The 57,035-nt window shown below is 62.0% G+C and carries 50 protein-coding genes, 1 tRNA gene and 1 rRNA gene (2 of these 52 running past the window's edge); 19 read left to right on the top strand and 33 right to left on the bottom strand.

All coding sequences use genetic code 11. The annotated features are described in order from the left end of the window. The 4 genes from JL2886_RS09420 to JL2886_RS09435 form a co-directional block, all read right to left on the bottom strand. A 16S ribosomal RNA gene (locus JL2886_RS09420) occupies nt 1-16 on the bottom strand; it reaches 1,444 nt to the left of the window's first position. A gap of 522 nt (nt 17-538) precedes the next feature. Next, entirely contained in the window at nt 539-1,135 is a 597-nt protein-coding gene (gene msrQ, locus JL2886_RS09425) for a protein-methionine-sulfoxide reductase heme-binding subunit MsrQ (RefSeq protein WP_065271769.1), read from the bottom strand. Next, on the bottom strand, nt 1,135-2,034 hold the full coding sequence (gene msrP / locus JL2886_RS09430; RefSeq protein ID WP_065271770.1) for a protein-methionine-sulfoxide reductase catalytic subunit MsrP: 900 nt from the start codon (nt 2,032-2,034) through the stop codon (nt 1,135-1,137). Before msrP ends, msrQ begins: the two co-directional genes overlap by 1 nt. A gap of 70 nt (nt 2,035-2,104) precedes the next feature. Continuing rightward, complete coding sequence (locus JL2886_RS09435) at nt 2,105-3,595, bottom strand: FMN-binding glutamate synthase family protein (protein ID WP_065271771.1); 1,491 nt, start codon at nt 3,593-3,595, stop codon at nt 2,105-2,107. 126 nt (nt 3,596-3,721) lie between these two features. Here JL2886_RS09435 and JL2886_RS09440 point away from each other — a divergent pair, with 126 nt between their 5' ends. Both JL2886_RS09440 and JL2886_RS09445 read left to right on the top strand, forming a co-directional pair. Continuing rightward, a complete protein-coding gene (locus JL2886_RS09440) occupies nt 3,722-4,171 on the top strand; it encodes a DUF302 domain-containing protein (RefSeq protein ID WP_065271772.1) in 450 nt (149 codons plus the stop codon). A gap of 201 nt (nt 4,172-4,372) precedes the next feature. Then, nucleotides 4,373-5,821, top strand: a complete 1,449-nt coding sequence (locus JL2886_RS09445) for a methyl-accepting chemotaxis protein (protein WP_065271773.1) — start codon at nt 4,373-4,375, stop codon at nt 5,819-5,821. An 82-nt stretch (nt 5,822-5,903) separates the two neighbouring features. Here JL2886_RS09445 and clpB read toward each other — a convergent pair whose 3' ends face one another. After that, complete coding sequence (gene clpB / locus JL2886_RS09450; protein WP_065271774.1) at nt 5,904-8,522, bottom strand: ATP-dependent chaperone ClpB; 2,619 nt, start codon at nt 8,520-8,522, stop codon at nt 5,904-5,906. A gap of 276 nt (nt 8,523-8,798) precedes the next feature. Between clpB and pyrF the strand changes: the two genes are divergently transcribed. Continuing rightward, entirely contained in the window at nt 8,799-9,512 is a 714-nt protein-coding gene (gene pyrF, locus JL2886_RS09455; protein ID WP_065271775.1) for an orotidine-5'-phosphate decarboxylase, read from the top strand. 446 nt (nt 9,513-9,958) lie between these two features. On the opposite strand, the gene JL2886_RS09460 is transcribed toward pyrF, so the two are convergent. After that, nucleotides 9,959-10,366 carry an NUDIX hydrolase gene (locus JL2886_RS09460; RefSeq protein ID WP_065271776.1) on the bottom strand — a complete coding sequence of 136 codons (408 nt, stop codon included), beginning with the start codon at nt 10,364-10,366 and terminating at the stop codon, nt 9,959-9,961. A 97-nt stretch (nt 10,367-10,463) separates the two neighbouring features. Between JL2886_RS09460 and JL2886_RS09465 the strand changes: the two genes are divergently transcribed. Further along, nucleotides 10,464-11,756, top strand: a complete 1,293-nt coding sequence (locus JL2886_RS09465) for a DNA polymerase IV (RefSeq protein WP_082996044.1) — start codon at nt 10,464-10,466, stop codon at nt 11,754-11,756. A gap of 31 nt (nt 11,757-11,787) precedes the next feature. Here the strand turns inward: JL2886_RS09465 and JL2886_RS09470 are convergent, their stop codons facing one another. Next, nucleotides 11,788-12,648, bottom strand: coding sequence for an N-formylglutamate amidohydrolase (locus JL2886_RS09470; RefSeq protein ID WP_065271777.1), 861 nt, complete (start codon nt 12,646-12,648; stop codon nt 11,788-11,790). A gap of 158 nt (nt 12,649-12,806) precedes the next feature. Between JL2886_RS09470 and JL2886_RS09475 the strand changes: the two genes are divergently transcribed. The 4 genes from JL2886_RS09475 (at nt 12,807) to JL2886_RS09490 (ending at nt 15,551) form a co-directional block, all read left to right on the top strand. Then, nucleotides 12,807-12,881, top strand: a tRNA-Val gene (locus tag JL2886_RS09475). Between the two features lie 80 nt (nt 12,882-12,961). After that, on the top strand, nt 12,962-13,087 hold the full coding sequence (gene ykgO / locus JL2886_RS09480) for a type B 50S ribosomal protein L36 (protein ID WP_008562923.1): 126 nt from the start codon (nt 12,962-12,964) through the stop codon (nt 13,085-13,087). Between the two features lie 253 nt (nt 13,088-13,340). Beyond that, entirely contained in the window at nt 13,341-14,357 is a 1,017-nt protein-coding gene (locus JL2886_RS09485) for a Fe(3+) ABC transporter substrate-binding protein (protein WP_065271778.1), read from the top strand. Between the two features lie 297 nt (nt 14,358-14,654). Continuing rightward, the gene (locus JL2886_RS09490) at nt 14,655-15,551 is read left to right on the top strand and encodes a CobW family GTP-binding protein (RefSeq protein WP_065271779.1); all 897 of its coding nucleotides are present in this window, start codon (nt 14,655-14,657) and stop codon (nt 15,549-15,551) included. On the opposite strand, the gene JL2886_RS09495 is transcribed toward JL2886_RS09490, so the two are convergent. The 9 genes from JL2886_RS09495 to JL2886_RS09535 form a co-directional block, all read right to left on the bottom strand. Next, nucleotides 15,548-17,227 carry an ABC transporter permease gene (locus JL2886_RS09495; protein ID WP_065271780.1) on the bottom strand — a complete coding sequence of 560 codons (1,680 nt, stop codon included), beginning with the start codon at nt 17,225-17,227 and terminating at the stop codon, nt 15,548-15,550. The genes JL2886_RS09490 and JL2886_RS09495 overlap by 4 nt on opposite strands. 195 nt (nt 17,228-17,422) lie before the next feature. Beyond that, a complete protein-coding gene (locus JL2886_RS09500) occupies nt 17,423-18,640 on the bottom strand; it encodes a phenylacetate--CoA ligase family protein (RefSeq protein WP_065273618.1) in 1,218 nt (405 codons plus the stop codon). Between the two features lie 17 nt (nt 18,641-18,657). Further along, a complete protein-coding gene (locus tag JL2886_RS09505; protein WP_065271781.1) occupies nt 18,658-19,494 on the bottom strand; it encodes an ABC transporter ATP-binding protein in 837 nt (278 codons plus the stop codon). 165 nt (nt 19,495-19,659) lie between these two features. After that, nucleotides 19,660-20,943, bottom strand: coding sequence for an ABC transporter substrate-binding protein (locus JL2886_RS09510; protein ID WP_065273619.1), 1,284 nt, complete (start codon nt 20,941-20,943; stop codon nt 19,660-19,662). Nucleotides 20,944-21,041: 98 nt separating this feature from the next. Further along, complete coding sequence (locus JL2886_RS09515; RefSeq protein ID WP_065271782.1) at nt 21,042-22,118, bottom strand: branched-chain amino acid ABC transporter permease; 1,077 nt, start codon at nt 22,116-22,118, stop codon at nt 21,042-21,044. A 3-nt stretch (nt 22,119-22,121) separates the two neighbouring features. Next, nucleotides 22,122-22,379, bottom strand: coding sequence for a hypothetical protein (locus JL2886_RS09520; RefSeq protein WP_065271783.1), 258 nt, complete (start codon nt 22,377-22,379; stop codon nt 22,122-22,124). Between the two features lie 93 nt (nt 22,380-22,472). Beyond that, nucleotides 22,473-23,459 carry a branched-chain amino acid ABC transporter permease gene (locus tag JL2886_RS09525; protein ID WP_065271784.1) on the bottom strand — a complete coding sequence of 329 codons (987 nt, stop codon included), beginning with the start codon at nt 23,457-23,459 and terminating at the stop codon, nt 22,473-22,475. 29 nt (nt 23,460-23,488) lie between these two features. Next, a complete protein-coding gene (locus JL2886_RS09530) occupies nt 23,489-24,298 on the bottom strand; it encodes an ABC transporter ATP-binding protein (protein WP_116560346.1) in 810 nt (269 codons plus the stop codon). Between the two features lie 52 nt (nt 24,299-24,350). Then, nucleotides 24,351-26,324, bottom strand: a complete 1,974-nt coding sequence (locus JL2886_RS09535) for an AMP-binding protein (RefSeq protein WP_065271786.1) — start codon at nt 26,322-26,324, stop codon at nt 24,351-24,353. A 294-nt stretch (nt 26,325-26,618) separates the two neighbouring features. Between JL2886_RS09535 and JL2886_RS09540 the strand changes: the two genes are divergently transcribed. From JL2886_RS09540 to JL2886_RS09550, 3 genes are all read left to right on the top strand, one after another. Beyond that, nucleotides 26,619-28,520 carry a PAS-domain containing protein gene (locus JL2886_RS09540; protein WP_065271787.1) on the top strand — a complete coding sequence of 634 codons (1,902 nt, stop codon included), beginning with the start codon at nt 26,619-26,621 and terminating at the stop codon, nt 28,518-28,520. After that, the gene (locus JL2886_RS09545) at nt 28,517-29,221 is read left to right on the top strand and encodes a response regulator transcription factor (RefSeq protein WP_065271788.1); all 705 of its coding nucleotides are present in this window, start codon (nt 28,517-28,519) and stop codon (nt 29,219-29,221) included. Before JL2886_RS09540 ends, JL2886_RS09545 begins: the two co-directional genes overlap by 4 nt. 133 nt (nt 29,222-29,354) lie before the next feature. After that, nucleotides 29,355-29,609, top strand: a complete 255-nt coding sequence (locus JL2886_RS09550) for a WGR domain-containing protein (protein ID WP_065271789.1) — start codon at nt 29,355-29,357, stop codon at nt 29,607-29,609. A 56-nt stretch (nt 29,610-29,665) separates the two neighbouring features. On the opposite strand, the gene JL2886_RS09555 is transcribed toward JL2886_RS09550, so the two are convergent. Next, nucleotides 29,666-30,859: a hydantoinase/carbamoylase family amidase gene (locus JL2886_RS09555; protein WP_065273620.1), complete on the bottom strand. Its 1,194-nt coding sequence runs from the start codon at nt 30,857-30,859 to the stop codon at nt 29,666-29,668. A gap of 244 nt (nt 30,860-31,103) precedes the next feature. Between JL2886_RS09555 and JL2886_RS09560 the strand changes: the two genes are divergently transcribed. From JL2886_RS09560 to JL2886_RS09580, 5 genes are all read left to right on the top strand, one after another. Beyond that, complete coding sequence (locus JL2886_RS09560; RefSeq protein ID WP_065271790.1) at nt 31,104-31,757, top strand: histidine phosphatase family protein; 654 nt, start codon at nt 31,104-31,106, stop codon at nt 31,755-31,757. A 66-nt stretch (nt 31,758-31,823) separates the two neighbouring features. Continuing rightward, complete coding sequence (locus JL2886_RS09565; protein ID WP_065271791.1) at nt 31,824-32,438, top strand: glutathione S-transferase family protein; 615 nt, start codon at nt 31,824-31,826, stop codon at nt 32,436-32,438. A gap of 25 nt (nt 32,439-32,463) precedes the next feature. Continuing rightward, the gene (locus tag JL2886_RS09570; protein ID WP_065271792.1) at nt 32,464-33,516 is read left to right on the top strand and encodes a saccharopine dehydrogenase; all 1,053 of its coding nucleotides are present in this window, start codon (nt 32,464-32,466) and stop codon (nt 33,514-33,516) included. Further along, nucleotides 33,516-33,764: a SemiSWEET family sugar transporter gene (locus JL2886_RS09575; RefSeq protein WP_065271793.1), complete on the top strand. Its 249-nt coding sequence runs from the start codon at nt 33,516-33,518 to the stop codon at nt 33,762-33,764. Before JL2886_RS09570 ends, JL2886_RS09575 begins: the two co-directional genes overlap by 1 nt. A gap of 13 nt (nt 33,765-33,777) precedes the next feature. Next, the gene (locus tag JL2886_RS09580; RefSeq protein WP_065271794.1) at nt 33,778-34,920 is read left to right on the top strand and encodes a saccharopine dehydrogenase family protein; all 1,143 of its coding nucleotides are present in this window, start codon (nt 33,778-33,780) and stop codon (nt 34,918-34,920) included. A 64-nt stretch (nt 34,921-34,984) separates the two neighbouring features. Here JL2886_RS09580 and JL2886_RS09585 read toward each other — a convergent pair whose 3' ends face one another. The 8 genes from JL2886_RS09585 to JL2886_RS09620 form a co-directional block, all read right to left on the bottom strand. Continuing rightward, the gene (locus JL2886_RS09585; RefSeq protein WP_065271795.1) at nt 34,985-35,308 is read right to left on the bottom strand and encodes a DUF3775 domain-containing protein; all 324 of its coding nucleotides are present in this window, start codon (nt 35,306-35,308) and stop codon (nt 34,985-34,987) included. Between the two features lie 34 nt (nt 35,309-35,342). After that, nucleotides 35,343-36,668, bottom strand: coding sequence for an adenylate/guanylate cyclase domain-containing protein (locus tag JL2886_RS09590; protein WP_065271796.1), 1,326 nt, complete (start codon nt 36,666-36,668; stop codon nt 35,343-35,345). Continuing rightward, nucleotides 36,665-37,885: a DNA recombination protein RmuC gene (locus JL2886_RS09595; RefSeq protein WP_082996045.1), complete on the bottom strand. Its 1,221-nt coding sequence runs from the start codon at nt 37,883-37,885 to the stop codon at nt 36,665-36,667. Before JL2886_RS09595 ends, JL2886_RS09590 begins: the two co-directional genes overlap by 4 nt. Then, nucleotides 37,885-39,804 carry a DNA mismatch repair endonuclease MutL gene (gene mutL, locus JL2886_RS09600; protein ID WP_065271797.1) on the bottom strand — a complete coding sequence of 640 codons (1,920 nt, stop codon included), beginning with the start codon at nt 39,802-39,804 and terminating at the stop codon, nt 37,885-37,887. The genes JL2886_RS09595 and mutL overlap by 1 nt, the downstream gene beginning before the upstream one ends. A gap of 65 nt (nt 39,805-39,869) precedes the next feature. After that, the gene (locus JL2886_RS09605) at nt 39,870-40,799 is read right to left on the bottom strand and encodes a metal ABC transporter permease (RefSeq protein ID WP_065271798.1); all 930 of its coding nucleotides are present in this window, start codon (nt 40,797-40,799) and stop codon (nt 39,870-39,872) included. Beyond that, nucleotides 40,796-42,004 carry a metal ABC transporter permease gene (locus tag JL2886_RS09610; protein ID WP_065271799.1) on the bottom strand — a complete coding sequence of 403 codons (1,209 nt, stop codon included), beginning with the start codon at nt 42,002-42,004 and terminating at the stop codon, nt 40,796-40,798. The genes JL2886_RS09605 and JL2886_RS09610 overlap by 4 nt, the downstream gene beginning before the upstream one ends. Before the next feature lie 4 nt (nt 42,005-42,008). Next, the gene (locus JL2886_RS09615) at nt 42,009-42,821 is read right to left on the bottom strand and encodes a metal ABC transporter ATP-binding protein (protein ID WP_082996046.1); all 813 of its coding nucleotides are present in this window, start codon (nt 42,819-42,821) and stop codon (nt 42,009-42,011) included. A 2-nt stretch (nt 42,822-42,823) separates the two neighbouring features. After that, complete coding sequence (locus JL2886_RS09620; RefSeq protein WP_082996047.1) at nt 42,824-43,801, bottom strand: metal ABC transporter solute-binding protein, Zn/Mn family; 978 nt, start codon at nt 43,799-43,801, stop codon at nt 42,824-42,826. Between the two features lie 210 nt (nt 43,802-44,011). Here JL2886_RS09620 and deoC point away from each other — a divergent pair, with 210 nt between their 5' ends. Continuing rightward, nucleotides 44,012-45,025, top strand: coding sequence for a deoxyribose-phosphate aldolase (gene deoC, locus JL2886_RS09625; RefSeq protein WP_065271801.1), 1,014 nt, complete (start codon nt 44,012-44,014; stop codon nt 45,023-45,025). Nucleotides 45,026-45,036: 11 nt separating this feature from the next. Next, a complete protein-coding gene (locus tag JL2886_RS09630; RefSeq protein WP_065271802.1) occupies nt 45,037-47,373 on the top strand; it encodes an aldehyde dehydrogenase family protein in 2,337 nt (778 codons plus the stop codon). A 77-nt stretch (nt 47,374-47,450) separates the two neighbouring features. Here JL2886_RS09630 and JL2886_RS09635 read toward each other — a convergent pair whose 3' ends face one another. From JL2886_RS09635 to JL2886_RS09665, 7 genes are all read right to left on the bottom strand, one after another. Beyond that, complete coding sequence (locus tag JL2886_RS09635) at nt 47,451-48,767, bottom strand: M16 family metallopeptidase (protein WP_065271803.1); 1,317 nt, start codon at nt 48,765-48,767, stop codon at nt 47,451-47,453. An 11-nt stretch (nt 48,768-48,778) separates the two neighbouring features. Then, on the bottom strand, nt 48,779-50,134 hold the full coding sequence (locus JL2886_RS09640; RefSeq protein ID WP_065271804.1) for a M16 family metallopeptidase: 1,356 nt from the start codon (nt 50,132-50,134) through the stop codon (nt 48,779-48,781). Between the two features lie 260 nt (nt 50,135-50,394). Further along, nucleotides 50,395-50,916, bottom strand: a complete 522-nt coding sequence (locus JL2886_RS09645) for a DUF3035 domain-containing protein (RefSeq protein WP_065271805.1) — start codon at nt 50,914-50,916, stop codon at nt 50,395-50,397. 54 nt (nt 50,917-50,970) lie between these two features. Continuing rightward, nucleotides 50,971-51,453 carry a signal peptidase II gene (gene lspA, locus JL2886_RS09650; RefSeq protein WP_065271806.1) on the bottom strand — a complete coding sequence of 161 codons (483 nt, stop codon included), beginning with the start codon at nt 51,451-51,453 and terminating at the stop codon, nt 50,971-50,973. A 21-nt stretch (nt 51,454-51,474) separates the two neighbouring features. Beyond that, nucleotides 51,475-53,064 (bottom strand): bifunctional phosphoribosylaminoimidazolecarboxamide formyltransferase/IMP cyclohydrolase, encoded by a 1,590-nt coding sequence (purH, locus tag JL2886_RS09655; RefSeq protein WP_065271807.1) that lies wholly within the window; start codon nt 53,062-53,064, stop codon nt 51,475-51,477. A 22-nt stretch (nt 53,065-53,086) separates the two neighbouring features. Continuing rightward, nucleotides 53,087-54,829 carry a heparinase II/III family protein gene (locus JL2886_RS09660; protein ID WP_065271808.1) on the bottom strand — a complete coding sequence of 581 codons (1,743 nt, stop codon included), beginning with the start codon at nt 54,827-54,829 and terminating at the stop codon, nt 53,087-53,089. 145 nt (nt 54,830-54,974) lie between these two features. Further along, nucleotides 54,975-56,249 (bottom strand): RsmB/NOP family class I SAM-dependent RNA methyltransferase, encoded by a 1,275-nt coding sequence (locus JL2886_RS09665; RefSeq protein WP_065271809.1) that lies wholly within the window; start codon nt 56,247-56,249, stop codon nt 54,975-54,977. Nucleotides 56,250-56,370: 121 nt separating this feature from the next. On the opposite strand from JL2886_RS09665, the gene JL2886_RS09670 reads away from it, so the two are divergent. Next, a complete protein-coding gene (locus tag JL2886_RS09670) occupies nt 56,371-56,571 on the top strand; it encodes a DUF1674 domain-containing protein (RefSeq protein WP_065271810.1) in 201 nt (66 codons plus the stop codon). Nucleotides 56,572-56,640: 69 nt separating this feature from the next. Here JL2886_RS09670 and dapB read toward each other — a convergent pair whose 3' ends face one another. Beyond that, a protein-coding gene (dapB, locus tag JL2886_RS09675) for a 4-hydroxy-tetrahydrodipicolinate reductase (RefSeq protein WP_065271811.1) crosses the window boundary here: on the bottom strand, nt 56,641-57,035 show its 3' portion. It continues 415 nt past the right edge of the window; only the last 395 of its 810 coding nucleotides appear in the window; its start codon lies off the right edge, out of view; it ends in the stop codon at nt 56,641-56,643.

Here is a 57,035-nt window from a genome sequence, read left to right on the forward strand (position 1 = left end):
TCAAACTCTCAAGTTGAAATGCGATTGCTCGCATATCCTTGACGTTCGAACCTCTGCACATCTTCACCAGGAGGCTAATCCTGATGAAAGTCTCTGTTTGTGTGCTTGGTTTCAAAAGAAACCGAAGCCGTACAAACAGTGAAGCTGACACTGGATCATCGGAACCGAAATTCCTACCAGCGCGATATACAGACGTTGATCCATCGAAATGAACCAAACCGCCCACATATCTCTTCAGTTATCTATCAATGTCAAAGAGCAACACCCAGCGGCCAAAACAAACAGATGCGCCAATCTCTCAGCGCGCCCGCCTGCCTCATCCTCAAAGATGCCTCAGTCTCTCCTGAGCGTCTCAACCGTCTTTCCGATCCGTCAGCAGCGTCTCCGCCGCGCCCCGTAGCGCCTCAGCGCCGCCGGTGAAGGGGGTTCTAGTCCTAAGGGCCGGAAGGCGCAAGCAGAAATTTTCGATTCCGGGCGGTTTTTTCAAAAAACCTTCATGCGCCCATGTTTTAAGCGATTTGATGGGCCTGAGGCACGATCAGGTGGTGGCTTTTCTGCGGATTGCGGGCAGGCGCAGGGCCAGAAGTGTAAGAATCACGGCCAGATAGGCCAGCGGTTCGATCTGAAACCCTTTGACCAGCATCACATAGTGCAGCGCCCCAAGGGCAATGGCCGGATAGGTCAGGCGATGCAGAATGCGCCAGCGCGGACCGAGTCGGCGCAGAGAGGCATTGTTCGATGTCACCGCGAGCGGCAGGAGTAGCACAAAGGCCGCCATGCCGATGGTGATATAGGGACGTTTCAGGATATCAGCGAGAATCTGGGATGGGATCTGCACATCCAGCAGCAGCCACACCAAAAGGTGGCACAGCACATATATAAAGGAGAGGACCCCCAGCGCCCGGCGGAACCGCATCAGGTTCAGCCCGGCGTAACGGCGCAAGGGGGTCACCGCCAGCACCGCCACCAGCAACTTCAGCGCCAGTTCGCCATATTCGTGCTCCAGCGCCTTGACCGGCTCGACACCAAGGCCGCCGGTGAGCCCCAGAAAGAACAGCCCCGGCACCGGCAGGAGGCCCAGCAGATAGACACTCCAAACCGGAACACGGCGCAGCAGCTGGTTCAGGCCATCCATCAGAAGTGTTTGGCCAGATCCATCCCCTCGTAAAGAGAGGCGACCTCTTTTTCATAGCCATTGAACATCAGTGTCGGCTCCCGGCCTGCAAAAAGACCACCGCCGATACGCCGTTCGGTGGCCTGGCTCCAGCGGGGGTGATCCACCTTTGGGTTCACGTTACTGTAGAATCCGTATTCGCGGGCATTGGCCATGTTCCAGCTGGTGGGCGGTTCCTGATCCGTCACGGTGATGCGCACCACCGATTTGATCGACTTGAAACCGTATTTCCATGGCACCACCAGACGCAGGGGGGCGCCGTTCTGGTTTGGCAGCGGTTTGCCGAAGATGCCGGTGGCCATCAGGGTCAGCGGATGCATCGCCTCATCAAGGCGCAGGCCCTCACGGTAGGGCCAGTCCAGAACCCGATAGGCGGTGCCCGGCATTTCCGAGGGGCGATAGAGCGTTTCGAAGGCCACGTATTTCGCCCCTTCCTGCACACCCGCCATATTCAGAAGATCCGCCAGTTCGAATCCGTTCCAGGGCACCACCATCGACCAGGCCTCGACACAGCGGAAGCGGTAGATGCGTTCCTCGATCGTCATCTCACTGAGGATCTGCTGAAAGTCATAGGCGCCGGGCCGGTCAACCATGCCATCGATCCGGACGCTCCAGGGTTCGGTCGTCATCTGTCCGGCATAGGCTGCGGGATCGCCCTTGCCAGTGCCGAATTCGTAGAAGTTGCAATAGCTGGTCACATCGTCCCAGCTGTTGGGCTCCAGCGTCTCGGCCTTGGCGCCGCCCGCCAGCGTGCTCAGCCCAAGCCCGGCCATGCCCGCCATGATCTGGCGGCGGTTCCAGAAGGCCGCTTCGGGGGTGATATCAGCCTCGGTCAGGGTATTGGTCCAGCGACGTGCCATTGCGGGCTCCTTTTTCCATGTTCGTTACCAGAGCTAGCGCGGGAGAGGCCACGGACCAAAACATATCCTGTCACGACTCCGCGATAGCACTGTAACCTGGCATGATCTCGTTCATCGGACGGGAGGTGCCATCCCCCTGTACGATGCGCACGTGGCGCCGCCGCAGCTGACGCGGCTCGGCCACCCCCACGGAATGGGCGATGGTTTCGACCTCGTGGATCACCTCGCGGGCAAACCGGGCCACGCGCTTGTCCTTATCCTCGACCACCAGGCCCTTTTGCAGGCGCGGATCATGGGTGGTGATACCGGTGGGGCAGGTGTTCTTGTTGCATTTGAGCGCCTGAATGCAGCCAAGGGAAAACATGAAGCCGCGCGCCGAGGTCACGAAATCGGCCCCTGCGGCCAATGCCCAGGCCACATCGCCCGGATTGACCAGCTTACCACTGGCGATCAGGCGGATGCGCTCCTTCATCCCGTATTCATCGCGCAGGTTACAGACCATCGGCAGCGCCTCGCGCACCGACATGCCGACCAGATCGATCAGCGGCATGGGGGCTGCGCCGGTGCCACCTTCGCCGCCATCGATGGTGATGAAGTCCGGCGCATCCTCCGGGCGCGAGGCGATGTTCATGAACATTTCCCGCATCACCGCTTCGGAGCCGACCACCGTTTTGATCCCGACCGGTTTGCCCGTGACCTCGCGCACATGAGAAATCATGTCGAGAAGGTCATCGAACGTTCCGATCTCGGGGTGGCGGTTGGGAGATATACTCGCCTTGCCTTCGGGGATGCCGCGGATCTCGGCAATCTCGGCGTTGACCTTGGCCGCAGGCAGGATGCCGCCCTTACCCGGTTTGGCCCCTTGCGACAGCTTCAGCTCGAACATCCGCACGTTCGGATGTTCGGCCACCTTGCACAGCTTTTCGTCACTCAGGTTGCCGTGTTCATCGCGCACGCCGTATTTCGCGGTGCCGATCTGGAAAACAATGTCGCAGCCGCCCTCAAGGTGAAACGGGCTGAGCCCGCCTTCACCGGTGTTCATCCAGACGCCCGCCTCACGCGCGCCGCGGCTGAGCGCCCGGACAGCGGGGCGTGACAGGGCGCCGTAGCTCATCCCGGAAATGTTGTAAAAGGAGGGCGCCAGATAGGGCACCCGTGCCCCTGCCCCGATCACCATGGGTTCGGAACTGGCGTATTGGTCATCAAGGGGCGGGAAAGGTGCGTTGACGAAGATCGCCGTGCCCGGCACCGAAGTATTGCGGGTTGAACCGAAGGCGACCGTGTTTCCCTTGCCCTCACTGGCGCGGCTCACCCAGTCGCGCTGCGCCCGGTTGAACGGCAGTTCTTCGCGATCCATGGCAAAGAAATACTGACGGAAGAATTCGCCTAGCGTGCTGAACAGATGCCGGAAGCGTCCGATGACAGGGTAGTTGCGCCGGATCGCATCCTCGGTCTGAAGCCTGTCCACAAGAAACAGGACCAGCAACAGCAGCCCGACCGCCCCCAGCGCAAAAACAAATGCAAGCGCCAGGAATTCTATGGCATTCGCCGCAATACCCATGCAAAAACTCCTATGTACCTATATATTCAGTAAGACGCGCGGCCCAGACACCGCCTGCCCTGCCCCAGACTGAGGGGGAACGCCGGGGCGGGCAAGCGAGCTTTGCTCACAAAAGGGAGATATATCATGAATTTTTTCGCAGCCACCGTTGCCGCCACGGCCACCGCCCTGTCCCTCGGCGCCAGCGCCCAGGCCGAAGGCATGGTCAGCTACAAAACCACGCTGTCCTTTGACGACGTGACCTTTGGCCTGGAAAGCGCCATCACCGACCGCGGTCTGGTGGTCGATCACATCAGCCACGTGGGCGATATGCTGGAACGCACCCGCGCCGATGTCGGCTCTGACGTCGTTCTGTTCGAAAAGGCTGACGTCTATTCCTTCTGCTCCGCGCAGCTGTCGCGGCAGGTGATGGAAGCCGACCCGATGAACATCATGTTCTGCCCCTATGACATCTTCGTCGCCCAGATCCCCGGCGAGGAAGAGATCACCATCGGCTTCCGTGCCTTCCCCGAGGGCGAGATGCAGGTGATTCAGGAACTGCTGGACGGCATCGCCCGCGAAGCGATCGAGGAATAAGGCGCGGCCCCGTCGCACACATATATATGTGTGTGTGCGGTCAGCACAGAGATTGCCCGGGACCGGGATCACCGGTTCCGGGCGGGACGCTGCTGTGGGCGGCCCTCGATAAGTCACTAAATTTCATGCTAAATTAATACCGCGAAAATATCTCTTCTTCATCCCGCCTGCCGGGAAATGCATTGCTGAAGAAGAGGTCCAATGTTTTTCAAATTCAAGTCTGCAGAACGCACACAAGAACAAGACGATTTGCTGGGTACATTGGCAGCCATAGAGAAGACACAAGCAGTCATCGAATTCACACCCGACGGAACGATCCTGCGCGCAAACGAGAATTTTCTCTCTTCCCTCGGCTATACCGAACAGGAAATCACCGGTAAGGCCCACAGAATGCTTGTCTCCGCAGACTATGCCAGTGGCCCTCAGTTCCGGGAGTTGTGGCAGGCGCTTGAACAGGGGCAGCATTTCACCGACCAGTTCCCCATGCGGTCCAAATCAGGCACCGAAGTCTGGATCCAGGCGACCTTTGCGCCGGTTCTGGACGCGGCGGGACAGGTGCGCAAGATCATCAAGCTGGGCACCGACATCACCTACCGCCGCAAGGCGATCCAGGATATTTCGCACGGGCTGGTCGCACTGCGCGACGGCGCGCTGGATCACCGCATTCCAGTCTCTGACATTCCTGACCTTGGCGCCGTGGCCGGAAATTTCAACGCGGCGGTCACCCAGCTGGAAACGGTCATCTCGGCGGTCAAATCCGTGTCGGAAACTGTAGAACACGCGGCGACTGGCATCAGCCAGTCTTCGGCAGAACTGTCACAGCGCACTGAAACCCAGGCGGCAACCCTGGAACAGACCGCAGCCGCCATTGAAGAGCTGACCACAACCGTCAAATCCGCTGCGCAGGGCGCGCAGGATGTGGAGCGAATCGTGACAGAGGCGCAGACCACCGCCGAGGGCAGCAGCACCGTCGTGCAGGAAGCCATTGATGCGATGGATCAGATCCGCGCCTCCTCGGAAAAGATCTCAACCATTCTGACCGTCATCGACGACATTTCCTTCCAGACCAGCCTGCTGGCGCTCAACGCCGGGGTCGAAGCCGCCCGGGCGGGGGAAGCAGGCCGTGGCTTTGCCGTGGTTGCCTCCGAGGTGCGGGCGCTGGCGAAACGGTCGACCGATGCCGCCGGAGAGATCAAGCTGCTGATCACCGAAAGCTCGGGCCATGTGGTCACGGGCGTCGATCTGGTCGGCCGCGCCGGCGGGGAGCTGAAATCGATCATCCAAAGCGTCAGCACGATTTCCGGCCACGTCAGCGACATCGCACGGGGAACGCAGGAGCAATCCGCGACCCTGTCCGAAATCAACATGGGCATGGGACAGCTGGACGAAGTCACCCAAAGCAATGCCGCAATGGTCGAAGACGCCTCCGGCGCCAGCCAGATCATGGCCAACAACGCTAAAAACCTGTCACAACAAGTGGCTCAGTTCAGAACCGGCAACGGCGCCGGGACTGAGAGCCGCGCGAACGTGGTGCGCTTCAATGCCGCCCAGCGCGCACAGGCCACGATCGCAACACCTTCGGCGGCTACAGTCAACGCGACAGCGCAGTCAGCCACACCGGGGAATGTGGAGACCTGGGAAGACTTCTGAACAGCCCCTGCCACAATTATAGAAAAGGCCCGCCATCTCTGGCGGGCCCTCTGCGTTTCATCCGCAAGGATCGAGCGGGTGCTTAGTGCACCACGGCATCGTCCGGCTTGGGCCGGTCGGTGGTTCCGATCCGGTCGCCGATGATCAGACCATCCGCCCCGGCAGAAACCGGTACGGTGTCCCCGTCACGAATATCGCCAGCCAGCAGCAATTCGGCCAGCGGGTTCTGCAAGGCACGCTGGATCACGCGCTTCAGCGGGCGGGCACCGAACACCGGATCATAGCCTTCGTCGGCCAGCCAGGTCTGCGCACCTTCATCCAGTTGCAGGGTGATCTTGCGATCGGCCAGACGCTTCTCAAGCCGCTTGAGCTGGATCTTGACGATGCCGTCCATATCGGCGCGGGCCAGACGATCAAAGATGATCGTCTCGTCCAGACGGTTCAGGAATTCGGGGCGGAAATGCGCCCGCACCGCATCCATCACGTCGCGCTTGGCATCCGAGGCATCAGCGCCTTCGGGCAGCTGGCTCAGCGCCTGCGCACCAAGGTTCGACGTCAGAATGATCAGCGTCTGCTTGAAGTCCACGGTGCGACCCTGACCATCGGTCAGCATGCCGTCATCCAGCACCTGCAAGAGCACGTTGAACACATCCGGATGCGCCTTTTCGACCTCGTCGAACAGAACCACCTGATAAGGACGCCGCCGCACGGCTTCGGTCAGCACGCCGCCTTCCTCGTAGCCGACATAGCCTGGAGGAGCACCGATCAGACGCGCCACCGCGTGTTTCTCCATGAACTCGGACATATCGATGCGCACCATCGCGTTGTCGTCATCAAAGAGGAACTCAGCCACGGCCTTGGTCAGTTCGGTCTTACCGACACCGGTCGGCCCGAGGAACAGGAAGCTGCCCAGCGGGCGGTTCTCATCGTTGAGCCCCGCACGTGCCCGGCGCACCGCATTGGCGACCGCCGTCACGGCAGAGTTCTGACCAATCACGCGGGCATGGAGATCGTCTTCCATCCGGAGCAGTTTCTCACGCTCGCCTTCCAGCATCTTGGAGGTCGGGATCCCGGTCCAGCGTTCGACAACACCGGCGATCTGCTCGGGGCGGACGGCCTCTTCGACCATCAGACCCTGCTGTTCCTTCTCCTCAGCCTCAGCCAGCTGTTTTTCCAGCCCCGGAATGACGCCATAGGACAGTTCACCCGCACGGGCGAGGTTGCCTTCACGCTTAGCGATATCCAGTTCGGCGCGCGCCTTGTCGAGCTGCTCTTTCAGATCACGGGCGCCGGCCAGCTTGTCACGTTCGGCCTGCCACTGGGCGGTCATCTCTGCAGATTGCTCCTGCAGGTCCGACAGCTCTTTCTGCAGCGTCTCCAAACGATCACGCGAGGCGGCATCGTCTTCCAGCTTCAGCGCCTCTTCCTCGATCTGCATCTGCAGGATCTGGCGGTCAAGCGCGTCCAGCTCTTCGGGCTTGCTGTCCACCTGCATGCGCAGACGGCTGGCGGCTTCGTCCATCAGGTCGATGGCCTTGTCCGGCAGGAAACGGTCGGTGATATAACGATTCGACAGGGTCGCCGCCGCCACCAGCGCCGCATCGGCGATGCGCACACCGTGGTGCAGCTCGTATTTTTCCTTGATGCCGCGCAGGATCGAGATCGTATCCTCCACCGTCGGCTCGGACACCATCACCGGCTGGAACCGGCGGGCAAGGGCTGCGTCTTTTTCGACGTACTTGCGGTATTCATCCAGCGTGGTTGCGCCGATGCAGTGCAGCTCACCCCGTGCAAGCGCAGGCTTGATCAGGTTGGCCGCATCCATGGCACCATCGGATTTGCCCGCCCCCACTAGGGTGTGCATCTCGTCGATGAACAGGATGATCTCACCGGCGGCTTCGGTCACTTCGGTCAGGACCGCCTTAAGGCGTTCTTCGAACTCACCGCGGTACTTCGCACCGGCGATCAGCGCCCCCATGTCCAGCGCCAGAAGCTGCTTGTCGCGCAGGCTCTCAGGCACATCGCCATTGACGATGCGCAGCGCCATGCCCTCGGCGATGGCGGTCTTACCGACGCCCGGCTCACCGATCAGCACCGGGTTGTTCTTGGTGCGGCGGCTCAGCACCTGCATGGCGCGGCGGATTTCCTCGTCCCGGCCAATGATCGGGTCGATCTTGCCCTCGCGGGCGGCTTCGGTCAGGTCGCGGGCGTATTTCTTCAGCGCGTCATAGCCTTCTTCGGCCGTGGCGCTGTCGGCGGTGCGGCCCTTGCGAATGTCATTGATCGCCTCGTTCAGCTTCTGGGCAGAAACATTGCCTGCCTCCAGCGCGTCCTTGGCCTTGGATTTCACCATGCAAAGAGCCATCAGGACACGCTCGACCGGGACAAAACTGTCGCCTGCCTTGTCGGCAATCTTGGCGGCTTCATCCAGCACCTTGGCGGTCTGCTGATCCAGATACATCTGGCTGCCGTCGCCGCTGACCTTGGGCAACTTGGCAACAGCCGCATCCGCAGATCCGGCAACCTGGGTGGCATCGCCGCCCGCGCGGGTGATCAGGTTGGCAGCAAGCCCCTGATCGTCATCCATCAAAGCTTTCAAAAGGTGCTCGGGTACCATGCGCTGGTGCTCTTCGCGCAGTGCAATTGTCTGCGCCGCCTGCACGAAACCGCGTGCACGCTCAGTGAACTTGGTCAAGTCCATCTCTCTCTCCTTTTACAAGCGCCCGATCAATATGGCAGCGCCCGCTTTGCGGCACGCCCCGGTCCGGGCCTCACACTCCAATTTGGGAGGTCTCGCCCCCTCTTCAAGAGCATATTGACCGCAAAGAGATGCAAAATCTCTGACCTCAATCAAATTCTCATGGGCAGGCGCTGCGCCAAATGCCTTGTTTTTTAGGCTTTCCCAACCGCCCCGTGCGGATTAGGAAAGCGCAATTCCGCATCCCCTGTCACGTTTTCACAAAACCGGAGACCCGCCATGTCTGCCACTACCCCGATTGCCGACGACCGCCTGATCGTTGCCATGGACGTTCCCAACGCAATCGAAGGATTGAAACTGGCCGAGCGGCTTGGCGATGCGGTGTCCTTTTACAAGATCGGTCTTGGCATGCTGACCGGCGGCGGGCTGGCGCTGGCGAATGAGATGAAGCAGGAGCTGGGCAAGCGGATCTTCCTCGATATGAAACTGTTCGACATCGGCGCCACGGTGGAAAACGCCGTGCGCGGGCTGGCGCAGTTCGATCTGGATTTCCTGACAGTGCATGGCGACCCCTATGTGGTGCGCGCGGCCAAGGAAGGCGCGGCAGGCAAGGACATGAAGATCCTCGCCGTCACCATCCTGACCTCGTTGGATCGCGATGACCTTGATGGGGCGCTGATCAAACCCGGAGAGATCCGCGATCTGGTGCAGGAGCGTGCAGGAAATGCCTTTGCCGCCGGAGCCGACGGGGTGATCGCCAGCCCGCAGGAAGCCGCCCTGATCCGCGCCCTGCCCGAGGCAGCGGGCAAGCTGATCGTCACCCCCGGCGTGCGCCCGGCCGGTGCGGATCTGGGAGACCAGAAACGCGTTGCCACCCCGGCCAGCGCCATTGCCGATGGCGCCGATCACATCGTTGTCGGTCGCCCGATCTGGAAGGCAGCAGACCCGCGCAAGGCCGCCGAAGACATTCTGACCGAGCTGCGCAGCCTGTAGTCCAGCGAGCCGCATTGCGGCTGAACGCAGTCCCAATAACCGTATCAGGGGTGGCGGTCAGTGCGTCCGTCTTGGCCGCCGCGCCCATCAGGCAAACCTTACCACTGCGGTTTGCCCAATTTTCAGGCAGAATTTGCACGACATGGTCGGCAAAATATTTCCCGCCGAAATTTCCTGAAAACCGACCTAACCCTACGTCAACCTCATAATATTTAACTAGAATACCAAAACTGACCTCCCCAGAGCCGCCACACAGCTGTGCCCGGAAAAGCACAGGCTGTGGCAGAGCATCCATTTCGGGGAAGTGCAAAATTTGCGTCAGGGAGTCGGATCGGCGATTCTGGTCTCAACACTCCCCAGACGAACTCTTCTTCCTGAGGTTCGTCACCTGCCCCCGCCGTTTCGCGCGGGGGATTTTTCTTGAAAAACCTCCACAGCGCCCGACGCTAAGCTCTGGCCTCGCTCAGATAGCCCGAGAGCTGTTCGGCGAAATGCGGCACAGCAAGGGGATGTTCGCAATACTCCCGCGGATCCATCAGAGCCCACCGCTGCCCTTCCGAACCCAAGCGGATGTCCGACACCAATCCCGCAGGCTGATGGGAGACAAAGAACCAGACATATCCGCGTGGCCGACTGTAGCGGCGCGACCAGACCAGATCAGACGGGGCCAGTTGCAGCCCGATCTCTTCCTCGGTTTCTCTCAGCGCGCAAACCTCGGGGCTTTCCTCCTGCTCCCGTCCGCCGCCGGGCAGATCCCAATGACCGGGATAGGGAATGTCGGGCTTGTCATCGCGCAGGATGACCACGATTTTCTGGCCCAGAAACAAGGCCAGTTTTGCACCTGAAAATGTCATGACATGAACATGGCCCCGCGATGGCCTAAAGACAATATTGCCGGGCCGGAGTAAACTCATCCTGCACCGTTTCAACGAAGCCCCCTACCCGCCTGCCATGCCCGCCTCATCCACATCTTCGCAGTCTTCCGCCCTGTGCCGGGACTGCCTGCGCCAGATCGCACCGCCGCAGCGGCGCCCACTGCGTTGCCCGGCCTGCGGCAGTCCGCGCGTCAAGGTGCATGACGAGCTGTTTTCGCTGACCATCGCCCATATGGATTGCGATGCCTTCTATGCCAGCGTTGAGAAACGCGATGACCCGGCGCTGGCCGACAAGCCGGTGATCATCGGCGGTGGGCGGCGCGGGGTGGTCTCCACCGCCTGTTATGTGGCGCGTATCCGCGGCGTCAAATCCGCGATGCCGATGTTTCAGGCGCTGAAGCTTTGCCCCGATGCAGTGGTAATCAAGCCCCGGATGCAGGTCTATGCCGAGGTGAGCCGCGCCGTACGCGAAATGATGAACGAGTTGACGCCGGATGTGGAACCGCTGTCACTGGACGAAGCCTTCATGGATCTGTCCGGCACCGAAAAACTGCACGGGGCGCCGCCCGCCGTGATGCTGGCGCGGTTGGTCAAACGCATGAAGGACGAGCTGGGAATCACCGGCTCGATCGGCCTCAGCCACAACAAATTCCTGGCCAAGGTTGCCTCAGATCTGGACAAGCCGCGCGGATTTTCGGTGATCGGTAAATCCGAGACCGCAGATTTCCTGCACGACAAACCGGTGCGGCTGATCTGGGGCATTGGTCCTGCGGCGCAGGCTTCGCTGGACAAGGCGGGGATTCGCACTTTTGCTGATCTTCTGCGCTGGGACCGGCAAGATCTGCACGCCCGCTTCGGCTCGATGGGGGATCGACTGTGGCATCTGGCCCGGGGCGAGGACCGGCGCCGCGTTTCTGCCAATGCGCCAGTGAAATCGATCTCCAAGGAAACAACGTTTTTTGAGGATTCAGCCAATACCGAGGTTCTGGACGGCCATCTGTGGCGGCTAGCGACACAGGTCTCGGACCGGGCCAAGGCCAAGGAAAAGGCCGGGCGCGTGGTGACGCTGAAACTGAAACGGGCCAATCATTCGGCCCTGACCCGCCGCATCGCCCTGCGCAGCCCCACCCAGATGGCCGATACGATCTATCGCACAGCACGCGCCCTGTTGGATCAGGTGGGCGATCAGGGGCCTTATCGCCTGCTTGGCTGCGGCATTTCCGATCTGGTGCCCGCCGATCAGGCCGATGTGACCGGCGACCTTCTGGACCCGCAGGCCAGCAAGCGTGCCGGGGCCGAACGGGCCAGCGATGCCATCCGCAAACGGTTTGGAGATGGCGCCATCCTGAAAGGGCGCGCCTTGCGTTAGGATCGCTCCTGCCCAGACCCGCAGCGGGCTCTTACTCGGCGGCAAGCGGAGGCTGTTCCTGCACCGAATCTGTCATTGCTGCGATGACACCGCGCAAAGCGTCCTGAAGGATGGCGAAATTGCCATTGGGCCGGATCGTGGCCTCATCCATATAAAGAGAGCGGTCGATTTCCACCTGGATCGCGTGCTGATTGCGCGACGGGCGGCCGTAGGCCTGCGTAATATAGGCGCCGGCAAAGGGCGCGTTGCGGGCCACCCGCAAACCGACACTGGTAAAGGCGGCTTCGACACGATCAACGATCTCACCCGCCGCCGCAGCCCCAAACCGATCCCCCAGTACCACGTCCGGCATCTGCCCCGACCGGGTGGGCATGGTTTCCAGCGCCTCGTGCGGCATCGAGTGACAATCGATCAGAATCGCATGGCCAAACCCGACATGGGCCTGATCCAGCAATCCCTGCAACGCCCGGTGATAGGGGCGCCAGTAGCTGTCGATGCGACTGCGGGCCTCGGTCAGGGGCAGTTTGCCCCGATAGATCGCCTGCCCGCCGGCAACGACCCGGGGAATCACCCCCAGCCCCGAAGCCACGCGGGGATTCTGCCCGCGTCGCATCACCCCTTCGATCAGCGCCGGGTCCAGTTCTTCCGGAGAACGGTTCAGATCCAGATAGGCGCGCGGCTTTACCGCCCTCAGCAGCGGCGCGCCATATTCCGGCGCTGCAGCAAAAAGCCTGTCGACAAAGGCATCTTCGGAACTGCGGATCCGATGCGGGTCGAGAATCGATTGCTCAAGGAACTGCGGCGGGTAATCGGCGCCGCTATGAGGCGATGCAAAAACGATTGCTGACCGCAGATTTTGCGGCGACATGACAGAAAATGCTGCGTCGGACATCCCGGCTCCGGCCCCTTAGATCTAAAAACAGCATAGACTGGAAATTTCTGGGGTCAAAAGCTCTTGCACCCCTCCGCGACTCTTATTATAGACCCCTTCACCGGCGCGGCATCCCGCGCCCCGTTTGTTTCTGGGGCAGGATGTTGCAAGGGTTTCATGGGCGATTAGCTCAGCGGTAGAGCACTTCGTTGACATCGAAGGGGTCACAAGTTCGAACCTTGTATCGCCCACCATGAATTCATTGTTTTGGCCCACGGGTCGGAACACCCGCTAACCCAGGCGCTGGTTCGCGCCGCAGAACAGGAGAAGGACCATGAAGGTCAAGAACTCGCTCCGCTCGCTCAAGAACCGGCACCGTGACTGCCGCGTTGTGCGTCGCAAGGGCCGCGTCTACGTGATCAACAAGACCCAGCGCCGCTTCAAAGCGCGTCAGGGCTAAGATCCACCAGACCGGATCTGGGACTGCACGACAGTCACAGCGTATTTTGAAAACCGCATCTTCGGATGCGGTTTTTTTGCGTTTTAGCGGCGGCGCTTACCGAAACGAGCCGATACGACCTTGCCCACTGACCCGCAGCCAGCCCGTGAATTTTCTCCAAGTAAAATTGTCAGTTTTTGTTTTCATCCGCTTCGGAATCCTATAATCGACTAAATCAGTCGGAAAGACATACCGAAGCTTGATGGGAGTAACCATGTTGAAAGCGACCACGATACTGGCAGGCGCTCTGGCCGCCACCATTGCGACCTCGGCCGCCGCCGAGGGAGAGGTAAACCTCTATTCCTCGCGCCATTACGACACCGATGAACGCCTATATTCGGACTTCGAAGAGGCAACCGGCATCCGCATCAACCGGATCGAAGGCAAGGCGGATGAGCTGATTGCCCGCATGCAGGCCGAGGGCGAGAATTCCCCTGCCGATATCCTGCTGACCGTCGACACCTCGCGTCTGGCCCGCGCCAAGGATGCAGGCGTGCTGCAATCCATCGACAGCGACGTGCTGGAGGCGCGCGTGCCCGGTTACCTGCAGGACGCAGACAACCAGTGGTTCGGCTTTTCCCAGCGCGCCCGGATCATCTTCTACGACAAGGCTGACGTGGCCAACCCGCCGCAGACCTACCTTGATCTGGCCGATCCGGCGTACAAGGGGCTGGTCTGTATCCGCTCCTCGACCAACACCTACAACCAGACCCTGCTGGCCTCGATCATCACCCACCAGGGCAGCGATGTTGCCAAATCCTGGGCCGAAGGCGTGGTTGCCAACATGGCGCGTGATCCGCAGGGCGGTGACACCGACCAGCTGCGCGGCATCGTCTCGGGTGAATGCGAGATCTCCGTTGCGAACAGCTATTACTTTGCCCGCTCGATCCGCAAAGACGTCAAAGGCCTCTCCGATTCGCGTGACATGATCGGCTGGATCTTCCCGGCGCAAAACGAACAGGGCGCGCATATGAACCTGTCCGGTGGCGGCGTTGCTGCACATGCCCCGAACCGCGATAACGCGATCAAGTTCCTCGAGTATCTCGCCTCGGATCAGGCGCAGCAGTATTTCTCGGCAGGCAATGACGAATACCCGGCCGTGCCGGGCGTGGGCCTCGCCCCCAGCATCGCTGCCCTTGGCCATTTCAAACCCGACGACATCAACCTGTCCGACGTGGCCAAGAACATCCCCGAAGCACAGAAGATCTTTGATGCGGTAGGCTGGAAATAATCCACCTCAGGATGATTCGAATTTTAAAAAAGGCGCGAGGCCCCCTCGCGCCTTTTTGTCCTTTTTGAGAGTCGCAGATGGTCAGAATGTCTCAACTCAAGACCCGGATTTTCAGAATCGGCCATTGCCCGCTCCCAAAATGATCCTTTAGCGCCTTTACGCCTGCAATCCGGCAACTTTGTTGCTGAATTTCTGGACCTGCACCCTACTGCCGCCTATAGATTTGCGGAATTTTCAAGTGAGGGGTTAAAGGCACATGCAGGGTTTCCGGGATATCGCACGACAAGGAACCATGCTGTGAAAAGGGTGCCTGTCACGATTATCAGCGGTTACCTCGGCGCAGGTAAAACCAGCCTCATCAATCGCATCCTCGCCGAGTCGCACGGGCTGGACCTGACCGTCATCGTCAACGATTTCGGCGCCATAAACATCGACGCCGATCTGATCCGCGATACGGAAAACGGCACCATCGCCCTGAGCAATGGTTGCATCTGCTGCACCATGGGAACGGATCTGGCGCTGACGCTGCGGCAAATCCTGGATCGGCCGGAACAGCCCGGCCATCTGGTGATCGAGGCCAGCGGTATCTCCGATCCAGTCGCCATCGCAAATACCGTCATGGGCGAAAGCGGCTTTAGCTATGCCGGCATTGTCACCGTGGTGGATGGGCTCAATGCCGATACCCTTCTGCAGGATGAAGAGATTGCCCCCCAGGTGCTGCAGCAAATCCGCGCCGCTGACCTGGTTCTGGTCTCCAAATGCGAAGCAATCGATGCGGATCTGGCAGACCAATTGAAGGCCGCGGGCGCGCGCACCCCGACGGTTCTGGATGGTGCGCCAGTTTCTGATCTCCTGTTTGACGTCGTGCCCCTGCCCAAAGGCCGCTCCGTGGCCGCGCATCCCGCCTATGCCACTTGGCAACATCAAAGCCGCGATGTTCTGGATCGCCGCGCATTGGGCGACAAACTGGCCAGCCGCCCCGACGGTCTTTACCGCATGAAAGGCTACGTGCTGACCACTGGCGGTGCCTATGAGCTGCATATCGTCGGCCGCCACGTCGAAGCCCGTCACTGCGATGCCGACGAAACCCTTCTGATTGGGCTTGGGCCTGCCGGGCGGATTTCCCCCGAACAAATCGAGGCCTGGTGGACGGGCCAGCCTGACGCTCAGAGCCAGGCAGGTGGGCACGCCTAACGGCGGCGCCCAACCTGTCGGCAGATCAGGATCACCGGCAGTAACCCAACCGCCATGATGACCAGAGACGGCACCGCAGCGCCCTCCAACCGCTCGTCCGAGGCCAGCCGGTAGGCCTGCACCGCCAGCGTATCGTAATTGAATGGCCGCATGATCAGCGTTGCGGGCAGTTCCTTCATCACATCCACGAAAACAATCAGCAGCGCGGTCAGCAGGCTCGGCGTCAGGATCGGCAGATGCACCCGGCGCAGCATGCCCAGCGGGCTTTGTCCCAGCGACCGGGCAGCCGCATCCATATTGGCGTGTACGGTGGACTGGCCGCTCTCATAGGCACCAAGAGCCGCCGCGAGGAACCGCACCATATAGGCGGCCACCAAGAGCCAGATGGATCCGGTGATCAGCAAGCCGGTACGAATATCAAAGGTCGCCCGCATCCAGGCATCGAGAGCGTTGTCAAAGGCCGCGAAAGGTACCATCAGCCCCACCGCGATCACCCCGCCCGGCACCGCATAGCCCAGCCGTGACATATAGGCCGCGAGTGCAGAACTGCGCCCCGGGCGCAGTCGCTGATAAAAGCCAAGGATGACCGCCGCCAGCACGGTGATCACCGCAGCAGTCGAGGCTAGAAGCAGAGAGTTCTGGATGAACCCGATATAGCGGCGGCTGAACAGGTCCTGCTCGGATTGCAGCCCCATATTGCACAGGATCACCACCGGCAGCACAAAGCCCAGCACCACCGGAATCGCACACAGAACCCAGGCCGCAACGGCGCGCAAACCGGTGAGGTCAGCAGGCGGCATTTCAGCGTGATGCTTGCCCGCCTGATGATAGCGCGCCTTGCCGCGGGTGGAGCGTTCCACTACCGCCAGCATCAGCGCAAAGCTGAGAAGGCAGAGCGCCAGCTGCGCCGCCCCGGCGCGATCCGCGAGCGAGAACCAGCTGGTGTAGATCCCTGTAGCAAAGGTCTGCACCCCGAAATAGGACACGGTGCCGAAATCGGCGATGGTCTCCATCACCGCCAACAGCACGCCCGAGGCAATCGCCGGCCGCGCCATCGGCAGGCTGACACGCCAGAAGGCCTCCCAGGCACTTTTCCCCAGTGCCCGTGCCGCCAGGAAGGCGCCAGCGCTTTGCTGCAAGAATGCCGCCCGCGCCAAGAGGTAGACATAGGGATAAAGGACGAAGATCAGCATCACCGCCGCCCCACCCGGAGAGCGGATCTCCGGGAACCAGTAATCGCGCGGACCCCAGCCCGTCACCTGTCGCAGGGTGGTCTGCACGATGCCGGGGTGATCCAGAACAAAGGTATAGGCATAGGCCAGCACATAAGCCGGGAAGGCCAGCGGCAGGACCAGCGCGACCTCAAACAGGCGCACGCCAGGAAAACGGGTCATGGTGACAAGCCAGGCCGCCCCGACGCCCAGCAACAGGGTTCCAAGTGAGACCAGAACCACTAGCACCACCGTCGTGATCAGGTAGCGTGGCAGCACCGTCCCGGCCAGATGCGCGATGGTATCCGTGCCGCCGACCATCCCCGCCAGCGCCACGGCCAGCATCGGTAGGACGCAAGCCAGCGCCACGACCCAGCCCAGCACGGCAAAGACGCGTGTCCCGGCCTTGCGCCCAAGGCGGCTTCCCTTTGGGGCGTAGTCTGGAGTGTGGCTGGCTTCAGTCATCGGTTGCTCATCGCTTTGGTGAATCCCACTGCGGGTCGGAACACCCCTCTATTTCGATCATTTTTGTCGGAAACTCCAGCAGGAAACTGGCAAGCACCCTGCCCTGCGGCGAATACGCCCGGCCCCGGTTTCGGATAGAAAAAAGCCGGGCGTCCTTACGGGGCCCGGCTCTCCATGTCTGTGTAAGGCTGCGGCTCAGTCGTAGCTGCGCTGATCCTCGATCACCAGGCCGTCCTTGGGCAGGGCACCGGGGGCAACCACTTCGATCTTGCCTTTCAGCTTCAGCACTTCGATCACCGATTTCCCAAACCCAACCTCATCGCCGCCGGTGGCTTCGATCTGAACAGTCATCGCGTCCATTTCGCCGTCACGGGTGGCAATGACGCGCGCCTTGACGATCTCATCATGCTTGTCGACCAGCGCTGCCACCTGTTCAGGGCGCACGAACATGCCCTTGATCTTGGTGGTCTGATCCGCGCGGCCCATCCAGCCCTTGATCCGCATGTTGGTACGGCCGCAAGGGGACTGTCCCGGCAGAACCGCCGACAGATCGCCAGTGGCAAAACGGATCAGCGGGTAATCAGGGTTGAGCGTGGTCACCACGACCTCGCCCACCTCGCCCGGCGCAACCGGCGTGCCTGTGCCCGGCGTGACGATCTCGACGATAACACGCTCATCGACGATCATGCCTTCCATCGCGGCGCTCTCGTAGGCGATGTTGCCGAGATCAGCCGTTGCATAGCTTTGCAGGCAGGTGATGCCCCGGTCGGCGTATTCCTGACGCAGCGAGGGGAACAGCGCGCCGCCCCCGACCGCCGCCTTGGTATAGCCCAGCTTCACGCCCATGGCATCGGCCTTGTCCAGGATCACCTTGAGGAAATCCGGAGTGCCCGCATAGGCGGTCGCCCCCACATCGCGGGCGGCTGTGACCTGCAATTCCGTCTGACCAGTGCCTGCGGGCAGAACCGCGGCGCCAACGGCGCGGGCGCCGCTTTCAAAGATCATGCCAGCCGGAGTCAGGTGGTAGCCGAAACAGTTTTGCACCACATCGCCAGCGCCAATGCCTGCCGCGTGCAGGAAGCGACCCATGCGCCACCAGTCATGTTCGCTGCCGCCCGGTTCATAAATCGGACCCGGCGACTGGAAGATATGCGCGAACCCATGCGCCGGTTTCACCGTGAAGCCACCAAAGGGGGCATTCTCGGCCTGGGCGCGGCTCAGTTCGGATTTGCGTAGCACCGGAAGCGCGGCCAGATCCGCAGCCGAGGTGATCGCCGCAGGATCCACATCGGCCAGCGCCGATCCATATCCCGGCGCGGTTTTGGCGCGGGCGATCTGCTCCGGCAGCGCCTTGGCGATATCCGCGGCACGTTCATCCGCCGAGCGGGTTTCAAGAATGTCAAAAAAACTCATGTCCTCATCACCCCGCATCAGCTCAGCCACCGTTTGCGGCGGCGGTAGGACCGCACATCGCGGAAGCTCTTGCGCCCCTCATCCGACATGCCGAGATAGAATTCCTTCACGTCCGGGTTTTCGCGCAGTTCGGCGGCAGGTCCATCCATCACCACGCGGCCGGATTCCAGGATGTAGCCATAATGCGCAAAGCGCAGGGCAACGTTGGTGTTCTGTTCGGCCAGCAGGAAGGTCACGCCTTCGTTTTCGTTGATCGATTTCACGATGCCGAAAATCTGCTCCACCAGCTGCGGCGCCAGACCCATCGAAGGTTCGTCCAGCAGGATGGTTTCCGGGCGGCTCATCAGGGCGCGGCCCATGGCCACCATCTGCTGCTCACCCCCGGAGGTATAGCCAGCCTGGGATTTGCGGCGTTCCTTCAGGCGCGGGAAATAGCTGTAGACCATCTCCAGATCGCGCTGGATATCGCCCTTGCCATCGGCGCGTGTATAGGCGCCGGTCATCAGGTTTTCCTCAACGGTGAGGTGTTCGAAACAATGGCGGCCTTCCATCACCTGGATGACGCCCTTGCGGACCACTTCGGCGGGATCCTGATCGTGCATCACCTCGCCGCGGTATTTGATCGACCCTTTGGTCACTTCACCGCGTTCGGAATGCAGCAGGTTCGAAACCGCCTTCAGTGTCGTTGTCTTGCCGGCGCCATTGCCGCCCAGCAGCGCGGTGATACCGCCTTTTGGAACCTTCAGGCTGACGCCTTTCAGCACGAGGATCACGTGGTTGTAGATCACCTCGATATTGTTGACCTCAAGCAGGGTTTCGGCCTGCACATCGGTGGTGTTTGCTGCGTCGAGCATCAAAGTTTGTCCTCATGCGGTCACGGCCTGTTGCGGCCTGGTCCGGGGCGAGCCGTATTCATCGCAGGCGCCCGGATCGGTGTCTCTTCGGAGGTGGTGTGGCGGCTGACCGCCACACCGGTTTTGAGTCCGGTCCCGCCCCAAAAGGCGGGACCACGAGCACTATCAGTTGCAGCGCGGTTCGATGTTGTTTTCCGCCGCATAGGAAGCGGAGTCAGCTTCGATCAGCGGCTGGATTACAGCGGTATCGGTCTTCTGGAAGTCCGAGATCAGGCTCCAGGTCTTGGTCTCTGCGTTCCACTGGGTCATGCCGACGAGGCCGGGGCCACCGTGGTTTTCACAGGAAACGTTGAAGGACGGACCGAAGTAGGGCATGCCAAGCGCCGACATACGGGCTTCGGGCATTTCCAGGGCTTCCATGCCATCGCGCATCATCGCCGGGGTGATGTCCTTGGTGCCGTGCATTTCCTGGGCGGTCTTGGCCGCTTCGACAGCCAGCATCGCCGCGTACATGCCACGGTTATAAAGCACATTACCGATCTGATCGCCTGCACCGGCAGCCAGGCCCTTGTCGACAACATATTTCTGCATGTCATCAAACACCGGGAAGTCGCGGCCAACGTTGTGGAAGGTCACAGCCTTGTAGCCATTGGCCTTCGCACCGGCGGACAGGACGTCATGCTCGGCACCGGACCACCAAACGCCGATGAAGTTTTCCATCGGATAGCGGACGTTTGCGGCTTCCTGAATGGCAACCTGGTTCATCACGCCCCAGCCCCACATAACGACATAGTCGGGACGGTCACGGCGGATCTGCAGCCACTGGGACTTCTGCTCCTGACCGGGGTGGTCAACAGGCAGGGTCGACAGTTCGAAACCATGCTTTTTGGACAGCTCTTCCAGGGTGCGGATCGGTTCCTTGCCGTAGGCGGAGTTGTGGTACAGCAGGGCGATCTTCTTGCCTTTGATGTCACCACCGTTTTCGTCCAGCAGGTAGGTGATGATACCCGAGGCGCCATCCCAGTAGTTTGCCGGGTAGTTGAACACGTTGCCAAAGACCTTGCCGTTGGCAGCCGAGGTCCGGCCATAGCCCATGGTGTGGAGCGGGATGCCGTCAGCAGCGGTTTTGGGGATCAGCTGGTAGGTGATACCGGTGGACAGCGGCTGATACACCAGCGCGCCTTCGCCCTTGGTGGATTCGTAGCATTCCACACCTTTTTCGGTGTTATAGCCGGTCTCGCATTCGATCACCTTCGCCTTGACGCCGCCGATGCCGCCGTCACGCTCGTTCACCAGGGTGAAATAGTCGGCATAGCCATCCGCGAAGGGGATGCCACCTGCGGCGTAGGGGCCGGTGCGGTAGCTCAGCGACGGGAATACGAGATCCGCCATGGCTGGCCCTGCGGCCATCAGCGCGCCCAGCGCCAGAGTGGTCAGTTTAAGTTTCATCGGGTTCATTCCTCCCATTGGTCTCATCCGATTTTTTTGATGCGGGGCCCGTGAGTTGGCTCTTGCTGTTGTCCCCGCGATGGTCTGCCGTCCCCGCGTCAGTGCGGGAAGGGCCAGAGTCTCAGTTTTTCTTTGGCAACGCGCCACAGCTGCGCCAGCCCGTGCGGTTCTGCGATCAGGAAGAACACGATCAGCCCCCCCACGATCACCAGTTGGAAATGCGCCACGATATCAGTCGGCCAGCCCATCACGTCGACGCCCAGAACCTTCAGTACCACCGGCAGCAGTACCAGGAAGGCCGCGCCCGCGAAGGAGCCGAAGATCGAGCCCAGACCGCCGATGATCACCATGAACAGCACCAGGAACGACTTGTTGATGCCAAAGGCCTCGCCGACCTCAACCGCGCCAAGGTAGACCGAGAAGAACAGTGCCCCGGAGATACCGATCAGGAAGCCGGAGACGGCAAAGGCTGTCAGTTTCGCCTTCAGCGGGTTCACCCCGATGATCTCGGCAGCGATGTCCATGTCGCGGATCGCCATCCAGGTCCGGCCCGTTGTGCCGCGCGTCAGGTTGCGGGCGACGATGGCGCAGAACGTCAGGAAGATCAGACAGAAGAAATAGGTCGCCCACGCCGGTGCGTTGGGACCGGTGATCACGATGCCAAAGACATCCCGCTCAGGCGCGTTGATCTGGCCCGAGGCTGAGTAGTTGTAGAACCACGGCACACGGTTAAACAGCCAGACCAGGAAGAACTGCGCCGCCAGCGTGGCCACCGCCAGGTAAAAGCCCTTGATGCGCAAGGACGGCAGGCCAAAGGCCACACAGACCAGCGCGGTCACACCACCCGCCAAAAGAACATGCACGAACATGCTGACTTCGGGGAAGGCGGTCATGAACTTGTAGACCGCATAGGCACCCACAGCCATGAAACCGCCGGTCCCGAGGCTGACCTGACCGCAATATCCGACCAGAATGTTAAGGCCGATGGCCGCGATCGAATAGATCAGGAACGGCAGCAGGATGGCATTCGCCCAGTAGTCGTTGATGACAAAGGGGATGACCAGAAAGGCCACGGCCAGCACCGCGTAGTAACGATAGCGATCGAACTTGATCGGAAACGTCTGGCTGTCATCCTGGTAAGAGACCTTAAAGTCCCCGGCTTCACGGTAGAACATGCTTCAGATGCTCCCTTTTTCCTGCGCGCGGTTGCGGGCCGCTGCGTCCAGTTGATTTGTCTTCTTCGCGTATCCGCTGGCCTCGGCCAGGCGGGCCAGTCGCAGATAGGCGAGGATCCCTGTGAAAAGACCGACAGCAGCCAGAAGAGCGGAGATCACGACCTGGGTGTCGGAAAAATCTCCGGAGGTCAGCGCCAGATAGCCAAAGGCCCAAAATCCAGACCAGGCGATCACATTGACGATGGCAATGAGCTTTCTCATGCGTCTTTCCTCCCTCTTATGTTGCGTTCAGTCTCTTGCGGCGCGGCCCCATCCCTCCCCGAATGGAACCGGCCTTGATGTCATTGGGCTGCGTCAGACCCTTTCGATGATCTTCTCCCCAAAGAGGCCTTGCGGACGGAACACCAGGAACAGCAGCGCCAGAACGTATGCGAACCAGTTTTCAGTCGCGCCGCCGACCATCGGGCCGATAGCAAATTCAAACAGTTTCTCACCTACACCGATGATCAGGCCGCCGACGATGGCGCCCGGGATCGAGGTGAAACCGCCCAGCATCAGAACCGGCAGCGCCTTCAGCGCGATCAGCGACAGCGAGAACTGCACGCCCGACTTGGTGCCCCACATGATACCTGCGACCAGCGCCACGAACCCGGCAACCGACCAGACCAGAACCCAGATGAAGTTCAGCGAGATACCCACAGACAGCGCCGCCTGGTGATCATCCGCCACGGCGCGCATGGCGCGGCCCTGCTTGGTGTATTGGGCAAAGATCACAAGACCGGTCACCAGCAGCGCCGCCACCACGGTCGCCACGATATCAAGGTTGTCGATGAAGAAGCCGTAGCCAAAGATGTTGTAGGTGGTCTCATCAATCCACAGGTTGATGCCCTGCGGGATGCCCACATCCAGCGTCTTGATCTCGGAGCCCCACATCAGGTCAGCCACGCCTTCCAGGAAGTAGGCCAGACCGATGGTGGCCATGAACAGGATGATCGGTTCCTGACCGACCAGATGCTTCATCACCAGAACCTGCACCAGCCAGGCCAGCAGAACCATGACCGCCACGGTCAGGATCACCGCCAAGAAGGACGGGATCGTCCACCCGAAATGGGTGATATGGCCGCCGAAGACCGCGTTGATCAGATGCGCAAAGGGCACCTGACCATTCATGATCCCCACCAGGGTCATCGCCGCGAACAGCGCCATGACGCCCTGGGCGTAGTTAAAGATGCCGGATGCCTTGTAGATCAGGACAAATCCGAGCGCGACAAGCGCATAGAGCACGCCGGCCATCAGACCGTTGAGCGTGACTTCCATCGCAAAAATCAGTTGTTCAGGCATGTTTCGCCTCCCTCAAGCCGGTCTGATGGTCAGTCATGCGCAACGCCGAGATAGGCGTCGATCACATCCTGGTTGTTGCGGACTTCGTCCGGCGTGCCATCGCCGATCTTCTTGCCGTAATCCATCACGACCACCCGGTCGGACAGATCCATCACCACGCCCATGTCGTGTTCGATCAGAGCGATCGTGGTGCCGAATTCGTCATTCACATCAAGGATAAAGCGGGACATGTCCTCTTTTTCCTCGACGTTCATGCCAGCCATCGGTTCATCCAGCAGCAGCAGGCTCGGCTCGGCCGCAAGGGCGCGGGCCAGTTCCACCCGTTTCTTCAGACCATAGGGCAGACGCGCCACCGGGGTCTTGCGGATGTGCTGGATTTCCAGAAAGTCGATGACCTTCTCCACCGCTTCGCGGTTCTCGGTCTCTTCCTTCTCGGCCTTGCCCTTCCACAGCGCCTGGCTCAGCAGGCCGGTCTTCATGTAGTTGAGCCGTCCGGTCATCACGTTGTCCAGAACACTCATCCCTTCGAAAAGCGCGATGTTCTGGAAGGTCCGGGCGATACCCTGACGCGCCACCTCGTAGGGACGCATCTGCGGACGCGGCTTGCCCTGATAGAGAACCTGACCTTCCTGCGGGACGTAGAACCCCGAGATCACGTTCAGCATCGAGGACTTGCCCGCACCGTTGGGGCCGATGATCGCGCGGATCTCACCCTGACGGATGTCGAACGAGATGTCCTTGATCGCCACCACACCGCCGAACCGCAGGGTGATGTTCTTCATTTCCATCACCACGCCGCCAATCTTGCGGCCGTCTTCGGTGACGTATCCTTCTTCCATGTCTTTCACGTGCCCAGCCCCTTTTTCTGGCTGCCTGTCTTTGTCGCGCGGATCATTCTGCGGCCACCTGCTGCGGTGTCACCGGAACCACCTTGGCATCGACGATGCTCAGCGTGGCGCTGATCGCGCCCTTGCGGCCGTCCTCATAGGTAACTTCGGTGGTGGTCGAGACCTGATCCGAGCCGTCATAAAGCGCGGTGATGATGTCGGCGAACTTGTCCTCGACGATGCGGCGGCGCACCTTGCGGGTACGGGTCATCTCACCGTCATCCGCGTCCAACTCCTTGTGCAGCACGACAAAGCGATGCACCTGACAGCCAGACAGCATTTCGTCGGCGGCAACGGATTTGTTCACCTCTTCTACATGCTCCCGGATGCTCTCCAGAACCTTCGGGTGGCCGGCCAGTTCCTGATAAGAGGCATAGGCAATGTTGTTGCGCTCGGCCCAGTTGCCTACGGCAGTCAGGTCGATGTTGATGAAAGCCACGCAACGATCCTTGCCATTACCAAAGAGCACGGCCTCAAGGATGTCGGGGTAGAACTTCAGTTTGTTCTCGACATATTTCGGAGCAAACATTGCACCGCTGGCCATTTTGCCAACATCCTTGGCCCGGTCGATGATGCGCAGGTGGCCCGTATCGTTTTCGATAAAGCCCGCATCGCCAGTCGCGACCCAGCCTTCAGGATCCTTGGTCGAAGCGGTGGATTCCGCGTTCTTGTAATACTCCACGAAAACGCCGGGCGAGCGGTAGAAGATCTCGCCATTGTCGTCAATGCGGATCTCCACATCCGGCGCCGGAACGCCAACCGTATCGGCCCGCACTTCGCCATCGGGCTGCACGGTGATGAAAACGGTGGCCTCGGTCTGACCATAAAGCTGTTTGAGGTTGATCCCCAGCGAGCGATAGAAATCGAAGATTTCCGGGCCGATGGCTTCACCGGCGGTGTATCCGACACGGATGCGGCCATAGCCAAGGGTATCTTTCAGCGGACCGTAGACCAGAATGTCACCCAGCTTGTACTTCAGCCGGTCCATCAGCCCCACGGGCCTGCCGTCCAGGATGTCGCCGCCGACCTTCTTGGCGTGGGCCAGGAAGTGGTGGAACATCTTGCGCTTCAGCGGACCTGCATCTTCCATCCGGATCATGACGCTGGTCAGCTGACCTTCGAAGACGCGCGGCGGAGCAAAGAAATAAGTCGGACCGATTTCCCGCAGGTCCGTCATCATGGTGTCCTGGCTTTCCGGGCAGTTCACGCAGAAGCCGCACCAGTAGGCCTGACCGATCGAGAAGATGAAGTCCCCAACCCAGGCCATCGGCAGGTAGGAAAGGATGTTCTCGTTGCGGGTCAGCTTATCGAAATCAGCCGAGTTCTTGGCGCTTTCGATCACGTTGCGGTTGGACAGGACAACGCCTTTTGGCTTGCCCGTCGTCCCCGAAGTATAAAGCATCACACAGGTGCTGTCGTAGGTCAGCTTGGCCTTGCGCGCCTTCAGATCCGGGATCCATTCGTCATAGGCGGCGCGGCCCTGCTCCTGCACGTGGCTGTACTGGTGCAAGGCATGGTGGTCGTATTTCCGCATGCCGCGCGGATCCAGATAGATCACATGCTCCAGCTGGTGCAGCTGCTCCTGAATCTCGATCACCTTGTCGACCTGTTCCTGGTCTTCGGCGATCACATAGCGGGCGCCGCAATGATCCAGCACATAGGCCAGTTCCTCGGCGGCAGAGTCGTTGTAGACCGGCACCGGAATGGCGCCGACGGACTGCGCCGCAACCATCGACCAGTAAAGGTAGGGGCGGTTGCGCCCAATGATGGCGATGAAATCGCCTTCCTTGATGCCTAGGTTGATCAGGCCAAGCGCCAGTGCTTCGATCTCCTTGGCGATTTCCACCCAGGTCCAGCACTGCCAGATTCCGAATTCCTTTTCCCGGTAAGCCGGCTGATTAGCGAATTCCGTGGCGTTACGTTCAAGCAGCGCCGGCAGAGACAATAGTCCTGCGGCGCCCGACTGCGTCTGAGCCAATTTTATCTCCTCCCTTTCCGGCCTCCCCTGGCCGGATGATCGCTGTTCCGCGATTCTGATCCCGATTAGGACCTGTCTGATGGTAGTGCGTCAACTTTTTCCTGATGTTTTCCCAATTCTTACGAATTGTAACAGGATCACAGGATTGTGTTCCGGCCTGTTTCACATCCCCTCAACCACCGCAGATTTACCGCGACACCGAGACCGGCAAAATGCGCCACGCGCCCTCACGCCGCAGCAGACCACCTCTTTGCCGCGCCGCCGCACAGTGGTAGCCATAGCGCGGGAGAACATATGAAACAGTCAGACAAACAACGCGCCGCTATGACGACCGCCGGGCTCAACCTGATCGCTCAGGCGCTGTCGATCTACGATAGCGATCTGCGGCTGGCAGTCTGTAATCGTCGGTTCAAGGAGATGTTCGCCCTACCGGACAGGCTGGTAACCCCCGGCGCGCGCTTTGACGAAACCATCCGGTATATCGCCGAAAGCGGCGAATACGGCCCAATCGAGGATATCGACGAATTTGTCGACTCCCGCGTCGAACAAGCGCTTGCCTTTGTTCCACATTATCTGGAACGCACCCGCGCCAACGGGCAGGTGATCTCGATCGAGGGGGCACCACTTTCGCAGGGGGGCTGGGTGTCGGTCTATACCGATATCACCCGGACAAAACGGGTCGAACTGTTGCTGCGGGCCCGGTCCGAGGAAATGTCGGACCGTCTGATCGCCCATACCGAAGAACTGTCGGCAGCAAACCGCGAACTGGCCGCCACCAACAGCGCCTTGGAAGAGGCCAAACGCCAGCTCACCGAGATCGAAGCCCGCACCCGTCTGACGACGGAAATGATGCCGGCCCATATCGCCCACGTGGATGGCGAAGGCTATTATTCCTTTACCAACCGGCGGCTCAGCTCGGTCTTTCCGGGCCGTCCCTCGGACATTCTGGGGATGCATATCTCGGATGCGCTGGGGCCATCCGCCTTTGCCCGGATCGAACCGCACCTGATGGCCGCCTACAAAGGTGGCAGCCCGGTCTTTGAGTTTACCGAGGAACACGGCAGCCGCCGCATCCGCGTCGCCTTTACCCCGGACAACAGCGGCGGCGTCTTTATCCTGTCGATGGATGTGACCGAAGAAACCCAGGCCCGCGTCGCCCTGCAACAGGCCCGCCGCCGCGAAATGGCGGCGCAGATGACCTCCGGCCTTGCGCATGACTTTTCGAACCTTCTGACCATCATCCTCGGCATGCAGGGCAAACTGGCCAAGATGGATCTGCCCCCCGAAGCGGATGAGCTAATCCAGGGCACCCTTTCAGCGGCACGGCGGGGTGGGCGGCTTCTGAACCGCATCGGGGAAATGACAGGCCAGCGCACCCTGCGCCCGCAGGCCACCGACATGCATGTGCTGCTCAATGAGCTGAAGATCCTCGCCTCGCCCTCGCTGCCGCAGGGCATCGGCCTCAGCATTCTCGACAATACGCCCGACGTGATGCTGCTGCTGGATGCGGGCAAATTGCAGGACGCGCTGCTGAACCTTATTTTCAACGCCCGCGACGCCTGCGGCACCACCGGGCAGATCACCGTCAGCGTCCATGCGGTCGGAGAAACCTGGCTGGAAATCAGCGTCAGCGACACTGGTCCCGGCTTTTCCCCCGAGGCGCTGAAACAGGCGCTGAACCCGTTTTTCACCACCAAGGGCAGCGAAGGCTCGGGCCTGGGTCTGCCGACCGTTTATGACATGGCGAAATCTACAGGCGGCGACATGCGCATCGCCAATACGGTCTCGGGCGCCAGCGTTACCCTGCGCCTGCCCTACCGGCTGGCGCCGGATGCCTCGGGCGGGATCGCACTGCTCGTCGAAGACAGCGAAAGCCTGCGCGCCACCTTTCGCGACATGCTGATCGACCTTGGCTATTCCGTGATCGAGGCCACCAGCGTAGACGAAGCCTCGGCCCTGACCGCTGACATTCCGGACATGGCGCTGGTGCTGTCCGACATCCGGCTGGAAGGTGAGGCCACCGGGATCGATCTGGTCGACCGGCTGGCCGGATCCTCCCTGCCCTGCATCCTGATGACGTCGCTGCCCCCGGGCGATGCCATGCATCGGGAGGCTTTGAAACGCGGGCCTGTTCTGCAAAAACCCTTTACCACGCAGCAGCTGTCGGCGCTGATCACACCGGAGACCCCTTCATGACCGCGCCTCTTGTCACCATTCTGGACGATGAACCCGAAATCCGCCGGATCCTGACCGAGACCCTGGAAGAGGCTGGTTTCCGCACCCAAAGTTTTTCCCGGGCGCGCGAATTCGAAGCTTCCTTGAAACGGGTGACGCCAGATGTCTGCCTCGTTGACCTGTCGCTGCCCGACACCGATGGGCTGACACTTGTGCACAGGCTGGCGCTGGAGCAGGGCGCGGCGGTGATCATCATTTCCGGTCGCGCGCAGGTGCAGGACCGGGTGACCGGGTTGGAGCTGGGCGCTGATGATTACATCACCAAACCCTTTGATCCCACCGAAGTCGTCGCCCGTATCCGCGCCCGTCTGCGCGGCGGCCCGCGTGCCCAGGTGCAAAGCGGGAATTCGGCGCAGTTCTCTGGCTGGACGGCCCATTTCGACCGCTATGTTCTGGAGGATGAAACCGGCGGCGAAACGCCCTTTTCCCATGCCGAGGGCGAAGTGCTGCGGCTGTTTCTGGACAGTCCCAAGCGGCTGATCTCCCGCGCCCAGATGCAGGAGGCACTGGGCGGGGCTGCCGGGGACAGTTTCGACCGGGCCATGGATGTGCGTGTGTCACGCCTGCGCACCAAATTGCGCGAAGATCCCAAGAACCCCCGCCTGATCAAGACCATCTACGGCGCGGGCTATATTTTCCTCGGCGATGTGAACTGGCTCTGAGGCCGGTCATCGGCTGTCGGCATCAAGCGGCAGGATGACCGGAACAAACCAGCGGTGCAAAAGTGATCCCGGCCCGTGCGGGTTCACCATCCTTTCTCTTGCCGACCCGAATCACCGCGATTAGAATCGCCTCATGGCTACCTGTCTTCTCTATCGTGAAACATCATCCCGGCCCTCCCGGTTTTACCGGATCGAACTGGCGATGAACCTGTTCTCAGAGGTTTCCGTCCTTCGGGAATGGGGGGTCGCAGGGCGCGATGGGCAAAGCGTGATCAACATCTATGGCAACCTGCGCGAGGCGTCGGTTGCCGCCGACAGCCACCGCAACCGCATGATCAAACGCGGCTATAACCGCGACGGACTGGCATCGCAGGCCACCGCCGACTGATCACGCAGCACACTCCGGCGACCCGCAGGCCGCCGGTTTCTGCACTTAATTTCTGTTCACAGGGCCGCGGCCGCCTGGGCCAAAACTTCCAGCCCCAGCGTCAGATCGGCTTCGTCCGTGTCCTCGTCAAAGGCGTGGCTGATGCCGCCGATTGACGGCACAAAGAGCATCCCGGTTGGCATGACCCGCGCCACATTAGCGGCATCGTGCAGCGCCCCCGACGGCATGTCACGCCATTGCTGCGGCGCCAGATCTTCGGCCGCCGCGCGCAGGGCCGCCTGAATGCGGTCATCCATGGCAACGGGTTCGATGCCCATCACCGGTCCCATCTCCACCTCCACGTCGCGTTCCGCTGCGATCTCGTCACAGGTCTGACGGATGATCTGTTCCATCTCCAACAGACGCGCGGCCTCCGCATCACGCCACTGCATGGAGAAGGTCACCCTGCCCGGCACCACCGAAGACGCATTGGGATGCAGTGCAACATGGCCAAGGGTCCAGACGGTTGCCGGGGTGACGATCTCGGCAAACCGTTCATTCAGGCGGGTGTTGAAGGCCGAAAGCGCCTGAAAGGCATCCTGCCGCAGATGCATCGGCGTCGTGCCCGCATGGTTCTGACGACCGGTAAAGGTGATCCGCATATCCCGGATTCCAACGATATTGGTGACAACACCGATCTTTTCACCGGTGGTGTCCAGGGTAGGCCCCTGTTCGATATGCATTTCCAGAAAGCCGGTGAACAGATCCGTCGGCACGGGTTTTTCCGTCCCTTCTTTCATCCGCTGCCGCGCGGCCCGCAGCGTCTGCCCCTCGTTATCGGTCTGCTGATCCGCATCCGCCATCGACAGCCGCCCGGTCCAGACGTCCGATCCGGTCAGAACACCGAAACGCCCCTCTTCATCCTGAAAGCTGACAACGGAAATCGGCGGCCCTCCGGCCTCTTTGCTGGCGCGGGCAATTTCCAAGCCGGCAATGACGCCCAGCGCACCATCCAGCCACCCGCCTTCGGGCTGGCTGTCGCTGTGCGAACCGATCAGCAAGGATTTCTCCCCGGCAATGCCAAAAAGATTGCCAAGCCGGTCAAACCGAACCTCAAGCCCCGCTTCCTGCATGCGGCTCGCCAGCCAGCGGCGCGCGGCGATGTCCACCGCGGTATAGGCCGGACGAACCACACCTTTCCCGACCCCGGAGGCCCCGAACGAGCGCAGCGTATGGAGATCCGCCAAGAATCTCTGGGGGTTGATCTTCATTCCGGGTTCTCCCTTGGTCACGGTCTTGTGTACGGCCCGTCAGTTCCAACGGGTGTTAACCTACATCTTCCATCATTTGCGTTATGTCCACATTTTGTTAACCTTTTTCCGGAACGTCTTTCCTGCATTTTTTCACGCGTGCCAAATCGGCACCCGGTAAATTTCGCGCCATCCCTGAAACCTTCCTTCCATGTCGCGGGCTGCTCACCTAAGAGTCAGGCCAAAGATCAGAGGAACGGAAGCGATGTCTCATATCACGCTGATCCGCCACGGGCAGGCAAACACCGAGGCCCGCGACGAGCACAGCTATGACCGGCTCAGCGATCTGGGCCATCAGCAGGCGGCCTGGCTGGGTGAGCATCTGCGCGCCAGCGGCGCCAGCCATCCCCGTATCTATTGCGGCACCCTGACCCGGCACATCGAAACCGCTGCGGGCATGGGATATACCGAAGAGGTGGTGCAGGATCCCCGTCTCAACGAGATGGAGTATTTCACCCTCGCCCAGGCGATGGAGAAACAGCACGGGCTGGCCATCCCGCAGGAACGCGAAGGCTTCATTGCCCACCTGCCGCAGGTGCTGGCCGCCTGGGCAGAAGGTGAAATCGATGATGCCCCCGAAAGCTGGAGCGATTTTGAAACTCGCACCCAAGCGGCCCTGTCCGAAATCGCGGCGGGAGAAGGTCCGGCATTGGTGGTGACCTCGGGCGGGCTGATCTCCATGGCGATGCGTCAGGCGATGATGCTCGAAATCACCGGCATGGCCCGGATGGCGCTCGCGATCATGAATACCTCGATGCACCGTCTGTTCCCCATTGGCGGGCACTGGTCGCCGGTACTGTTCAACGCGGTACCCCATCTGGAAACACCCGACCGCCATTTTGCGCAGACCCATCTTTGACCGCAGGTTTGACCACGATTTGACCATGGGGCAGACCGCCCGCGACAGGATTGAAGGAAGAAACAGATGCAACTTTATTATGCTCCCGGCACGATCTCGATTGCAGTGGCCATCGCGCTTGAGGAAGCCGGTATCACCTATGAGGCGGTCAATGTGGATTTTGCCAGCGCCGAGCAGACAAAACCCGCCTATGGGCAGATCAATCCCAAGGGCCGTGTGCCCGCGCTGGCGGTCGAGGGCGGCATCCTGACCGAAACCGGCGCTCTGCTGGACTATATCGCCGATCTTGCTCCCGACGCAGGCCTGCGCCCCGAAGACCCGGTTCTGAAGGCCCGCATGCGCGAGGTGATGTACTACCTTGCCTCGACCATGCACGTGAACCACGCCCACAAGATGCGCGGCAGCCGTTGGGCCAGTCAGCAATCCTCGTTTGAGGACATGACAGCGAAAGTGCCAGAAACCATGGCCGCCTCTGCCGCCTACATCAGCGAAAACGGCCTTAAAGGGCCCTTTGTGCTGGGTGATGAGATCAGTATCGCCGATTGCTATCTGTTTGTGGTGTGCAGCTGGCTCGAAGGGGACGGGGTTTCGGTTGCGGATTATCCCAAGATCCGGGATTTCATGGCCACCATGGATCAGCGCCCCTCGGTGCGCGCAGTCCGCGCCAAGGGCATGCTTTGATATTTGAGTGAAGGACGACAAGAGAATGACTCATCTCTGGGTACGGGCCGAGCAGCGCCCGAATGAAGAACGGGTCGGGCTGACCCCCGAAGGCGCCAAGGCGCTGATCGATGCAGGCATCAAGGTCACGGTCGAGAAGAGCTCGGTCCGGGCGATCCCCTTGCAGGGCTATGTGGATGCAGGCTGCGATATCGCCGCCGAAAACAGCTGGCCCACAGCCCCGGCAGAGGCGATCATCTTTGGCCTGAAAGAACTTCCCGAGGACGGCACGCCGCTGCCGCACAGGCACATCATGTTCGGCCATGCCTTCAAGGGTCAGCACTCGGGCAAGGCGTTGCTGGAGCGGTTCCGCCAGGGTGGCGGCACGCTTTATGACCTGGAATATCTGGTGGACGAAAGCGGCCGAAGGGTTGCGGCCTTTGGCTATTGGGCCGGCTATGCAGGCGCGGCGGTGACGCTGAAATGCTGGGCCGCTCAGCAGCGCGGCGAAATCTGTGGCCCGGTTGGTGTCTTCAAGGACAAGGATTCGCTGATTGCCGATCTGTCCTCCGAGCTGTTCGCGCTGAAAGCCCCCCGCCCCACCGCCATCGTGATTGGAGCCCTCGGGCGTGTTGGCACTGGCGCGGCGGATCTGCTGGAGACCATGGGCGTCATCGTTACCAAATGGGACATGGCGGAAACCGCCAATGGCGGTCCCTTCCCGGAAATCCTGGAGCACGATCTGTTCCTCAACTGCATCTTTGCGCGCCCCGGCACGCCTGTGTTTGTACCGCAATCTGCCCTGACAGAGCCGCGCAAGCTGACCGCCATCGGCGATGTCGCCTGCGATCCGGACAGCGATTACAACCCGGTGCCGGTCTATGACCGCGCCACCACCTGGGATGCCCCTGCCCTGCGCGTGGCCAAGGATCCGGTTCTAGACGTGATGGCCATCGACAACCTGCCCTCAATGCTGCCCGCCGAAAGCTCGGTCGATTACGCCGAGCAGCTTTTGCCCTCGCTTCTGACGCTGGGCGATCTCGGCAGCGGTGTCTGGGGCCGGGCCAAAGCAACCTTTGACGAAAACATGGGCAACTGATGGAACTGTACATCGGATATCTGGCCGGCACGATGGGCACGATCTGCTGGATCCCCCAGGCTTGGCGCGCCTGGAGCACGCGGGACACCTCGGGCCTGTCGCTGGCGGCCAACCTGATGTTTCTTCTCACCGTCTCGCTCTGGCTCATCTACGGGCTTATGGTGGGCGACATGCCTTTGATCCTGGCCAACTTCTGTGCCTTGCTGATCGTGATCAGCATCGTTCTGGCCAAACTGAAATACAAATAAGGGAGTACCACTCATGACCATCCACTGGTGCGGAACCGGCCTGTCGGCCATCCCCGGCCTGCGCCGCCTTCTGGAGGCGGGCCATGACGTTGCGGTGTGGAACCGCACCCCCGAAAAGGCGCGCGAAGCGGTGGGCGATCTGACCACCAACATTCACGCCTTTTCCATCGCCAACCTGGCCCAGATGCTGAGCCCGGAGGACGTTGTCGTCTCAATGCTGCCTGGCGACTGGCACGTGGAGCTGGCCGAACTGGCGATCTCCAAAGGCGCCCATTTCGTGTCCTCCTCCTACATTGCGCCGGAAATGCGCGCGCTGGATGACAAGGCGCGCGAAGCAGGCGTGGCCCTGGTGAACGAGGTCGGCCTTGATCCCGGCATCGACCACCTGATGGCCCACGCGCTTGTGCAGGATTACAAGGCATCGGACGCCTATGATGCCGAGAACCACATCAGCTTTATCTCTTACTGCGGTGGCATTCCGAAGACCCCGAACCCATTCCGCTATAAATTCAGCTGGTCACCGCTCGGCGTGCTGAAGGCGCTGCGTTCACCCTCGCGGTCGGTGCGGGATTATTCCGAGCTGCGCGTGGACCGGCCATGGGATGCGATCAGCAGCTATGACGCGCCGCTGCCCACGCCTGAAAGCTTTGAGGTCTACCCGAACCGCGACTCGCTGCCCTTCATGGCGCAATACGAGTTCGAAGAGGCCTGGCCGGTGAAGGAATTCGTGCGCGGCACCCTGCGCCTCAACGGCTGGTCCGAGGCCTGGGCCGATGTCTTCAAGGAAGTCGAGACCCTGGAAGGCGAAGCAGGCGATGCCCGCCTGAAAGAGATGTCCGACCAGTTCTGGGACGAAAACGCCTATGACGAAGGTGAAGCGGACCGGGTCGTGCTCTGCGTCAGCCTGAAGGCGGAAAAGGACGGCAAGGTCGTTTGGCACAAGACCTATGTGATGGATGCCTGGGGCGACGAGCGCAGCACCGCCATGGCGCGCCTTGTGTCCTATCCGGTCAGCTTTGCCATCGAGGCCGTGATGAACCGCCAGATCCCGGCCGGCGTTCACGCCGCCCCCAGCGATCCCAAGCTGATCGAAAAATGGATGGGCGAGATCGGCAAGCTGGCCCAGCATCTGGAAATCATCGACCACGCAGGCTGAACCAAACAGCTCTGCCAACACAAAAGACCCGCTCAGGCGGGTCTTTTTTTTTGTGAGGCGCCCTTCAGCGACCGATCACATCGTCTTCGATATCACCGACATCCACACCGATGGCCTCCAGCCCGGCCTCAATATTGTCGGCCAGATGCGGCGTTCCGATAAGGTAATCGGCGGTCGGGGTGGTGGCTTCGCTGCGAGCCGTCGCAAGCGCCTCTGACAGCTCTTCCGCCTCGAAACTGCCGCGACCGATCCACATGATCGCGGTCAGTTCGGCCTGCTCATCGACGCTCATCCGGTCGATAAAGGCGCGCAGCTCCCCTTCGGCCCGGTCCAGTTCCCGGGCCATCATCGCCACCTGGGCGACCTTGCGGGCGGAAATCTCCAACATTGTTCGTCTCCTGCTGTTCGCGGTTCTCCCGGTATCAGACAGCAGTGTCCCCTCCGGGTCTTTGATCTGGGGCAAAGCCGCCTTGTCCCCATCCGAAGATGTCGAGCCCGCTGCTGCGCCCGCGCAGATGCACCGGTGGCAGGGCAATCCAGCCGTCGCGCGCGGGCTTTGCTCCGGCGGCGTCAAACAGGGCGGCAGAGGCTATGATCCGGGCATCTGCCTGCCGTGTGAGCTGCTCCAGCCGCGCCGCGATATTCACTGTATCGCCAAAGACGCTGTATTCCAAACGCTCGGCATTGCCGACCACCCCGGAAAAGACCTCGCCCCAGTGCAGGCCGATCCCCGCCTCGACAGGCCCTTCCCCCGCCTCCAGACGCAAGGCCGTCCAGCGCTGCAGTTCTTCATCCAGCGCCCCGGCGCAATCGAGCGCTCGCTGCGCCCCTTCCTCACCTTCGAACAGGATCATCGCGGCATCGCCGATGTATTTGTCGATCAAGCCGTTGCTGCACGCCGCAGCCCGCTGCACCCGGCGGCGGAATTCGGTGATATAGGCGCTGACCTCCTGCGGATCGCGCCCCTCGGACCAGCTGGTGAACCTGCGGATGTCGATGAACAGGACCGCCATTTGCTGCCGCTGCCCCTGTCGTAACTCCTCCAGCCCGCCGCCCGCGAGGCGACCGGCCAACTGGGCGGGCAGGTAGCGGGTCAGATTGGTGCGCGCCTGCGCCTCGGTGATCGAGCGGTGCAAAAGCCCACGCATCCGGTAGGCGGCCACGACAAGAACAATGCCGGCCAAGGCAATCATGGAAATGCGGATGATATTAGGGGGCAAGGACAATAGGAACAGTGCCCGCTCCGCTGCCTGCACCGGCACCTGTTCGGGCTGCCAGAAGACCATCAGGGACAGGCCCGTCACGATCAGAAGCACCGTATAAGCTTGCAGATACGGATTGAACCGGAGAACCGCAAAGGCCAGCACCCCCGGTACCAGCCAGATCGGTGGCAGCAGGAAGGTCACGCCCCCCGGCAGGGATGTATTCTCAAGCCCCACCCAGGCATTCACCAGAAGGAAGGCGCAGTCCAAGGTCACGCCGGTCCAGATCATCCAGCCGCGAAACATCCCCCGGCGCGCGCGCCATAGGGTGAACAGTCCCAGCAGCAGGTAGGAAAACATGGTTGCCAGTGCAAAGAGCCATTGCCGACGCAGGTAGCTTTCCACCGTTTCAACATTGTCCCAGACGGTGAGAAAGAAGATCAGCAACAGCCCCAGCGACACCCCGATCCGCAGAACTGAGACGACGCGCTCGGCCTCCACCTCAGCCTGTCGCCACAACTCCCGGTCCGCTGCGCTGCCCCTCATCTCTCTGGATGCTCCAGCGGGACCACGGTCCCGGTTGGATCCGCCCCCTGGTCGATCTCTTCAAAGTCGAAGTTGTCGAGTCGCTGCGCCCGGCGCCCGGCCTTATCAGCGCTGATCTTGATCTCGGCGACGTCCTTGGCCGCTTGCGCAAAATGCCGATCCAGATTGACGACGCGCTCTCCCAGCCGTTCCACATCGCGGTGCAAGAGGCCCAGCTCACTGCGGATGGCCCCCGCCTGTTCGCGCATGCGAGCGTCCTTTAGGATCGCGCGCATGGTGTTCAGCGTCGCCATGCAGGTGGTGGGCGAGACGATCCAGACCTTCGCCGCAAACCCTTCGCGCACCACGCCGGTGAAATTGGCGTGCAGCTCGGCATAGACCGCTTCGGAAGGCAGGAACAGGATCGCACCATCGGCGGTTTCGCCCTCAATGATGTACTTCTCGGATATCGCCCGGATATGCGCCCGCAAGGCCGTTTTCATCTGCCGCGCCGCATAGGCCAGCTCGTCCTGGGTTTCGGCCCGGCGCAGCGCCTCATAGGGTTCGAGCGGGAATTTGCTGTCGATCACGATCGGCCCCGGCGGATTCGGCAGATGCACCAGACAATCGGCACGCTTGCCGTTGCTGAGCGTCGCCTGCAGCGTATAGGCATCCGCAGGCAGTGCCTTTGAGACGATGTCGTTCAGCTGGATCTCACCAAAGGCGCCCCGGGTCTGCTTGTTCGACAGGATATCCTGAAGGCTCAGCACATCGCCCGACAGTTTGGTGATATTGTCCTGCGCCTTGTCGATGGTCGCCAGCCGCTCCTGCAACTGCGTCAGAGAGGTCACCGTGCGTTTGGCGCTGCCGTGCAGGCTTTCCTGCATGCGTTCCTGCATCTCGGCCATGGCGCGGGCCTGACGCAGGGCATTGTCGGCCAGCCTATCGTTCATATGCTGCTGCACATCCGTCAGCCGTGCCTCCACCGTCTGCACCATCTGCACCTGCGCGTTGGCCTGCATATCCGACACATGCTGCAAACCGCCGCGCAGCTGCTGCACGGACTGTCCCAGATACTCCATCTGCTGCGCAATCGGCGCCACCGCCGAGGCCGCGCGGGCCGAGGCGCGCATGGAGAGGAACAGCAACAGGATCAGCAGCGCCGCAAAGCCGCCCGCCATCAGGGCCAGCGGCCCGACCTGATCCATGGCTGCCAAGGCCTCCTCCACGCTGTCCATCACGTGCGTCCGAACAGACGTTCGATATCGGCCAGTTTCAGCTCCACATAGGTGGGGCGGCCATGGTTGCACTGGCCGGAATGGGGCGTTGCCTCCATTTCTCGCAGCAGGGCATTCATCTCTTCGCCGCGCATCCGCCGCCCGGATCGGATCGAACCATGGCAGGCCACCCGGCTCAGGATCGCCTCCAGCCTTGCCTGAACCAGCTGGCTTTCGCCCTGATCGTCCAGCTCGTCCAGGATGTCCTTCACCATGGCCTCGGCGTTGACCTCTCCGAGGATTGCAGGGGTTTCCCGCACCGCCACGGCGTTGCCACCAAAGGCCTCGATGCCAAGACCGAATTTACCCAGCTCATCCGCCACCGCCAGCAAGCGGGCGCAGTCATTGTCGGAGAGTTCGACGATTTCCGGGATCAGCAGCGCCTGCGCCGCGACACCGTTTTCACCCATCTGACGCTTCAGCTTTTCATAGACCAGCCGCTCGTGCGCGGCGTGCTGATCGACGATCACCATGCCATCGGAAGTCTGGGCGATGATGTAGTTTTCATGCACCTGGCCGCGCGCTGCGCCCAATGGCAGGGCCTCGGCCTGCGCCTCCTGCATGCCCGGTTCTGCGGGCTGCACGGGCTCTTCGATGGTCTGCCCGCTGAAGGCGCTGCGCATCTCGGCAAAGCCTTGGCTCTGCGGCGGCGGAGAGGGCTGATAGGGCGGCACCGGCACGTAATCCGGTCGCTGCGCGCTATAGGCGGCCGTGCGGGCGCCCATCGACGGGCGGTCCATCTGGTAGACATATGGCGCCGACTGCGGGGTGGCCTGTTCGGGGCGCATGGCGCCCAGCGTCGCCCCGGCCACGGTGGTGGAGGCGCGATGCCCAGCCTCGGCCAGTGCGTGCCGCAGAGCCGAGACGATCAGCCCTCGGGCAAGCCCGGGATCGCGGAAGCGGACCTCAGATTTGGCGGGATGCACGTTCACATCGACCAGGGTCGGATCGCAATCGATGAACAGCGCCGCCACCGGATGGCGGTCCCGGCTGAGGAAATCGAAATAGGCCGCACGCAGGGCGCCGGTCAGCATCTTGTCCTTCACCGGACGCGTGTTCACAAAGAGGAACTGCGCCACCGCCGCGCCGCGGGAATAAGTCGGCAGCGCCGCGTAGCCATAAAGCCGCAAACCTTCGCGGGTGGCGTCGATCTTCAGCGCGTTTTCGGCAAACTCCCGCCCCAGCACCGAGCCAAGCCGCCCGTGCAGCGCATCGAACAGATCGCCAGACAGGGGATCGGCGCGGAAGGTGACGCGCCCCTCGCCGCCGCCGGATACATCCCGCAGGGTGAAGCCAACAGAGGGTTCGGCCATGGCGAGGCGCTTGATCACATCGCCGATCGCCTGCGCCTCGGCCCGGTCTGTGCGCATGAATTTCAGCCGCGCCGGGGTGGCGTAGAACAGATCGCGCAGCTCGACCACTGTACCCGCGCGCAGGGCGGCGGGTTTCACCGGCTCCATGCCGCCGCCTGCAACGCGGATCTGCGCCGCATCATTGCCTGCGGCGCGGCTGGTGATGGTTAGGCGTCCCACGGCGCCCAGGCTGGGCAGCGCCTCGCCCCGGAAGCCGAAGGTATGGATGTTGAGCAGGTCCGATCCGTCGATCTTCGAGGTCGCGTGACGCGACAGGGCCAGCGGCAGATCCTCGGGCGTCATGCCGCAGCCATCATCGGTGACCCGGATCAGGGTCTTGCCGCCATCGGCAATCTCCACCGTGATCCGCGTGGCGCCTGCGTCGATGGCGTTCTCCACCAATTCCTTCACGGCCGAAGCGGGGCGTTCAATCACCTCACCCGCCGCGATCCGGTTGATGGCGCTGTCCTCCAGCTGCCGGATAACGGGGCGGGAATTGTCGCGGATTTGGGGGTCTGGGCTGCTCATACCGCAAAATTTAGCATGGAGCCCTTCGATTCTGCCACCCGCAAAGCGCGCGAGGCAGCGGCGGATTACCCTCCGGCAGGCGCCCCCGCGCGACGGCGACAAGGGCCGAACCGGGCCGTCACCGCCAGGATCATGCCCGAGACGGCAGCGATCATGCCCGCCGCGCTGACCGCATCCGTACCGCCCAGCCACAGCGGCCCATAGCCCGCCAGAACATAGCCAAGCACCGCCGACAGCACCGCAAAAACGACGCTCCAGCCGATCTGCGCCTCCAGCCGGTTGGTCATCATCCGTGCCGCGGCGGGCGGGCAGATAAACATGGCGATGACGATGATCGACCCCACCGCATCAAAGGCCGCGACCGCCGCCACTGCAGCAGTGATCACCAGCGCCAGCCCCAGCAGATTGGTACGGATCCCCAGTGTACGGGCAAACCCTTCATCGAAGGTCGAGATTTTCAACGCCCGCCAGAACAGCGCGATGAAGGCCACCACGCCCAGCAGTGTCAGCCCCATGCGGGGCAGCTCCGGCGGCAGATAGCGCAGCGCCTCGGCATCCCAGAGAGAGGACCAGCCGGTAGCATCCAGCCAGATCAGACTTTCGAGGTTGCCATAAAGCGCATGTTCCACGTCCAGATGCACGGTGGAGGTATCGGTCTGTTCCAGCAGCAGCACACCGGCGGCAAACATGGTGGTAAAGATCACCCCCATGGCCGCGCCCGGCTCAATCCGGCCCAGACGGCGCACCGCCTCGATCAGGATGACGGCGGTGACGGCTGCACCCGCCGCGCCCAGCAGCATCGGCCCGGCCGCAATCGCTCCGGTCAGCAGGAAGGCCACCACGATGCCCGGCAACACCACATGGCTGATGGCATCCCCGATCAGGGCCTGTCGGCGCAGCAGCAGGAAATTGCCCGGCAGCGCGCAGGCCACGGCGGCAAATGTACCGATCAGCAGCGGCGTCAGCGAAAGGGGAACGAATTCAGAGCCCATCATCCTGCGGGAACCTCCTGCGGGCCGCCGATGCGGCGGTCGATTTCGCTGATCTGATCGCGGGTCAGCACGGTCTCGATCTCGCGCAGCCCGTCATAGAGCGCAGCGGCGGCCTCATGCGCCAGATCGCTGCGCACCAGTTCCCAGCGTTTTTCGTCGCGCAAGGCCTTGGCGGCGCGGGCGCGTCCCTTGTCGGTGGCCACTCCGTCGGCGCGCACCAATCCAGCGCGGCGCAACAGCCGCAGGGTCAGCGGTTCGTAGATCGGTTGCCCCTGCGCCAGCGCCAGCAATCCCTGCCGCAGATGCACCCGGCGCTGGAACCGCTGGTGGCGCAGCACCGCCGCCAACACGCCGCGCCCGGGGGCGAAAAGCAGAGACAGGGCAAAGAGCACAAAACTGACCAGCACGATGATCGGCCCGGTCGGCAGGTTGGGCGCCGAGGCGGAAATCGCTGCGCCGACATAGGCAGAGGCACCGCCTGCCAGCCCCGCATAGACCACGACACGATCCGAACGCTCAGTCCAGAAACGGGCGGTGACGGCGGGGATGATCAGCAGGGCGACGATCAGGATCAGGCCGACGATCTTTAGCCCCACCACGGTCACCGCCATGACCAGTCCCATCATCAAAAGGTCGATGCGGTGCACCGGCAGGCCGCGCGCAGCGGCATATTCGGGGTCAAAGGCCACCATCATCATCGGTCGCCGCGTCAGGAGGATCACCAGCAGGGCCGCTGCACTGCCTGCGGCGATGATCATCGCATCGCTGAACAGCATGCCGGCGGTCGATCCCAGAAGGAAGCCCTCAAGCCCCGCCTGCCGTCCCACGCCCAGCGTCTGGATCACCGTCAACAGCACGATCCCCAACCCGAAGAATACAGACAGGACTGCGCCGATGGCAGCATCCTCGGCCAGACGGGTGTTGCGGGTCAGCCAGTTCATGCACCAGAGGCCCAGCGCCGCCGACAGGGCAGACCCGAGCAGCAGCCCGGCCAGGTTGCGCCCGTCACCGCCCAGGAACACCATCACCAAAAAGGCAATGGCAACACCGGGCAGGGTTGCATGGCTGACCGCATCGCTGACCAGCGCCCGTTTGCGCAGGAACAGGAAGGTGCCAGTGATACCCGCTGCGCCGCCCAAAAGGGCCGCCCCAAGGGAGACCAGCGTGGCGTTATAGCCCAATTGCAGGAAAAGCGCGTCCATCAACATGGGATCAGACCTTTGCCGCCGCCAGCTGATCGATCTGCGCCGTCGCGAGGCGCCCGCCATAGGCGGCCTGCAGGGTTTCCGCGGTAAAGGCCTCGGCGACCGGACCTTCGGCGACCTTACGCGTATTGATCAGGAAGACATTGTCGAAATATTCCGCGACGGTGGCCAGATCGTGGTGCACCACCACAACCGTCTTACCTGCCGCGCGCAGGGATTTCAGGACGGTGATGATGGCCTTTTCTGTCGCCGCATCGACCCCGGCAAAGGGTTCATCCAGCAGGTACAGGTCCGCATCCTGCGCCAGTGCGCGGGCCAGGAACACCCGCTGCTGCTGGCCGCCCGAAAGCTGGCCGATCTGGCGGTCGGCGAAATCGCCCATGCCGACCCGATCCAGACAATCGCGCGCCACGGTCCGGTGATGACCCCGGATCCGGCCCAAGAGGCCAAGTTCACGATAGAGCCCCATCATCACTACGTCGATAACACGGGTCGGGAAGTCCCAGTCGATGCTGGCGCGCTGCGGCACATAGGCGATGCGGGCGCGCATTGCCTCCAATGGGCGGCCAAAGACCTGCACCCGGCCGGACACCGGCGGCACGATCCCAAGTGCGGATTTCAAAAGGGTCGATTTACCCGCCCCGTTGGGTCCGATGATGGCCGTCATCTTGCCCGGCTCGACCGTCATGTCGACACTGAAGACAGCGGGTTTCTCTCCGTAGGTAACGGTGAGGCCGCGAATGGCCAGCGGGCTGTTTTCCGGGGAAGTCGATGCGATGTCCCCTCCGGCGTCGCGCACAAGTTCAACCGTCTGTGTCATGATCAAAGCCCCGCCGACAGTTTGCCGTCCATGCCGCGCTCTGGCACATCTGCGCCCAGCGCCCCGGCGATGGTGGTCACGTTGTGGTCCAGCATACCCAGATAGGTGCCCTCATAGCTGCCATCGGCGCCCATCGCGTCCGAGAACAGCTCGCCCCCGATCTGCACCTCGTGGCCCTGCGCCGCCGCACCTTCGATCAGGGCGCGCATGGAACGGTCCGACACCGAACTTTCGACAAAGACCGCCGAGATTTTGCGCTCAACCAGCAGATCGACCAGTTCACCGATCCGATTCAGACCCGCTTCGGATTGGGTCGAGATGCCTTGAATGCCCAGCACCTCGAAGCCGAAATCGCGGCCAAAATAGCCAAAGGCATCATGTGCGGTGACCAGCACCCGGTTGTTTTCCGGCACGGTTTCCAGCGTTTTGCTCGCGTAGGCGATCAACCGGTCCAGATCCGCCAGATGTGCCTGAGCATTGGCCACAAAGGTTTGGGCCTCGGCCGGGCGGGCTTCGCTCAGCACCGCGGCGATATCCATCACCACCCGTTTCCACAGGTTCGGCGTCATCCAGACATGCGGATCGAACTTGTTCTCGTAATCGTCATGGGCCCGCAAGAGATCCTTTGGCAGACCTTCGGCCACCGCGACCACAGTCCGCTTGCGGGACAGATCGTGCAGGAAGCTTTCCATCTGCGCCTCAAGGTAGAGACCGTGATACAGCACCAGATCCGCCCGGGTCATCGCCACGATATCCGACCGCGTCTGCCGGTAGGCGTGGGGATCGACCCCCGGCCCCATCAGGGCGCGCACCTCAACCGCATCACCGCCGACCTGGCGCGCGGCATCCGCGATCATGCCCGTGGTGGCTACGATTTTCAGCGGTGCCTCGGCCACGGCGCGACCCGCCGCAAAGGCCAGTGTCAGCGGCAGTACCAGCAATAGCGCAAGCCGCATCAGGCCATTGAGCGAAACTCTCATCCTCGTTCTCCTTCATGCCGGTTTTCAGGCCGGTGTTGAAGGCAATATGAGAACGATTCTCAAAACTGTCAATGTAAATGCGAATTATTCTCAACAAAGGAAGCCGGTTTTTCCAAATGGTCAATTTACTGCACAGAAAGCAGGCGGCTTGCTTGCCAAGATGCCGCACCCGTGCGACTTTCGCGCAGAACTTTGGTGAGGATCCCCGCAATGGAAAGCCACATCTCCGCGCAAAGCACTCGGGCCAATGCCGCGGGCGACGCGCAGCTGCCGCAGGTCGGTGAGCCGCGCAATCCCGGCATGGAGCTGGATCTGGACTGGGCGCTTGGCCTGCAGGCCAATACTTCGGCGATTGAGCGGCGTTGTGCGACGCTGCCCGGACGCCGTAGCGTCAAGAAAGAGTATCAGGCCGCCTGGCTGCTGAAGGCCATCACCTGCATCGACCTGACCACGCTTTCCGGCGATGATACCGCGGGGCGGGTGCGCCGCCTGTGCGCCAAGGCGCGCCAGCCAGTGCGCGCGGACATTCTACAGGCGCTTGGCACCCCGGATATCACCACCGGCGCCGTTTGCGTCTACCACGACATGATCGCCCCGGCGGTTGCCGCGCTCAAGGGCACCAGCATTCCGGTCGCAGCGGTCTCCACCGGGTTTCCGGCTGGGCTGTCGCCCTTCCATCTGCGCGTTGCCGAGATTGAGGAAAGCGTCAAGGCGGGCGCCCATGAGATCGACATCGTGATCTCGCGCCGCCACGTTCTGAGTGGCAACTGGCAGGCGCTTTATGATGAGATGAAAGCCTTCCGCGCCGCTTGCGGCGATGCCCATGTGAAGGCGATCCTTGCCACCGGAGAGCTGGGATCCTTGCGCAACGTGGCGCGCGCCTCGATGATCTGCATGATGGCGGGCGCCGATTTCATCAAGACCTCTACCGGCAAGGAAAGCGTCAATGCCACCCTGCCCGTCAGCCTTGTGATGATCCGCGCCATCCGCGACTATCACGAACGCACCGGCTACCGCGTTGGCTATAAACCCGCTGGCGGTATTTCCAAGGCCAAGGATGCGCTGGTCTACCTATCGCTGATCAAGGAGGAGTTGGGCGACCGCTGGCTGCAGCCCGACCTGTTCCGCTTTGGCGCCTCTTCCCTGCTGGGAGATATCGAACGCCAGCTCGAACACCATGTCACCGGCGCCTATTCCGCGGGCTACCGCCACGCGATGGGCTGAGGAGTGCTGAAATGACCGTGAAAGAGATCTTTGACACCATGAGTTATGGCCCCGCTCCCGAAAGCGCCGCCGAGGCACTCGCCTGGCTTGTCGATCAGGGCGACCGGTTCGGCCATTTCATCAATGGCACCTTCACCGCGCCAGGCGATGGCTTCAACAGCCAGAACCCCGCCACCGGAGAGGTGCTTGCGACCCTGACCCAGGCAACGCAGGCCGACGTGGACACCGCCGTCGCCGCCGCGCGCAGCGCCCAGCCCAAGTGGGAAAAACTGGGCGGGCCGGGTCGCGCCAGATACCTTTATGCCATCGCGCGCCTGCTCCAAAAACACAGCCGCCTGTTTGCCGTGCTTGAAACCATGGACAACGGCAAACCGATCCGCGAAAGCCGGGACATCGATATCCCGCTGGCGCAGCGGCATTTCTACTATCACGCGGGCATGGCCCAATTGATGGAAAGCGAACTGCCGGACCGCGCCGCCCTTGGGGTCTGCGGTCAGATCATCCCGTGGAACTTCCCGCTGTTGATGCTGGCGTGGAAAGTGGCGCCTGCCATCGCCATGGGCAACACGGTGGTGTTGAAACCGGCGGAATATACCTCTCTCACCGCGCTGCTGTTTGCAGACATCTGCCGTCAGGCGGGGCTGCCGAAGGGCGTTGTGAACATCGTTACCGGCGACGGCGCCGTGGGCGAGATGGTCGTGGCTGCCGACGTGGACAAGATCGCCTTTACCGGCTCCACCGCCGTGGGCCGCCGCATCCGCGAAGCCACCGCAGGCAGCGGCAAGGCGCTGACGCTCGAACTGGGGGGCAAGTCGCCCTACATCGTTTTCGATGATGCCGACATCGACTCAGCTGTCGAAGGGCTGGTGGATGCGATCTGGTTCAACCAGGGGCAGGTCTGCTGCGCCGGTTCCCGCCTGTTGGTGCAGGAGAGCATCGCGGAGAGGTTCCACGCCAAACTGCGCGCCCGCATGGACAAGCTGCGCCTTGGCGATCCGCTGGACAAATGCATCGACGTGGGCGCCGTGGTGGACCCGATGCAGCTGAAAACGATCACCGATCTGGTCGCCGCGAATGACGCAGGCGCAACCTATCAGGCCCAGGTCGACATACCCGAGGAAGGCTGTTTCTTCCGTCCAACCCTGATCGAAGGGCTAACCCCCGCCGACCGACTGATGCAGGACGAAATCTTTGGCCCTGTGCTGGTCTCCTGCACCTTCCGCATCCCGGCCGAGGCGGTCGAGCTGGCGAACAACACCCGTTACGGGCTTGCCGCAAGTGTCTGGAGCGAGAACGTCAACCTCGCGCTTGATATCGCGCCGAAACTGGCCTGCGGCGTGGTCTGGGTGAATGGCACCAATATGTTCGATGCCGCCGCCGGGTTTGGCGGCGTGCGCGAAAGCGGCTTTGGCCGCGAAGGGGGCTGGGAAGGGCTGTCGGCCTATACCAAGCCACACGCCAAATCCAAGGCGCTGGCGCAGGTCAAAGGCTTCACCGGTCAGGGCAGCGGCGCCGATCCCATCGACCGCACCGCCAAGATGTATATCGGCGGTAAGCAGGCCCGCCCCGACAGCGGATACTCCCGCGCGGTGCATGACAGGTCCGGCGCCATCCTTGGCTATGTCGGCCTTGGCAGCCGCAAGGATGTACGCAACGCGGTCGAGGCCGCCGCCGGGGCCAAGGGCTGGTCCAAGACCACCGGCCACCTGCGGGCGCAGATCCTCTATTATATCGGAGAGAACCTCTCTGCCCGCGCCGAGGAATTCGCCCACCGCATTGACCACATGACCGGGCGGCGCAGCGGCGCCAAGGAGGTCGAAGCCTCGATCCAGCGCCTGTTCACCGCAGCCGCCTGGGCCGATAAATACGACGGTCAGGTGCATGGCGTACCGATCCGCGGCGTGGCGCTGGCGATGAAGGAACCCGTTGGCGTGATCGGCGCCCTCTGCGCGGACGAGGCGCCGCTTCTGGGTCTGGTCTCGGTGATGGCGCCCGCCATCGCCATGGGCAACCGGGTGGTGCTGACCGCCTCCGAGCCCTTCCCGCTGGCGGCAACTGATTTCTATCAGGTGCTGGACACCTCGGATGTGCCCGCAGGTGTGGTCAATATCCTGACCGGTAGTCATGTCGATCTGGCAGGGCCGCTGGCATCGCATATGAACGTCGATGCGGTCTGGAGCTTTTCCTCCACCGATCTGTCGGCAGAGATCGAAAAGGCATCCGCCAGCAATCTCAAACGCACATGGGTCAACAATGGCACGGCGCTGGATTGGGACACGGACCACAGCCGCCGGTTCCTGGAGGCGGCGACAGAGATCAAGAATATCTGGGTGCCTTACGGCGAATAACGCCGGAAAGCATGCCGAAACAAAACGGGCCGGAGATCTCTCTCCGGCCCGTTGTCATTTCAGCGACAGTGCAAGGCTCAGCCGCCGGTTTTCATTCCATCCGGCCGCCCCACAACCACGAAATGCAGATTGTCCGGTTGCAGCACTTCCGAGGCGACACGGTTGATCTCTTCCAGAGTGACCGCGTTGATCTTGTCATTGCGGGTGCGCACGTAGTCGATCGGCATGCCGTCCAGCTGCATCCCCACCAGGATCGAGGCAATGCGACCGTTGCCATCAAAACGCAACGGATAGGCCCCGGTCAGATAGGTCTTGGCATCCTGCAATTCCTTCTCGGTAACGCCTTCCCTTGCCAGACGGCTCCATTCTTCGCGGATCACCGCAACCGCTTCGGCCATCTTGGAATTGGCCGAGGCGAGCGAGCCCATGTACACAGAGCCCAGATCACGCGGCAGGAGATAGGAATAGACCCCGTAGGTCAGGCCGCGCTTTTCGCGCACTTCGGTCATCAGGCGGCTTTCGAAGGAACCGCCGCCCAGGATCTGGTTCATGATATAGGCCGCAAAGAACCGCGGATCTTCCCGGTCGATCCCCACATGCCCGAACAGCGCAACGGATTGCGGCGTGTCATAGTCGATCACGGTGGTTCCGCCCTCGATCGTGACCTCTGCCGGACCCGGCTGCGGTGCGCCAGTCTCTGGCAGATCGCCCAGAAGCGTGTCGAGCAAGGCGCCCAGCGCGGCCTCGTCGATATCCCCCACGGCGCTGACAAACAGCCTGTCGCGGGCAAAGACCGCATCATGTGCATCGAACATGTCCTGCCGCGTCAGGGTGGACACGGTGTCGATGGTGCCCGAGCCGTCCGAACCATAGGGGTGATCGCCAAAGGCCATCTTGGAAAAGGCACGCCCGGCGATGTCATTGGGGTTCTCAGCGTCCGACCGCAGACCGGACAGAACCTGCGCCCGCACCCGGTCCAGAGCGTCCTGATCAAACCGTGGCGCCACCAGGGTCTGGTGTAGCAAGTCGATGGCCTCGTCCCGGTTCTCAGTCAGGAAGCGGGCAGAGACCGACACCGCCTCCTTATCCGCGTCATAAGAGAAACTGGCCGCAAGGCTTTCGACCGCACGGGCATAGTCCTGCGCCGGCATCTCGCCGGAGCCTTCTTCCAGAAGGCCCGTCATCAGGTTGATGGCGCCACGCTTGCCCGGGGCATCCAGCGAAGTGCCACCGCGAAACCGCAGCTCAAGCGCGGTGAAGGGAATCGTATGATCCTCGACCAGCCAGGCAGTAATGCCCCCGGGCGAGGTGACTTCCTTGATGCGGATCTCGGCGCTGACCGGCAGCACAGAGATCAGAAGGGCAAAACAGGCGACCAGCCCGGCACGTATCATGGCAAATCCCGTCATTGGGTGACCTCCTCATCTGCGCGCACCATCCAGCCAGTGACCGACGCCTCGGGCTGCAGCACTTCACGGGCGACGGCGATGATTTCATCCGCGGTGACCGATTGCAGGATATGGGGCCACTCCTGCACGTCCTCCACCGTCAACCCGGAGGTCAGCGCCTGACCATAACGATTGGCGATCCCATCCACATTGTCGCGCGCATAGATTTCCGCCGCGCGCAGTTGCAGCTTGATCCGCTCCAGCTGATCGGGGTCGACACCCTCTTCAAGGAAGCGTGCAAAGGTTGCGTCAAGCGCATCCTCAGCCTCCTGCATCCCGACGCCCTCGGCCGGGACAACCAGGAAAGAAAAACTGGTCTTGTCCAGCGACACCCCCGAATAGAAGGCACCGGTATAGACCGCCAGCTGCTGATCGAATTGCAGCGCATTGGCCAGATAGGAGGTATTGCCGCCCCCCAGCAGTTCAGCCAGCAGATAAAGTGCCGCCGCCTTTTCCTGCGCGCCGCTGTTGCGTTCCGGCGCCAGATAAGAGCGCTGCACATAGGGCTGTGCCACGCGTGGATCGCGATAGACCATGCGCCGCTCTGCCGTCTGCGGTGGCTCCTGGCTGCGGAACCGTTCCGGCAGGTCGGGGTTCGCCGGAATCACACCGTAGTATTTTTCGGCCAGCTGTCGGACCTCTTCGGGTTCCACATCGCCCGAAACCACCAGAATGGCATTGTTGGGCGCATAATAGGTTCCATAAAAGGACAGCGCGTCCTCCCGGTCCAGCGTCTCCATTTCATGGCGCCAGCCGATCACCGGCTGACCATAACGGTGGTTCAGATACTGTGCCGCACTCAGCTGTTCGCGGAACAGGGACCGCGGATCGCTGTCGGTGCGCTGGTTGCGCTCTTCCAGGATCACCTCACGCTCGGTGACGATCTCCTCCTCGCTGAGGCGCAGATTGACCATACGGTCGCTTTCCATCTGCATCATCAGTTCAAGCCGGTCCGCTGCAATGCGCTGAAAATAGGCGGTGTAGTCATAGCTGGTGAAGGCATTATCCCGGCCGCCATTGGCTGCCACCGTCGCCGAGAGCTCTCCCGGCTCCAGCTTGTCGGTGCCCTTAAACAGAAGGTGCTCCAGAAAATGCGCGACCCCGGACTGACCCGGCGGCTCATCCGCGGATCCGGCGCGGTACCAGACCATATGCTGAACCACTGGCGCGCGGTGATCCTCGATCACCACCACGTCCATGCCATTTTCAAGGGTAAAGGCCGTCACCATGTCCTCAGCCGGTTCTGCAGCGCGCAGCGGCGCGGCAAGAACGGCTGTTACAGCGATGGCGGCCAGTGCGATCCGTCGGATCATGCGGCGTCCTCCAATAGATTTCTCCAAAGACATGCTGCCTCTGTCCGTCACATCCGGGGCCTATCGGGCTGTGCAAAGACAGCCACCAGCGCACCCGGCATAGTCCTACCCATATTGGGGATGTCTTGACGAACCGCAACCTAAGCCAAGGTCGCAGGGAGACAAGGCGCCCTGTCACGATAGCGAATTGTCAAAATTGTGAACGTGCTAACCCGCCCGGCGGACGGCCATCCGGTCAAGCTGCGCAGCAGAGGCGCGGCTCACTCTCCGCTTGGCGGCGGCGCAGAAGGGGTTGCCACACCCGCGCGGCGGAACTGTTCGGTTGTCTCGAACGGGTCCAGCGTCTGCTTGGCGTAGATCTGCTCATAGCGGTCGACAGGGAACAGGCGGATCCGCCCGGTGATACGCTTTTTCTTCAGGAACTTGGCGTCTTCCTCGGCCAGTTCCTGACGCACCGTTGGCGACACGCCATAGCGGCTGGAGGCGCTGACCAGCGCCAGATCCGAGGAGGATACACCCTGTCCAGGCACCAGCGCAGAGGGCTTGCCGCCCAGCGCCGCGACCGCATCGGCTTGAGGGGTCGGATCAGCGATATTGCCTGCGCCCGGTGTTGGTTCCGGCAGACTGCTGTAATCTGCGGGCTCGTTCAGCGGCTTGTTCGGTAGCACAAGGAATTCATCCGGCCCGGTCCCAGTCTTGCGAATATCACGCAGACCTTTTTGCGAGCAGCCCGCGACGGCCACCGCGCCTACCAGAACAATCATGCCGAAAGGGATCCGCATTCCCAGTTACTCCTGCCAGTTTCCCTGCGCTTTTAACGCATATTGCACCCGAGGTCACGCGGGCTTTTTTGCGCTCCGGTCGAACAGGATCAGCCCGATGGCACCGGCAAAGATGAACACATCGGCGATATTGAACACGAAGGGATTGTTAATTCCGCAGCAGGACATGTTGAGGAAATCCAGCACATAGCCATAGAGCAGCCGATCCGCGACATTGCCCAGCGCGCCGCCGATCACCAGCCCCGCCGCCAACGCCATCCAGCGCGCGCGGCGATGCGAGCGGCGAATCCAGATGGCCAGCACGGCACAGATCAGCAGCGAGAGGCCGATCAACACCCAGCGCGCCGTATCCTCGCCGCCATCGAACAGGCCAAAGTTAATGCCGGTGTTCTCGCCATAGCGGAAATTCAACAGCGGCGGCAGCACGTCGATGCTCTGGCGCTGGGACAGGCCCATCCAGTGAATCACCAGATATTTGCTGGCCTGATCCAGAAGAAAGGCCCAGAACGCGCCCCAGAACATCATACGCACTGCCATTTTCCGCTTGGTTCCCGCTGATCAGTGACGGAAGTGGCGCATGCCGGTAAAGACCATGGCAAGCCCAGCCTCATTGGCCGCCTTGATCACCTCATCGTCCCGCATCGAACCGCCCGGCTGGATCACGCAGGTGGCGCCAGCAGCCGCAGCCTCCAGGAGACCGTCGGGGAAGGGGAAGAAGGCATCGGAGGCCACGGCAGAACCTTTGGCCAGGCTTGCGTCCAGACCCAGTTCATCCGCCATGCGCTGCGCCTTGGCGGCGGCCACATTGGCGCTGTCCAGGCGGCTCATCTGGCCGGCGCCGACACCCACGGTGGCGCTGCCTTTGACATAAACGATGGCGTTGGATTTCACGTGCTTGGCCACCTTCCAGGCGAACAGCAGGTCCTGCATTTGCTCATCCGTCGGGGCCTTTTCGGTGACGACCTTCAGATCGTCCATGCCGATGTATCCCACGTCCTTGTCCTGCACCAGAACACCGCCAGAGACCTGCTTGTAGGCGGTGATCGCCTTGCGCGGATCGGGCAGCGCGTCTGTCAGCAAGAGGCGCAGATTCTTCTTGGCGGCAAAGATCTCTTTCGCCTCATCCGAGGCACCCGGCGCGATTACCACCTCGGTGAAGATCTCGGTGATCTTGGCGGCGGTTTCGGCGTCCAGCGGCTGGTTCAGCGCCACAATGCCACCAAAGGCAGAGGTGCGGTCGCAATCGAATGCCTTCTGGTAAGCCTCGGCCAGGGTAGCTCCACGCGCCACACCGCAGGGGTTGGCGTGCTTGATGATGGCAACGGCAGCGGTTTCAGCCGGATCGAACTCGGCCACCAGCTCATAGGCCGCATCGGTGTCGTTGATGTTGTTGTAGGACAGCTCCTTGCCCTGCAGCTGCACGGCGGTGGCAACACCCGGACGGTTCGAGCCATCGGTGTAGAAGGCCGCTTTCTGGTGGCTGTTTTCGCCATAGCGCAGAGTCTGCTTCAACTCACCGGCAAAGGCGCGGCGGCGCGGTGCTTCCAGCTCCAGCGCGCCTGCCATCCAGTTGGAAACAGCCGCGTCATAGGCTGCGGTGCGGGCATAGGCGATCTGCGCCAGACGCTGGCGGAAAACATAAGAGGTCTGACCGTCGTTCGCGTCCAGCTCGGCCAGCAGGGCGTCATAGTCTTCGACGTCGGTCACCACGTTGACGAACAGGTGGTTCTTGGAGGCCGCGCGGATCATCGCCGGACCACCGATGTCGATATTCTCGATCATCTCATCGTAATCCGCACCACGGGCCAGTGCCGCCTCGAACGGGTAGAGGTTCACCACCAGAAGATCGATGGCGCCAATGCCGTGTTCGTTCATCGCCGCCACATGGGCGTCGTTGTCACGCAGCGCCAGCAACCCGCCATGCACCATCGGGTGCAGGGTCTTCACGCGACCGTCCATCATTTCCGGGAAACCGGTGACGTCAGAGACGTCCTTGACGTCCAGCCCCGCATCGCGCAGCGCCTTGGCGGTGCCGCCGGTGGACAGCAGCTCGACGCCACGCTCGGCCAGCGATTTGCCAAGGTCAATCAGACCGGACTTGTCGGATACGGAAAGCAGCGCACGGCGTACGGGGTGAAGATCGGTCATGGCAGGGCGGTCCTTTGCAGGCTCAGTCAAAAATCTCGGGGTCGTCCCGGTTCAGGTCGCGCACGGCTTCGGCAGTTTCCTGTGCCTTGCTGAGCGTCCACCGGACGCGGGTTGCATAGTCGATGACCCGGCCAGATAGAACGATCTGTTTTGACGCACGCGGCTTCAAGCGGGTCTTTTCCAGGTAAACGCCCGGCTCCAGCTTCAATTCGCAGGTGCCGTCATGGCGGAAAACCCAGATTTCGCCGCTCTTGAGCGCCATGGATACTGCCGCGCCGCCCAAGTCAAGGGTTGCATCCACTTCCGGGTGCAGATGCAGGCGGATATCAAAGCCGATCCCGCGTTCTCCATGGCTGTCTAGCGCCTTTGAACAGCGCCGCTCGGCCGCCTCATCCAGCGCTACCAGCATGTCCTCGCCCGCTAGCGCGCGCCCGTCAAAGCCCAGATCCAGCGTGCGGGCGTGGGTCAGACCGAATTCGCGCGCGTATCCGTCGTGTCCGCCCTGAAACCGGCTGCCATCGCTGAGCTGCTCCAGCTGAATCTGCACGTCGGTGGGGCCGCCAACCAGTTCTTCCTGACCGGTGCCGCGACTGGGCGGTGCCAGCCGGGCGCTGGAATGGCCCTCCAGGCACAGGGTCGAATGCGATGGTGTGGCCCGCCCGGCGCGGCGCCATTCCAGACCAAAGGTCTCGCCCGAGCCGCAATTGACGATCAAAGGCCGCCGCCCCGAGGTCAGTTCAAAGGCAAGGGTGGAGGCATGACCGTTAGCCGAGGCCCGCCCCTGCGGTGGCAAGGCCGCGTCAATCACCACCGAGGTCCGGCGTGCCGACAAGCGGGCATAGCCCATCGCCAACCCTTCGACCGGGCGCGCCGATACGTGGCTGGCCGCCAGCGCATGATCCAACCAGCCTTCCAGCCCCCGGCCGCCACCGTGGAACCGTGCCAGCCCGCCATCGCTGTGGCGCAGGGTGCGCAGCGTTGGCGCAATCCGTTCAATGGCCGCGGTCTGCGCCGCTGGCACGCTGCGCCCGGCTTCGTGCAAGGCGGCGGCAGTCCAGGTCAGCAGGGTAAAGACCTCCAGCAGTTCTTCGGGATTGCGGGTCGGCAATCCGCCCTGCGCGTCGATCTGCCGGTCGCATTCTGCGCTCAGGGCACGGATGGCGGGATCAGCCAGCGCCTCCTGCCCCTGAAGGGCAAGCCCCGCATAGATCAGCCCCGCCAGCGCCTCGAACCGTGGCAGGCCCGGGGTTGCACCCTGCCAGCGATGGGCCAGGAACCATGTCTGTTGCGATAGTGAGCGGTAAAAGGCCTCAGATTCCGCACGTTCCTTGCCGTTCAGCAGGAAAATCGCATGGTTGATCCATCGAATCACGCGCCGTCCCGTCAGATCCGGCGACCAGCCGGGCCCCGAGCCGCGCCCATGCGCCTTGATCCAGCCCCAGACCCAGTTCTGCGCCTTGACGCGGGCCTTGATATCGCCGACCGCCGCCAGATCGTCGAGCCAGGCAAAACCGTGCCGCTCGGCGTCAAAGGCGGCGTCCGGCGCCGTCACTTCCCAAAGCCCGGTGGTTGTCGACTCGACCAGATACCCCGCCAGCAGCAGGTTCCCCGCCACCAGCTGCCGACCGCGGGCAAAGCTGCCAATGGTGCGGGGTTCAGGCTGCGATACGAATCCCGTCGCCGCAGGCTGCTTGCGCGCCCGCCAGGCATATAACCGGTTCAGCAGGCGGGTGCTGCGCCCCGCCATTCTATCGTATCTGGACATGCTCTTCTGCCTCACGCCGTTGGCGTTTTGGGCGCAGCATAACCCGGGGAAGGGTTCAAGTCACCGACGAATGCGACACCCTCCGGCGGCACCGGCGGAATTGCCCCGCCGGGCAAAATCAAAGCACGTTTCGCTGGGAGAAAGGTCAGCCCGCCTTGCGCAAGAGCGCCATGTAAAACCCATCCATGCTGCCCCGTTCCGCCCAGTAATCCGGACGCAGGCGCAAGCCGCCTTCCTCGGTGATCCAGGCCGGATCTGTGCCCAGACCGTCAAAACACTCACGGTCGGCTGTCATGTCCGGAAACATCTCAAGCGCCTCTTCGACCTGGCATTCGCCCTCATCCGGCAACAGGGAGCAGGTGCAGAACACCATGCGCCCGCCGGGTTTGACCAGATCCCAGGCATGGGCCAGCATCTGCGCCTGCAATTCAATGAGCCCGCCGAATTCGCTGCCATCCTTGGCATGGGGCAGATCCGGGTGGCGCCGGATCGTTCCGGTGGCCGAACAGGGTGCATCCAGCAGCACCGCATCGAATTGCCCGGTCTGCTCCAGTGCATCACCCACAATCAGATCCGCACTCAGCCCGGTGCGGGCAAGGTTTTCGCGTAGGCGCTCCATCCGTCCGGCAGAGGCATCGACGGCGGTCACCTGCGCCCCGTCTGCTGCCATCTGCATGGTCTTGCCGCCCGGTGCGGCACAAAGATCCAACACCCGTTCGCCGGGCTGCACATCCAGCATCTGCGCGGGCAGCGCTGCGGCTGCATCCTGCACCCACCAGTCCCCGGCCTCATACCCCGGCAAGGCCGAAACCTGACCGGCATCGGACAGGCGCCGCGATCCGGTGGGCAGGAGTTCCCCGCCCAGCACCGACAGGTCCGCACCGGGTTTGGCGGTGATATCCAGCGGCGCGCCTGCAAAATGCGCAGCCTCCATGCCCAGCACCGCCTCAGCGCCCCAGGCCTGCACCAGCGGCTTGCGCAGCCAGTTCGGCAGGCGGGGGATGCGCAGCTTGGCCCATTCCGCAGGCCCATGATCGGCAACCTTGCGCAGCACTGCGTTGACCATGCCCTTCAACTGACCATGGCGGCGGTGTTTCGACACGATGGTCACCATGGCATTGACCACGCCATGCGCCGCGCCACCCGAGCACAGCTCGACCGTGCCAAGGCGCAGCGCGTTCATCACCGTGAGCGGCGGTTTCTTTTTCAGGTGTTTCTGCAGGATCCGGTCAGCGCGCTCTAGGCTGCGCAGCACTTCCAGAGCCAGCCGCTGGGTGCGGGCGCGATCCTGCGGTTGCAGCTTTTCAAGGGCGCCCGCCGCAAAACATTCAGCCAGAAGCCGCCCTTCGCCCAGCACCTGATCCAGAAGATAGATCGTGGTTCTGCGGGCCTGCAGCGCATCGGGGGCTTTGTCGGACATCGGGTCTCGGCTTTCTATGGCGGCGTAGAGCCAGCATGGGATCAGAAGGGCTTTGCGTCTCGGCGGCTTGTTCCCGCCGGACAGGGGCGTATATCATGGCCCAAGCATAAAGGAACCCGCGATGAGCGACGAGACCACGCCGGAAGGCCCCGCAGAAAAAGACCTGCCCCCCGCAGCCAAACGCGCCCTGGCCGAAGCCGAAGAGCGCCGCAAGGCCGAAGCTGCCAAGGCACCACCCCCGACCGAGCTTGGCGGACGCGACGGCCCCGACCCCGCCCGCTATGGCGACTGGGAAAAGAAAGGCATCGCCATCGATTTCTAATCGGCAGCGTTCCTTCACCGCCCCTTGTTCAGGTTGGGGGCGGCACCATGACAGCCAAAAGGTGACGGCTTAAAGTCCCAGCACGTCGATCATGTCGTATTCACCGGGGGATTTGTCCTGCCCCCACAGCGCCGCCTTCAGCGCGCCACGGGCGAACAGGGCGCGGTCGGTGGCCATGTGGCGCAACACGATGCGTTCTCCGGCACCGGCGAACAGCACGTCATGCTCCCCGACGATGTCACCACCGCGAATCGCGGTGAAGCCGATATCACCGCGTTTACGCGCACCGGTAATACCGTCGCGGCCCCGGTCCGAGACATCCGCGAGTTTCACACCGCGCCCTTCGGCGGCGGCTTCGCCCAGCATCAGCGCAGTGCCGGAAGGCGCGTCGACCTTGTGGTGATGGTGCGCCTCGATCACCTCGATATCGAAATCCTCATCCAGCGCAGCGGCGACCTTCTTGG

The organism is Phaeobacter gallaeciensis (assembly GCF_001678945.1).
GTDB lineage: Bacteria > Pseudomonadota > Alphaproteobacteria > Rhodobacterales > Rhodobacteraceae > Phycobacter > Phycobacter gallaeciensis_A.

What these genes read in the sequence shown, in the direction of transcription:
- msrQ (WP_065271769.1), bottom strand. Translation starts at nt 1,135, where the DNA reads ATGGATGGCCTGAACCAGCTGCTGCGCCGTGTTCCGGTTTGGAGTGTC.
- msrP (WP_065271770.1), bottom strand. Translation starts at nt 2,034, where the DNA reads ATGGCACGTCGCTGGACCAATACCCTGACCGAGGCTGATATCACCCCC.
- JL2886_RS09435 (WP_065271771.1), bottom strand. Translation starts at nt 3,595, where the DNA reads ATGGGTATTGCGGCGAATGCCATAGAATTCCTGGCGCTTGCATTTGTT.
- JL2886_RS09440 (WP_065271772.1), top strand. Translation starts at nt 3,722, where the DNA reads ATGAATTTTTTCGCAGCCACCGTTGCCGCCACGGCCACCGCCCTGTCC.
- JL2886_RS09445 (WP_065271773.1), top strand. Translation starts at nt 4,373, where the DNA reads ATGTTTTTCAAATTCAAGTCTGCAGAACGCACACAAGAACAAGACGAT.
- clpB (WP_065271774.1), bottom strand. Translation starts at nt 8,522, where the DNA reads ATGGACTTGACCAAGTTCACTGAGCGTGCACGCGGTTTCGTGCAGGCG.
- pyrF (WP_065271775.1), top strand. Translation starts at nt 8,799, where the DNA reads ATGTCTGCCACTACCCCGATTGCCGACGACCGCCTGATCGTTGCCATG.
- JL2886_RS09460 (WP_065271776.1), bottom strand. Translation starts at nt 10,366, where the DNA reads ATGACATTTTCAGGTGCAAAACTGGCCTTGTTTCTGGGCCAGAAAATC.
- JL2886_RS09465 (WP_082996044.1), top strand. Translation starts at nt 10,464, where the DNA reads ATGCCCGCCTCATCCACATCTTCGCAGTCTTCCGCCCTGTGCCGGGAC.
- JL2886_RS09470 (WP_065271777.1), bottom strand. Translation starts at nt 12,648, where the DNA reads ATGTCCGACGCAGCATTTTCTGTCATGTCGCCGCAAAATCTGCGGTCA.
- ykgO (WP_008562923.1), top strand. Translation starts at nt 12,962, where the DNA reads ATGAAGGTCAAGAACTCGCTCCGCTCGCTCAAGAACCGGCACCGTGAC.
- JL2886_RS09485 (WP_065271778.1), top strand. Translation starts at nt 13,341, where the DNA reads ATGTTGAAAGCGACCACGATACTGGCAGGCGCTCTGGCCGCCACCATT.
- JL2886_RS09495 (WP_065271780.1), bottom strand. Translation starts at nt 17,227, where the DNA reads ATGACTGAAGCCAGCCACACTCCAGACTACGCCCCAAAGGGAAGCCGC.
- JL2886_RS09500 (WP_065273618.1), bottom strand. Translation starts at nt 18,640, where the DNA reads ATGAGTTTTTTTGACATTCTTGAAACCCGCTCGGCGGATGAACGTGCC.
- JL2886_RS09505 (WP_065271781.1), bottom strand. Translation starts at nt 19,494, where the DNA reads ATGCTCGACGCAGCAAACACCACCGATGTGCAGGCCGAAACCCTGCTT.
- JL2886_RS09510 (WP_065273619.1), bottom strand. Translation starts at nt 20,943, where the DNA reads ATGAAACTTAAACTGACCACTCTGGCGCTGGGCGCGCTGATGGCCGCA.
- JL2886_RS09515 (WP_065271782.1), bottom strand. Translation starts at nt 22,118, where the DNA reads ATGTTCTACCGTGAAGCCGGGGACTTTAAGGTCTCTTACCAGGATGAC.
- JL2886_RS09520 (WP_065271783.1), bottom strand. Translation starts at nt 22,379, where the DNA reads ATGAGAAAGCTCATTGCCATCGTCAATGTGATCGCCTGGTCTGGATTT.
- JL2886_RS09525 (WP_065271784.1), bottom strand. Translation starts at nt 23,459, where the DNA reads ATGCCTGAACAACTGATTTTTGCGATGGAAGTCACGCTCAACGGTCTG.
- JL2886_RS09530 (WP_116560346.1), bottom strand. Translation starts at nt 24,298, where the DNA reads ATGGAAGAAGGATACGTCACCGAAGACGGCCGCAAGATTGGCGGCGTG.
- JL2886_RS09540 (WP_065271787.1), top strand. Translation starts at nt 26,619, where the DNA reads ATGAAACAGTCAGACAAACAACGCGCCGCTATGACGACCGCCGGGCTC.
- JL2886_RS09545 (WP_065271788.1), top strand. Translation starts at nt 28,517, where the DNA reads ATGACCGCGCCTCTTGTCACCATTCTGGACGATGAACCCGAAATCCGC.
- JL2886_RS09550 (WP_065271789.1), top strand. Translation starts at nt 29,355, where the DNA reads ATGGCTACCTGTCTTCTCTATCGTGAAACATCATCCCGGCCCTCCCGG.
- JL2886_RS09555 (WP_065273620.1), bottom strand. Translation starts at nt 30,859, where the DNA reads ATGAAGATCAACCCCCAGAGATTCTTGGCGGATCTCCATACGCTGCGC.
- JL2886_RS09560 (WP_065271790.1), top strand. Translation starts at nt 31,104, where the DNA reads ATGTCTCATATCACGCTGATCCGCCACGGGCAGGCAAACACCGAGGCC.
- JL2886_RS09565 (WP_065271791.1), top strand. Translation starts at nt 31,824, where the DNA reads ATGCAACTTTATTATGCTCCCGGCACGATCTCGATTGCAGTGGCCATC.
- JL2886_RS09570 (WP_065271792.1), top strand. Translation starts at nt 32,464, where the DNA reads ATGACTCATCTCTGGGTACGGGCCGAGCAGCGCCCGAATGAAGAACGG.
- JL2886_RS09575 (WP_065271793.1), top strand. Translation starts at nt 33,516, where the DNA reads ATGGAACTGTACATCGGATATCTGGCCGGCACGATGGGCACGATCTGC.
- JL2886_RS09580 (WP_065271794.1), top strand. Translation starts at nt 33,778, where the DNA reads ATGACCATCCACTGGTGCGGAACCGGCCTGTCGGCCATCCCCGGCCTG.
- JL2886_RS09585 (WP_065271795.1), bottom strand. Translation starts at nt 35,308, where the DNA reads ATGTTGGAGATTTCCGCCCGCAAGGTCGCCCAGGTGGCGATGATGGCC.
- JL2886_RS09590 (WP_065271796.1), bottom strand. Translation starts at nt 36,668, where the DNA reads ATGAGGGGCAGCGCAGCGGACCGGGAGTTGTGGCGACAGGCTGAGGTG.
- JL2886_RS09595 (WP_082996045.1), bottom strand. Translation starts at nt 37,885, where the DNA reads ATGGACAGCGTGGAGGAGGCCTTGGCAGCCATGGATCAGGTCGGGCCG.
- mutL (WP_065271797.1), bottom strand. Translation starts at nt 39,804, where the DNA reads ATGAGCAGCCCAGACCCCCAAATCCGCGACAATTCCCGCCCCGTTATC.
- JL2886_RS09605 (WP_065271798.1), bottom strand. Translation starts at nt 40,799, where the DNA reads ATGATGGGCTCTGAATTCGTTCCCCTTTCGCTGACGCCGCTGCTGATC.
- JL2886_RS09610 (WP_065271799.1), bottom strand. Translation starts at nt 42,004, where the DNA reads ATGTTGATGGACGCGCTTTTCCTGCAATTGGGCTATAACGCCACGCTG.
- JL2886_RS09615 (WP_082996046.1), bottom strand. Translation starts at nt 42,821, where the DNA reads ATGACACAGACGGTTGAACTTGTGCGCGACGCCGGAGGGGACATCGCA.
- JL2886_RS09620 (WP_082996047.1), bottom strand. Translation starts at nt 43,801, where the DNA reads ATGAGAGTTTCGCTCAATGGCCTGATGCGGCTTGCGCTATTGCTGGTA.
- deoC (WP_065271801.1), top strand. Translation starts at nt 44,012, where the DNA reads ATGGAAAGCCACATCTCCGCGCAAAGCACTCGGGCCAATGCCGCGGGC.
- JL2886_RS09630 (WP_065271802.1), top strand. Translation starts at nt 45,037, where the DNA reads ATGACCGTGAAAGAGATCTTTGACACCATGAGTTATGGCCCCGCTCCC.
- JL2886_RS09635 (WP_065271803.1), bottom strand. Translation starts at nt 48,767, where the DNA reads ATGATACGTGCCGGGCTGGTCGCCTGTTTTGCCCTTCTGATCTCTGTG.
- JL2886_RS09640 (WP_065271804.1), bottom strand. Translation starts at nt 50,134, where the DNA reads ATGATCCGACGGATCGCACTGGCCGCCATCGCTGTAACAGCCGTTCTT.
- JL2886_RS09645 (WP_065271805.1), bottom strand. Translation starts at nt 50,916, where the DNA reads ATGCGGATCCCTTTCGGCATGATTGTTCTGGTAGGCGCGGTGGCCGTC.
- lspA (WP_065271806.1), bottom strand. Translation starts at nt 51,453, where the DNA reads ATGGCAGTGCGTATGATGTTCTGGGGCGCGTTCTGGGCCTTTCTTCTG.
- purH (WP_065271807.1), bottom strand. Translation starts at nt 53,064, where the DNA reads ATGACCGATCTTCACCCCGTACGCCGTGCGCTGCTTTCCGTATCCGAC.
- JL2886_RS09660 (WP_065271808.1), bottom strand. Translation starts at nt 54,829, where the DNA reads ATGTCCAGATACGATAGAATGGCGGGGCGCAGCACCCGCCTGCTGAAC.
- JL2886_RS09665 (WP_065271809.1), bottom strand. Translation starts at nt 56,249, where the DNA reads ATGTCCGACAAAGCCCCCGATGCGCTGCAGGCCCGCAGAACCACGATC.
- JL2886_RS09670 (WP_065271810.1), top strand. Translation starts at nt 56,371, where the DNA reads ATGAGCGACGAGACCACGCCGGAAGGCCCCGCAGAAAAAGACCTGCCC.